Consider the following 56,585-nt stretch of genomic DNA (forward strand, 5'->3'; position numbering starts at 1 on the left):
CCAGCAAGCAACTGCAAGGAGGCACGGGTGCTGCTGACCCGCATCAAGGGACCGCGCGATCTGGACCGGCTCAGCCAGGAGGAGCTGGTTCAGCTCTCCGCCGAGATCAGGACCTTCCTCGTCGACGCCGTCTCCAAGACCGGCGGGCACCTCGGCCCCAACCTCGGTGTGGTCGAGCTGACGATCGCCCTGCACCGGGTCTTCGAGTCGCCGAAGGACCGGATCCTCTTCGACACGGGCCACCAGGCCTACGTCCACAAGCTGCTCACCGGCCGCCAGGACTTCGCCGGCCTGCGCACCAAGGGCGGCCTGTCCGGCTACCCGTCGCGCGCCGAGTCCGAGCACGACGTGATCGAGAACTCCCACGCCTCCACCGTGCTGGGCTGGGCCGACGGCCTCGCCAAGGCCAACGAGGTGCTCGGCCGGGCCGACCACCACGTGGCCGCCGTCATCGGCGACGGCGCCCTGACCGGCGGTATGGCCTGGGAGGCGCTGAACAACATCGCCGCCGCCAAGGACCGCCCGCTGGTCATCGTCGTCAACGACAACGAGCGCTCCTACGGCCCCACCATCGGCGGCCTCGCCAACCACCTGGCCACCCTGCGCACCACGGACGGCTACGAGCGCTTTTTGGCCCGCGGCAAGGAGATCCTGGAGCGCACGCCCGTCGTCGGCAAGCCGCTCTTCGAGACCCTGCACGGCGCCAAGAAGGGCCTGAAGGACTTCATCGCCCCGCAGGGCATGTTCGAGGACCTGGGCCTGAAGTACATCGGCCCCATCGACGGCCACGACATCGAGGCCCTGGAGTCCGCGCTGCAGCGCGCCAAGCGCTTCAGCGGCCCTGTCATCGTCCACTGCCTCACCCAGAAGGGCCGCGGCTACACCCCGGCCCTGGAGCACGAGGCGGACCGCTTCCACGCGGTCGGCGTCATCCACCCGGACACCGGCCTGCCGGTGAAGACCGCCGCCGCCAGCTGGACCTCCGTCTTCGCCGACGAGATGGTGAAGATCGGCCACGACCGCCCGGACGTCGTCGGCATCACCGCCGCCATGCTCCACCCGGTCGGCCTCAACAAGTTCGCCGAGGTCTTCCCGGACCGCATCTACGACGTCGGCATCGCCGAGCAGCACGGCGCGACGTCCGCCGCGGGCCTCGCCACCGGCGGCGTCCACCCGGTCTTCGCGGTGTACGCCACCTTCCTCAACCGTGCCTTCGACCAGGTCCTGATGGACGTGGCCCTGCACAAGTGCGGCGTCACCTTCGTCCTGGACCGGGCCGGCGTCACCGGCGACGACGGCGCCTCCCACAACGGCATGTGGGACATGTCGATCCTCCAGGTCGTCCCCGGCCTGCGGCTCGCCGCGCCCCGCGACGCCGAGCAGCTGCGCGCCCAGCTGCGCGAGGCCGTCGAGGTCAAGGACGCCCCGACCGTGGTGCGCTTCTCCAAGGGCGTCGTGGGCCCGGCCGTCCCGGCCGTCGGCCGCATCGGCGGCATGGACGTGCTGCGCGAGCCGGCCCCCGAGGTCACCCGGCCGGACGTACTGCTCGTCTCGGTCGGCGCGCTCGCCCCGATGTGCCTGGAGATCGCCGACCTCCTCGACAAGCAGGGCATCAGCACCACCGTCGTCGACCCGCGCTGGGTCAAGCCGGTCGACGAGGCCCTCGCCCCGCTGGCCGAGCGGCACCGCGTCGTCGTCACCGTCGAGGACAACGGCCGCGCCGGCGGTGTGGGCTCCGCGGTCTCGCAGGCGCTGCGCGACGCGGGCGTCGACGTGCCGCTGCGCGACTTCGGCATCCCGCAGCGCTTCCTCGACCACGCCCTGCGCAAGGAGATCCTGGCCGAGATCGGGCTGACCGCCCCGGCCGTCGCACGGCAGGTCACCGGCCTCGTCGCCAAGCTGGACGGGCGCCTCGACAGCGAGCCGGCCGCCGCCGTCGACTAGCCGCCCCCGTCCGGCCGGCCCCGTCCGGCCGCATCGGGCGGGCCCGTCCGGAAAACGCCCCGCGCACGGTGCGTAGATCGAGGCGCGGTTGCACGTCACGGGCCGGGAGATCACTCTTGAAGAGTGGGCCTCCCGGCCCGTTCGTGTGCGTCGACACCTGTTCGGAGGTGCGTCGGTGAGTACGGATACAAACAGTCCCTTCCGCACCAAGACGGTGGAGCAGTCCATTCGCGACACGGAGGAGCCGGAACACGCCCTCAAGAAGTCGCTCTCGGCCTGGGACCTGACCGTCTTCGGTGTCGGTGTCATCATCGGCACGGGCATCTTCGTCCTGACGGGCATCGCGGCCCGCAACAACGCCGGCCCGGCCACTTCCCTCGCCTTCGTGGCGGCGGGCGTCGTCTGCGCCCTCGCGGCCCTCTGCTACGCCGAGTTCGCGTCCACCGTTCCGGTGGCGGGCTCGGCGTACACGTTCTCGTACGCCTCGATCGGCGAGTTGCCCGCCTGGATCATCGGCTGGGACCTGGTGCTGGAGTTCGCGCTCGGCACCGCCGTCGTGGCGGTGGGCTGGTCCGGGTACGTCCGGCACCTGATGAACACCAACCTCGGCTGGGACATGCCCGTCGCGCTCTCCGGACCCGATGCGGGCGGAAGCTTCGACCTGCTGGCGTTCCTGCTGGTCCTGGCGCTGACCGCGATCCTCGTCATCGGGACGAAGCTGTCGGCCCGGATCACCGCGATCGTCGTCGCCATCAAGGTCACCGTGGTCCTGCTGGTCATCATCGCGGGCCTGTTCTTCATCAAGTCCGCCAACTACGCGCCGTTCGTCCCTCCGGCCCAGCCGCAGCCCGAGGGCGTCAGCGGCTGGAAGGCGCCGCTGGTCCAGCTGCTGTTCGGCTACGAGCCCACCAACTTCGGCGTCATGGGCATCTTCACGGCGGCCTCCCTCGTCTTCTTCGCCTTCATCGGCTTCGACGTCGTGGCCACGGCGGCCGAGGAGACCAAGAACCCGCAGCGCGACATGCCGCGCGGCATCCTGGGCTCGCTGCTCATCTGCACGGTCCTCTACGTCGCCGTGACCCTGGTGGTCACGGGCATGCAGAAGTACACGGAGATGTCGCCGACGGCCCCGCTCGCGGAGGCCTTCAAGTCGGTGAACCAGCCCTTCTTCGCCGGCGCCATCAGCCTCGGGGCGTCCGTCGGCCTGATCACCGTGTGCATGATCCTGCTGCTCGGCCAGACCCGTGTGTTCTTCGCGATGAGCCGTGACGGGCTGCTGCCGCGCGTCTTCTCCGTCACCCACCCGAAGTACCGCACCCCGTACCGGGCGACCGTCCTGCTCGGTGTGGTCATCGCCATCGTCGCGGGCTTCACCAGCCTGGAGAACCTCGCGGAACTGGTGAACATCGGCACCCTGTTCGCGTTCGTGGTGGTCGCGCTCGGCGTCATCATCCTCCGCAGGACCCGCCCCGACCTGCACCGGGCGTTCCGCACCCCGTGGGTGCCGTTCATCCCGATCCTGTCGATCGCGGCCTCGCTCTGGCTGATGCTCAACCTGCCGGCCGAGACCTGGGCCCGGTTCGGCATCTGGATGGTCATCGGCATCATCGTGTACTTCGCCTACAGCCGCCGCAACAGCCGCCTGGGCAGGCTCGGCGCGGAAGCCAAGTACTGACCCGCCCGTGCTTCGGGCCCGTACGGGAGACTCCCCGTACGGGCCCGAAGCGTGCGGCGGTGGGCGGCCGGGCTCAGCCCTTGGCCGTGGCGGGGGACTTCTTCGCGTCCGCCGGGATCGTCCGGTCGGTGCGCAGGGCCTCCCACAGCCGGTCGGCCTGCGGCTGCGCGACGATGACCCGGTTGGGGTCGACCTTGTCGTAGGCCACCGGGAGCATGATGGTCTCCATGGTGTCCGGGGTGACGCCCTTCATGCTCTGTGCGAAGTCGGCGAGCGCGGTGAGGGAGGCGAGTTCGGCGTCGGTGGTGAGCGACTTGGTGCCGGCGTCCGCGAGCTTGTAGAGCCGGGCCGGGTTGCCGAGGGCGTCCTGCTTCTTGACCTCGGAGAGCATCGCCATCATGAACTGCTGCTGGAGGCCTATGCGCCCGAGGTCGCTGCCGTCGCCGTAGCCGTAGCGGGTGCGGACGAACTTGAGGGAGTCGGTGCCGTTCAGCCGGTGCGTGCCGGCGTCCAGCTTCAGGCCGCCCTTCGCGCCGGTCATCGGCTTGTCCAGGGTGACCGTCACCCCGCCGAGCGCGTCGACCAGGCCCTTGAAGCCGGCGAAGTCGACCTCGACGAAGTGGTCGACGCGGATCCCGGACAGCTGCTCGACGGTCTTGACCACGCAGGCCGGCCCGGCCAGCGTGTAGACGGAGTTGAACATGACCCGGTCGGCGGCCGGGACGGTCTTGCCGTCGCCGCCCTTGCACTCGGGCCGGGCTATGAGGGTGTCGCGGGGGATGCTCACGGCCGTGGCCCGGGCGTGGCCCTCCGGCAGGTGGAGCAGCATCGCGGTGTCCGAGCGGGCGCCGCTGACGTCGCCGTGGTCGAGGTCGCCGTTGGCGCCGTCGCGCGAGTCCGAGCCGAGGACCAGGATGTTCTGCGCGCCGGCGACGACCTTCTTCGGGCGGTTGTCGCCGATGGCCTGGTCGAGGTCGACGCTGTCGATGTTGCCGCTGAGGTGGCTGTACGCCCACCAGCCCGCGCCGCCGGCCGCGAGGACGAGCACCGCCACGACCAGCAGCACGATCCGCAGAACGCGCCGTCCGCCGCGCCGCGGCCTGCGCCGGGTGGAGGGTGGGGTGGCCGAGGGGCGGTCGGTCATGGAGGCAGTGCCCTTCTATTATCGATGGGGGTGCATCATAAGACACCCTTTCGAGTGGCTGGTTCTTTCGGGTGAAGGGCCCCGTTCCTCAGGTGTGAACATATCGGGCAGAAGGGTGGTATGCGGAGTGATCCGCGGCAAAGACGGCAGCCGAGCCGCCTCTTCGGCTCGCGGGGCGCAGGACGCCCGTACCGGCGGACCGGGCCGGTCCGCCCCGCCGGCCGGCCCCTGGCTGTTCAAGGGCGGCGACGGCCGCCTGACGGCCTACGCCTGCACCCCGGGCGGCCTGCTCCGCTGGACCGAGGCGGCCGCTCCCTTCACCGGCTGGACCGGCCCCGACGCCTTCGACGTCCCGGGCTGGCTGGGAGCCGCCGCCATGGCGCGGACCCGCGAGGGCTACGTCCACTTCGCCGCCCTGCGGGCCGCCGAGGACGGCTCGGGCCCGCCCGAGGTCATCGTCTCCACCCAGTTCCAGCCGGGCCGCCCCATGACCGACTGGTACGGCCTCGGCACCCCGGTCCTGCGCGGCGGCCCCGAGGGCGACCGGCTGACCGGCCCGCCGCGGATCACCGTCAACCAGCGCTCCGGCTCCCTCCACGTCGTCGTCTCCCTGCGCCACTCGGGCATCCTGCGGCGCAGCCGCAACGCCGAGGGGGCGTGGGGCGCCTGGAAGCAGGTGACCGCGCAGCCCTACCCGGGCGAGGTGGTCCCGCTCATGCCGACCGGCGGCGTGCTGGAGGTGCTCGCCGTCGGCCCGTCCGGGCCCGACCGCTGGAGCGGCGTCGGCCAGGGCCGCTTCGGCCTCGCCGACCGCATCCCCACGCCGGTCGTCCCGGGCACCCCGGTCGCCTACGAGACGGGCCCGCGCCGGGCCACGTACTTCTGGCGCTACCCGGGCGACGGCTCGCTGGTCGCCTGGCGGGCCGCCCGCCAGGGGGTCCAGGGCGGCCTCATGGGCCTCGGCGGCGCGGGCGGCCGCGGCGCGCCCGGCGTCACCCGGGCCGTCCTCGGCGGCTACGACTGCACGGTGCTCGCGCAGACCGGAGCCGACGGCGACATCGAGGTCACCGCCTACGTCACCGAGAACGAGGGCTACGGCACCTGGTGGGCGTCCATCGGCGGCCGCGGCGCGTACGCCCCGCAGGTGGACGTCGACGCGGCGGGCCGGGTCGTCGTCGCCGCGTTCGACGAGAGCGGCACACCCATGTGCGCCCGCCAGGACACGGGCGTCCAGGGGTTCGCGTTCGGCCCCTGGGAGTTCCTCGCCTGATCCGGGCGGCGGTTCCCCGTCCCGGATCAGGCCGGCGGGGCCGACCGGCCCGGAGCGGCCGACCGGCCCGGGCCGGGTCGATCGGGCCGGGCCGACCGGGCCGGGCTCAGGCGCGGCCCGGCAGCGGGGCCCGCTGGGCGACCTCGATGGTCAGGCCGCCGTCCTCCGCGTAGTACGGGGTCGCCGTCAGCTCCATGCCCTGCGTGCCCGGCGCGTCCGAGATCCGCACCGGCATCCGGGCCGTGGTGTCCAGGTCGGCCGCCCGGCGGGTGCCGAGCCGCACCTCCTGGGTCACGCCCTCGAAGCTGACCGACAGGTACAGGTCCCAGGTGCCCGGGGGCAGCGGCCAGCCGCTGGAGGTCTGCGCCAGGTTGATCCGCGCCGAGAACCGGCCCATCGCCCGGGTCTTGCCCTTGGCGTTGGCGAGGGTGTCGTCCCGGCGGGCCGTCACCGCGTGGGTCTCCTGGGCCCCGCCGGTCCGTTCGCGCAGCACCACCCGGGTCGCGCGGTCCTTCGTCGACAGCTGCTCGAAGAACGCGTACCCGTCCAGCAGCAGCATCGGCCCGTCCCAGCGGGCCTTCTGGAGCTGCTGGGAGACCGTCATGTCACCGGTGATGTCGAACAGCTCGTCGGGCAGCCCGACCTGCGGGTCCCGGAAGAACGGCAGGGTGGTGAACACCCGCCCGTTCTCCACCGTCTTGCGGACGACCGGCCGGTCCTTGTCCGCCTCGAAGGCGGCGATCTGCTGCGCCTCGGCGAACCGGCCCTGGGCCAGCAGCGCGAACCGCACGGCGGCCATGCGCGGCAGCAGCGCCAGCGCCCCCGGGGAGGCCTGGGTCCGCAGCACCTCGGCCGCGGCCCACAGCGTCTGGTCCCGCTCCGCCGGGTCGGCGGCCGACAGCAGCGCCTGCGCGGTGGCCCCGCCCAGCTCCACCTCCAGGTGCCGGGCCTGGAGCCGGTCCCGGCCCGGCCCCTCCGGCAGCTGCGAGGCGACCAGGGCCAGCATCCGGGAGGCCAGGGCGACCCGGTCGGCCAGGGTTCCCCCGTGGGCGGGCGCGGGGCCCCTGACCACGCAGGTGGCGTCGCCGACGACGGAGACGTTGTCCGCGCCGATGAACGCGCCCGCGGTGAAGACCTGCTCGTCCCCCATCGGCATGTCGGTGGGGAAGACCAGGCCGCGCCGCTGCAGCAGGCTGGTGCGGAACAGCTTGTCCGGGGTCAGCGACCAGTAGACCCGCGAGCTGAAGGCGTCGGTGTAGGCCTGGTTCTTGCGGAACATCGCCGTCGGGACCGTGTGCCGGCCCGAGCTCTCCAGCTTGCCGAGGACCACGTCGGCCTCGTTGGCGTCGGCCGCGGCCACCATCCGCTGCAGCGCGTCGGGCGCCAGCCGGTCCGTGGCCTCCAGGAAGATGACGTACCGTCCGCGCACCTGGCTCAGCGCCCAGTTGCGGGCCGCGGCCGGGCTCAGCCCGTGCGAGACCTGCCCGATGCGGACGAACCCGGGGTGCTGGTGCGCCGCCCGGGCCAGGACGGAGCCGCTCTCGTCCGTCGAACCGTCGTCGACGCCGATGATCTCCAGCCGGTCCGTGCCGATGGTCTGGCCGGTGACGGAGGCCAGGCAGGCTTCCAGCGCCCGGGCCTGGTTGCTGACCCGGACCGCGACGGACACGTCCTTGATGTCGGCGGGGAGCGCGACGGCGGTGTTCATGGTGGGTTCCTCAGACGGTCGGACGGGGCGCGGACGCGGGGCGGTCGGGGCGGGGCCAGGGCATCTCCCCGGTCAGCTCGGGCCACTGCCAGGGCCGGAAGGCGACGTCCGAGGTCTGCGCGGGGAAGGCGCCCGGGGCGAAGTCCAGGGATCCCACGAACACGTTCACGTGGGAGGTCAGCTGCTCCCCGGCAGGGGTGCCCACCGTGTACGCGAACCGGTCGTAGCCGGTGAAGCCGGGCGCCGGGCTGTACGTCACCCAGCCGTCGTACGACAGCTGCGCCTCGCCGTGGCGCGGTGCGGCCACCGCCACGGCGGTGCTCCCCGCCGGGCACGCGGACAGCACGTTCACCGAACCGGACCCGCCCGGCTCGGCGGTGAGGCGCAGGCCGCGGGCGGTCGCCCGGCGGACCGGCAGCGCCTCGGCGTCCAGCCGGGCCGTGCGGATGAGCTTGCGGCCGGTCGCGTCGGGGACGGCCACCACCATCTGCGGCCGGATCCGCGGCGCCGAGGCCGTGTCGTGGACCCGCAGGTGCAGGATGCCGGTGCCGGTCTCGCCGGAGTCGGCCCGGACCCGGAACCAGCCCTGCCGCGGGAAGTACTCCAGGCCCTGCACGCCGACGATGTCCGCGGACTCGGCCAGCGGGGCCCGCAGCAGGTAGCCGCAGCCGCGCGAGGCGCCCTGGTCGGGGGCCACGGACAGGCCGAGCTGGACCGTCTCGCCGGGGGCGACGCCGCGCCGCGGGTCGACCGAGCAGTACAGGGCGGCGTAGACGGCGCCCCCGTCGGGGCTCTCGCCGAGGGCCCGGCCCCGGCACAGGAGGTTGTTCACGGACGGGCTCCTCAGGCGCCGGGGAACGTGGAGACGCGGGTCGTGGTGCGGTGCCGGAAGGTCTCCTCGTCCAGCCAGCCCATCTCGTCGTAGTCGAAGCGCGTGCGGTCCAGGTCCCGGCCCCAGTGGGCCGGGATGATGCCCTGCTCCAGCATGCTGCGGGCGATGAACCGGGCGCACTCGATCGCGCCCTCGGCCCGCGTGTGCACGTTGTCCCCGTCCAGGATGTGCTTCTGCAGCGGCTCGCCGCGGCGCAGGTACATGAAGGCGGGCTTGGACGCCTCGGGCCCGAGCTCCTCCCACCACAGCAGGCTCTGCCCGTACAGGTCGACGACGGGGACGTGCTCGTCCTCGGCCAGCTGCCGGGCCGCGACCGGGTAGTCGCCGAGGAAGCGGGCGGCGTTGCCGTGCCGGTCGATGCGCCGCCGCTCGTACGGCAGCAGGATCACCGGGTGGCCCTGCCGCTCCCGGGTGCCGTGCACGTACGCGGCCATCTGCTCCACGAAGGTGGTGAACGGCTCGGTGTGCAGGCCCGGGTCCGGCTTGATGTCGTTCTGGCCGAAGCCGAACAGCAGGTAGTCGCCCGGCGCCATGTCCTCCAGGATCCACTGGAGCCGGCCGCGCTCGCGGAAGCTCTTGGAGCTGGCCCGCGCGCGGGCGCAGTTCACCACCTCCACGGCGTCGGTGAGGAACAGCGGCAGCGCCTGCGTCCAGCCCGCCATCGGCAGGAAGCTGTACGGGCGGGTGACCGCGTTGGAGCCGCCGGCGACATAGATCCTGGGGCGGCGGCCCTGCTGTGGGACGGATGCGTACGACACGTTAGACCCCCTGGTCCTCCGACGTCTGGATCAGGACGGAGGCGAGCGCCGCCTCGAAGCCGGACCGCTGCGCCGGGGGCGCCGTCGGATCCTGCTTGCGGACGTCGATCACATGGCCGGTCATCTCGGAGACCAGCACGTCCAGGGAGGTCAGGGCCACCGACTCGGAGGTCAGCAGCGAGTCCTGGGGCTCCCGGCCGAAGGCCTTGGCGCGCATCGGGGTGGCGGTGCGCTCGGGGTTCACGCAGTTGACGCGGATGCCGTCCTCGGCCCACTCGTCGGCGAGGGCCTGGGTCAGGTTCACCATGGCGGCCTTGGTCGAGGAGTACAGGCTGTACTCGGCGCGGCCGCGGGTGTAGCTGCTGGAGGTGAACAGCAGCAGCTGGCCCTCGGTCTCGCTGAGGTACTTGTAGGAGGCGCGGGCCATGTGCACCGGGGCCAGGTAGTTGACCTCCAGCGCCTCGCGGATGGTCTCGTTGTCGGTCTCGGCGAGGCGGCCGACGCGGAGCACGCCCGCGGTGTTGACGACGTAGTCGATCCGGCCGGTCTCGGCGTAGGCCGTGGCGAGGGCCGCCTCGACGTGGTCGAGGTTCTCGACGTGCGTGCCGGTGGTGGAGCGGCCGAGGGCGAAGACGCGGGCGCCGAAGCCCTCGGCGATCCGGGAGATGTCGGCGCCGATGCCGTACGAGCCGCCGAAGACCACCATCGTCTTGCCGGACAGCTGCGCGCGGTAGGCCTCCTCGTCGGCCTGGGCGGGCGCGGCGTGGGAGGCGAGCTGGAACAGCTTGTCGGCGATGAAGACGTCGACCGGCTGGGTGACCTTCATGTTGTAGTCGTCGCCGGCGACCACGTGCACGGGGACGTCCGGCAGGTACTTGACCACCACCGAGCAGTCGTCGGTCGCCTGGAAGAACGGGTCGGCGGCCGCCCGCTCGTACGCGGCGCGGATGGTGGAGAGCCGGAAGCCCTGCGGGGTCTGGCCGCGGCGCAGCCGGGAGCGGTCGGGGACCTCGGTGATGAACTCGCCGTCGTCGCCGTGGGTCCGCGTCACGATGACGGTGTCGGAGGACGGGATGGCGACGTCGACGGCCTGGTAGCGCTCCAGGGACTCGACGCACTCGCGGACCACGCGCTGGGAGAGCAGCGGGCGCACCGCGTCGTGGAAGAGGAGGTTGCAGTCCTCGCCCTCGCCGAGCCGCTCCGTGGCGGCCCGGATGGCGGCCAGGGTGGTCTCGCTGCGGGTGGAGCCGCCCGCGAGGACCTCCGTCACCTTGCGCAGGCGGGCCTTCTCGACGATGCGGCGGGCGTCGTCCAGGTACGCGGGCGTCATGAGGAGGATGACCTCGTCGACGTCCGGCGCGTTCTCGAAGATGTGGAGGGTGTGCTCCAGGATCGACTTTCCGGCGATCTTGAGCAGCTGCTTGGGTATTTCGAGCCCGATGCGCTGGCCGGTGCCCCCTGCGAGCACGACGGCGATGGTGCGGTGGGGGACGGGTCTGGAGGACACGGGCTCCTACTTCCTGAGCTGGTGGTGCGGTGTGGCGGTGCGGACGCGGTGGGGCGCGTGGGCGGGGGCTGGTGCTGCGGGGCGGAGCCGGTGCTGCGGGGTGGAGCCGGCTAGACCGGGAAGTGCGCCTCCTCCGGCTCCGGGTACTCGATGGGGAAGTCGAGGAGGCCCCGCCGGTAGAGGTCGTTGGCGGCCTCGTTGAAGCGGACGATCGAGGGCGGGTACTCCGCGCCGAGCAGGTACTCCTTGAGCTGCTCGCGGTAGGGCGCCATGACGTCCCGGCCCGGGTTCAGCGTGGCGTCGAGGGCCTCGGCCAGGCCGTTGCAGTCGCCGTCGAGGAGGTACGAGGCGTACGCGGTGCGCTGCTCGTTGCGGAACTCCTGGTCGGGCAGGCCCTCCAGGTTGAAGATCGCGTACGGCTTGCGGGTCGCCACGAAGTCGGAGACGACGCTCGACATGTCGCCGATCAGCAGGTCGGACTGGTTGAAGCAGTCGTACAGGGCGGGGATCCGCTCGGTCACCACGTGGTGCGCGGCGTCGGGGATGGCGCTCCAGTACAGGGAGCCGGCCTGGTTGCGGTAGCGCCGGATGCGCGCGGTCCGCTCCTCCTCGGTGAGGTCCGGGTACTTCGAGCGGACGCCGCGCTCGGAGAGGTCGGCGATGCGCTGGTCGATGCGGGCGAGCTTCTTGGCCGCGGTCTTGGAGTCGGTGATGTTGCGGCCGAAGCGCCGGGCGTTGTCCTCCTCCAGGAGGGCGATGACGCGGCGGTGCGCGGCGGCGGCCTCGGGGGAGCGGGAGCCGGTCAGCGGGTGCGGCTTGTAGATGATCCGGATCTCGCGCTCGTCGTCGAGCAGCGCCTGGATCAGCTTCTCGCCGGCCGGGATGACGGAGGTGTAGCAGGCGTCGTCGGTCCAGCCCTCCCAGGTGGGGGCGTAGACGACGGTCGGGATCTTCCCCGCGACCTTGCCGGTCCAGGGGCGCAGGGGCGCCAGCTGGGGGCGGCCGACCTCGACGATCTGGTGCGGGGTGACGGCGTGCTTGATGCGCTCGTAGCGGTCGCGGCCGGCCCGGCCGGCCACCCATATCTCGTCGAAGACCTTGCTGACGCGGTTGCTGCTGGCGAGCTTGTCGCTGTCGCCGTGGCCGATGAAGACGTGCTTGACCTCGGCGCGCTGCAGCATGTGCACGTTCTTGCCCGCATTGCCCGGGTAGAGGGCGACACGGAGCTCGTGCATCTCGATACGGGCGAGATTGTCCGCTTTGGGGACGCAGATGACGGGAACCGGGGTCGCGTCGAGGTAGCGCAGGGTGGCCCGCTCGCGCAGCACGATGATGGGCCGCAGTTCGAGCGCCTCCAGGGCCTCCAGCCACATGTTCACCTGGTACATGAAGTCTTTGGAGATGGCGGCGAACGTGAAGTAGAGCGCGACCTGGGGCCGGTACGCGGCCAGCTGGTGGTTGAGCTCGTCGATGGCCTCGTCGGTGGTGGGCAGCTTGAGCGCGTTGCGCGCGTCGGGCACCAGCACCAGCAGGGAGAAGTAGGCGAGGAAGACCGTGATGATCATGCCGTACGTGACCCAGCGCCAGTCGTCCGTCGCGATGGTGGCCAGGGCTCCGGCGACCAGCGGGATGTCCAGGTGCAGGGTCTTGCGGACGTGCTTGTCCATCAGGAACGGGTGGGGCATGCGGCGGATGCCGAGGGCCTCCAGGTCCAGCCCGCGCGTGGTGAACGGCAGCTCGTTGCGCGACTTGCGGACGTGCTTGAGCAGGGCGCCGTACGCGAGCTGGAGGATGAACAGCAGCAGCAGGCCGATGGTGGTCATCTGCGCCACGAACGACTCGATGTCGGCCACGGCGCCGCACAGGCCCAGCAGCAGGAACTGCCGGATCAGGAAGCGCATGGTGAGGCCGAAGCGCGAGTCGCGCAGCTTCTCCAGGGTCGGCGACTCGGTGTTGTGGAGCATCAGGTCGGCGACGTAGCTGAGGGCCGCGCAGCCGGCGAAGAGGGGGAGGGAGACGAGCGCGACCGCGACCAGCATCCCGAGAAAGCTGAGGATGAGTCCCGAGGTGATCGCAACGCCGAGTGCAGCGCGCAGCCGCTTGGAGCCCATGGTGCGGTGCCTCCCCCATGGAGGTATAAGAGTCGCGTGAAGTGTCGCAGTAGTATAAGCAGGCTCATGGACGGTTCTAGAACGTGCCGTGAACCACAGGCCAATGATTACGGGCCCCGTCACGGAAATATGTGACGACCATCCCTCCGGCGGGCTCTCAGCCCGTGAACCGATACACCGTCAGCTCGCGACGATCCTTCGCCTTCACGGAAAATCCCACACACAAACCCGCCTGTGAACCCACCCGGCGCACCGCGATTCCCTCGGGCTCCCGATAGGGAAGATCCGGGGCCACCGTCACCTTGTGGCGGCCCTGCGCCCGGCCCGTGCGCACGTCGATTGCGGACACATAGGTATTGCCGCCGGACTTCCGCGGATTACGTCCGTTCTTTCCGGTATAGGGATTTCCGGTCAACACGTACACGAAGTCCCCGGACAGCGCGCAGCCCTGGAACCACTCCTCTTCCTTGACCTGCACACCGGCCCTGATCGTCTGGGCCGGAGTGAAGCGCCCGGCCAGGAAATCCGCCATCCCGTACACCGAGAACCGGTGCTCGCCCTCCTCCTCGTGGCTCACCAGCACCCGCTCGCCGGCCAGGTCGAGCGCCGGGCAGACGGCGGTGGCTCCGGGCACCGGATCGAAATGCCGCACGGAGTCGTGGGCGCTGTCCAGCACCGCACCGTCCTTGAACGGCACGCGGACCACCGTCCGGCCGTAACCCTTCTCCGGATCGGCCCGGCCTTCCAGCCATATGTACGTACGCTGCCCCGTCGGCTCGACGCCGAAGGAAATTCCGTGGCCGAAGCCGCGCAGATACATGTGCCCGAGCGTATTCCCGGAACTGTCCAACCGGGTGAGGCACATATCACCGGCCGACTTGCGGTCGTCGTATGCGACGGCCTCCTGCTCGTCGTCGAGCCGGATCCCGTCCTGCACCACTTGGAGGGTATAGACCTGACCGTTGGAGTCGTCGAACGCGAACGACTGCGGGCCCGTCGTGTTGAACAGCGGCGCCGGGGCCAGCAGCTCCGCACCGGTGCGCAGGTCGACATCGCCCACCTGCCGCGGGGTGGCGGCGTCCTCCCGGCCCCCGTCCCCGTCCCCGTCGCCGTACGCGTCGTCGTCGGGGCCGGGCCGCTGCGCCCAGGCCAGGCCGCCCGTGGCGAGCCCGGCTGCCGCCGCGCCGCCCGCGAACAGCAGGGTCCGGCGGCTGAAAGGTCTCTTGCCATCCGCCATGGGCCCATTCTGCCAGCCCGGCCGGCCGGCCCCGGCGGCGGCCCCGGCGGGGACACCGCGGGGACACGGCAGGTCACGGGTGCCGGCGGACCCGTGGCGCCGGCCCCGCAAGCACCGGACGCCCGCCCCCCGGGTGGGGGACGGGCGTCCGCAGCACTCACCCGCCGTCAGGCAGGCTCCGCCGGTGTCAGGCCGGGACGCTCGCCAGGCCCGGGGCGAGGAACTTCTTGCCGTTCACGCGCTCCGAGACGCCCTCGCGGTCCAGGTACGGCGTGATGCCGCCCAGGTGGAAGGGCCAGCCGGCGCCCGTGATGAGGCAGAGGTCGATGTCCTGGGCCTCGGCCACGACACCCTCCTCCAGCATCAGGCCGATCTCCTGCGCCACCGCGTCCAGGACGCGGTCCCGCACCTGCTCCTCGGTGAGGACCGAGTCGCCCTGCACCAGGAGGGCGGCGACCTCGGGGTCCAGCTCCGGCTTGAAGCCGTTCTCCGCGGAGTAGACGTAGAAGCCGCGCTTGCCGGCCTCGACGACCGCCTTCAGGTTGGGGGAGACCGTGAAGCGCTCCGGGAAGGCGCGGTTCAGGGTCTCGGAGACGTGCAGGCCGATGGCCGGGCCGACCAGCTCCAGCAGCACCAGCGGGGACATCGGCAGGCCGAGCGGCTCGATGGCCTTCTCCGCCGTGACGACCGGGGTGCCCTCGTCGATGACGTTCTGGATCTCGCCCATGAAGCGGGTCAGGATGCGGTTCACGACGAACGCCGGGGCGTCCTTGGTGAGGACCGCGGTCTTCTTCAGCTTCCTGGCGACACCGAAGGCCGTGGCCAGCGAGGCGTCGTCGGTCTTCTCACCGCGGACGATCTCCAGCAGCGGGAGGATCGCGACCGGGTTGAAGAAGTGGAAGCCGACCACGCGCTCCGGGTGCTGCAGCTTGGAGGCCATCTCCGACACCGACAGCGAGGAGGTGTTGGTGGCGAGGATCGCGTGCGCCGGGGCGACCGCCTCGACCTCCGCGAACACCTTCTGCTTGACGGACATCTCCTCGAACACGGCCTCGATGATGAAGTCCGCGTCCGCGAAGCCCTCGGCCTTGTCCAGGACACCGGTCACCAGCGCCTTGAGGCGGTTGGCCTTGTCCTGGTTGATGCGGCCCTTGCCCAGCAGCTTCTCGATCTCGGCGTGGACGTAGCCCACACCCTTGTCGACGCGCTCCTGGTCGATGTCGGTGAGGACCACCGGCACCTCCAGGCGGCGCAGGAACAGCAGCGCCAGCTGCGAGGCCATCAGGCCCGCGCCGACGACGCCGACCTTGCTGACCGGGCGGGCCAGGCTCTTGTCCGGGGCGCCGGCCGGGCGCTTGGCGCGCTTCTGCACCAGGTTGAAGGCGTAGATGCCCGAGCGCAGCTCGCCGCCCATGATCAGGTCGGCCAGCGCCTGGTCCTCGGCGTCGAAGCCCTTCTGCAGGTCGCCGTCCTTGGACGCCTCGATGATGTCGAGGGCGCGGTACGCGGCCGGGGCCGCACCGTGCACCTTGCCGTCGGCGATGGAGCGGCCCTTGGCGACGGCCTGGTCCCAGGCCTCGCCGCGGTCCACCTCGGGACGCTCGACCGTGACGTCGCCCTTGAGGACCTTGGCGGTCCACAGCAGGGACTGCTCCAGGAAGTCGGCGCCCTCGAACAGGGCGTCGGCGATGCCGAGCTCGAAGACCTGCTTGCCCCGGAGCTGCTTGTTCTGGTTCAGCGAGTTCTCGATGATCACCGAGATCGCCTTCTCCGCGCCGATCAGGTTCGGCAGGATCGTGCAGCCGCCCCAGCCCGGGACCAGGCCCAGGAACACCTCGGGGAGGGAGAACGCCGGCAGCGCCTTGGAGACGGTGCGGTAGGTGCAGTGCAGACCGACCTCGACACCGCCGCCCATCGCCGCACCGTTGTAGTACGCGAAGGTGGGGACGGCCAGGCCCGCCAGACGCTTGAAGACGTCGTGGCCGCCCTTGCCGATGGCCAGCGCCTCGTCGTGCGCCTTCAGCAGCTCGACGCCCTTGAGGTCGGCGCCGACCGCGAAGATGAACGGCTTGCCGGTGAGGCCGATGCCGGTGATCGCGCCCTCGGCGGCCTCCTTCTCGACCTGGTCGATGGCGGCGTTCAGGTTCGCCAGCGACTGCGGGCCGAAGGTGGTCGGCTTGGTGTGGTCGAAGCCGTTGTCCAGCGTGATGAGCGCGAAGCGCCCGGCGCCGTACGGCAGGTCGAGGTGGCGGACGTGCGCGGACGTGACGACCTCGTCCGGGAACAGCTCGGCCGCGCCCTTCAGGAGCTCAGCGGTGGTGCTCACTTGGAGTCTCCCTCGGTGTCGAAGTTCGGGTTCTCCCAGATGACCGTCGCGCCCATGCCGAAGCCCACGCACATGGTGGTCAGGCCGTAGCGGACGTGCGGCTGCTCCTCGAACTGGCGGGCCAGCTGCGTCATCAGGCGGACACCGGAGGAGGCCAGCGGGTGGCCGAAGGCGATGGCGCCGCCGTACTGGTTGACGCGGGCGTCGTCGTCGGCGATGCCGTAGTGCTCCAGGAAGGCGAGGACCTGGACCGCGAACGCCTCGTTGACCTCGAACAGGCCGATGTCCTCGATGGACAGGCCGGCCTGGGCCAGGGCCTTCTCGGTGGCCGGGATCGGGCCGTAGCCCATGACCTCCGGCTCCACGCCCGCGAAGGAGTAGGAGACGAGGCGCATCTTGACCGGGAGGTTGTTCTCGCGGGCGAAGTCCTCGGACGCGATGATCGCGGCGGTGGCGCCGTCGTTGAGACCGGCGGCGTTGCCCGCGGTGACCCGGCCGTGGGTACGGAACGGGGTCTTCAGGCCGGCCAGGTTCTCCAGCGTGGTGCCCGGGCGCATCGGCTCGTCGGAGGTGACCAGGCCCCAGCCCGTCTCACCGACCTCCGCGTTGGTGTTGCGCACCGAGATCGGGACCAGGTCCTGCTGGATCTTGCCGTCGGCGTACGCCTTGGCGGCCTTCTCCTGCGAGCGCACGGCGTACTGGTCGGCGCGGAGCTTGGTGATCGTCGGGTACCGGTCGTGCAGGTTCTCGGCGGTCATGCCCATGAACAGGGCGGACTCGTCGACCAGCTTCTCGGAGACGAAGCGCGGGTTCGGGTCGACGCCCTCGCCCATCGGGTGGCGGCCCATGTGCTCGACACCGCCGGCGATGGCGACGTCGTACGCACCGAAGGCCACGCCGCCCGCGACGGCGGTCACGGCGGTCAGCGCGCCGGCGCACATGCGGTCGATCGAGTAGCCCGGGACCGACTGCGGCAGGCCCGCGAGGATGCCGGCCGTGCGGCCGATGGTGAGGCCCTGGTCGCCGATCTGCGTGGTGGCGGCGATGGCCACCTCGTCGATCTTCTTGGCGTCCAGGTCCGGGTTGCGGCGCAGCAGCTCCCGGATCGCCTTCACGACGAGGTCGTCGGCGCGGGTCTCGTGGTAGATGCCCTTCGGGCCCGCCTTGCCGAACGGGGTGCGGACGCCGTCGACGAAGACGACGTCCCTGACGGTACGAGGCACGTTGGCTCTCCTCCAGGTGCGGGTGTGCACTGCTGCGCGGCGGGCAGCCCGGCACAAGGACCTGAGCGCCCGCTCACCCGCCCATGCTACTTGCGAGTAACCGGTGTGCACACCCCCTCGCCGAGGAGCGGCGAAGCTCACACCGCGACGGGGACCCCGGCCGGGGCGGGAACCGCCGGAACCGGGCCGTCCGACATGGTCGCGGCCATCGGCGCCGAGGAGCCGACCACGTCCGCCAGGAAGGCGCGCCGCGAGACCCCGGCCTCCCGCAGCGCGGCCCCGTGATCCGCCGCCACCAGCACCGCCGCCGCGGCCACCATGGCCCGCCAGCCCGTGGTCGCGGCCTTCCGGGCGGGCCGGGGCAGCCCGGCGAGGCCCTCGTACAGGCGGCGGCAGTGGAACGGCACGTGCCGTTCCTCGTCGGCCAGGATCCGGGCCGCGACCTCGGAGGTCAGCGGGTCGGCGGAACCGTCGCGCAGGGCCCGGTAGTACCGCAGGGCGACGACCTCCGCGACCATCAGCACCATCAGCTCGACCCGCAGCCCCAGCAGGCGCCGTACCCGGACGAACGCCGCGTCGCTCCAGTGCCCGTCGAGGGTCTCGGCCCCGGCCGCCGACAGCAGCAGGGCCAGCAGGCGCGCGTGGTTCTGCTCCTCGGCGATGAACAGCCGCGCCGCGGCCGCGTAGGCCGGGTCCCCCGCGCGGTCCGCCTTCGAGACGAGGGCCGCGCCGTCGCCGTCCTCGCCCACCTGGAACGTCCGGATGCTGCGGACCAGCGCCGGGGACAGCCGTGCGCCGCGCGCCCAGTCCGGGTCGCCGAGAGCGGCGCGGCGCTCCCGCTCGGCCTCGAAGTGGCGGACCCATGCCGCGTAGGCGCCGTCGTGCCCGTCGTGCCGGTCGTGCGTGTTCTGCGTCTCGCCCTCATTTTTGATCACGTTCAAGAAGCTAGTCGGCGTTGAGCGTGTTCAAAAGAGGCGGAACGTCATGATCGCGTAACGGAATGTCATGGCCGCGCAACGGCGGGGCGCGGTCGGCCCGCGGACGCGAAGGAGCCCCCGGCCGGTCGGCCGGGGGCTCCTTCGAAGGGCGGCGTGGTGCGTCAGGCGGTCGCGGCCAGGGCCGTGACCAGCGCCGGGGTCACCTGCTCGATCTGCCACGGGCGGGCGCCGTAGCCGGCCAGGGCCTCCGCCACCGAGTCCTGGCCGAGCCGCTTGGGCGGTTCCCAGCACAGCCGCCGCACGGTGTCCGGGGTGATCAGGTTCTCCTGCGGCAGGGCCAGCTGCTCGGCGAGCGCGGAGACCGCCGAGCGGGCGGCCGACAGCCGGGCCGCGGCGGCCGGGTCCTTGTCGGCCCACGCGCGCGGCGGCGGCGGACCCGCGGGGCCGGCCCCCGGCTGCGGCAGCGCGGCCTCGGGCAGGGCCTTGGCCCGGTCCACGGCGGCCATCCACTGCTCCAGCTGGCGCCGTCCCATCCGCTGCCCGTACCCGGGCAGGGCCGCCAGCGCGTGCACGTTCCCCGGCAGGGCGAGCGCGGCCTCGACGATCGCGGCGTCGCTCAGCACCTTGCCCGGCGAGACGTCGCGCCGCTGCGCGATCCGGTCGCGGGACTCCCACAGCTCGCGTACGACGGCCATCTGCCGGCGGCGGCGCACCTTGTGCATGCCGGAGGTGCGGCGCCAGGGGTCCTTGCGCGGCGGGGCGGGCGGGGCGGCGGCGATGGCGTCGAACTCCTGCCGGGCCCAGTCCAGCTTGCCCTGCCGGTCCAGCTCCTTCTCCAGCGCGTCGCGCAGGTCCACCAGCAGCTCGACGTCGAGCGCCGCGTAGCGCAGCCACGGTTCGGGGAGCGGGCGGGTCGACCAGTCGACGGCGGAGTGGCCCTTCTCCAAGGCGTAGCCGAGCACGCTCTCGACCATCGCGCCCAGTCCCACGCGGGGGAAGCCGGCGAGCCGGCCGGCGAGCTCGGTGTCGAACAGGGAAGTCGGGACCATGCCTATTTCGCGCAGGCACGGCAGGTCCTGGGTGGCGGCGTGCAGGATCCACTCGGTACCGGACAGGGCCTCGCCCAGCGCGGACAGGTCCGGGCAGCCGACGGGGTCGATCAGCGCGGATCCCGCGCCCTCCCGGCGCAGCTGCACCAGGTAGGCGCGCTGGCCGTAGCGGTATCCGGAGGCGCGCTCGGCGTCGACCGCCACGGGTCCGGTGCCCGCGGCGAAAGCCGCGACCACCCGGGCGAGGGCGTCCTCGTCGGCGACCACCGGAGGGATCCCCTCGCGGGGTTCGAGCAAGGGAATCGGCGCCTTGTCGACGTCGTCCGGGGGGCCGCCCCCGGTGGTGGTGCGCAGGTCTGCTGCGGTCTCTTGGGCGTCGGTCACCGCTCAAGGGTATCCGCGGATGAGACGCGCCCGTCGCCGGAACGTTCCGTCGACGGGCGCGGTGGGGAAGAGCGGAGGTTTCCCCCGGGTTCTCCCGGAGGCAACCCGGGTGCCGGCGATACGTGGGGAAGCGGTCGCCGAGGGGTCGGTCGGGCGGTGGTGAGCGGAACGGGCGGGCCGGGCCGGGGGGTTCGGCGGATGCGGCGGGTTCGGTGGGTTCGGTGGGTTCGGCGGATGCAGTGGGTTCAGCGGGTTCAGTAGATTCAGCGGATTCAGCGGGTTGTGTGGATTCAGTGGATGATGCCGGTCCGCAGGGCGACGGCGACCATTCCGGCCCGGTCGCCGGTGCCCAGCTTGCGTGCGATGCGGGCGAGGTGGGACTTCACGGTCAGGGCGGACAGGCCCATCGAGACGCCGATGGCCTTGTTGGACTGGCCCTCGGCGACGAGGCGCAGGACCTCGACCTCGCGGCCGGAGAGCTCGCGGTAGCCGCCCGGGTGGCTCGGGGCACCCGGGGGGCGGCGGTGCATACGGGCGGCGGCGGCACCGATGGGGGCGGCGCCGGGCCGGGTGGGCAGCCCGATGTTGGTCCGGGTGCCGGTGACGACGTAGCCCTTGACCCCGCCCGCGAGGGCGTTGCGCACGGCGCCGATGTCGTCGGCCGCGGACAGGGCGAGGCCGTTCGGCCAGCCCGCCGCGCGGGTCTCGGAGAGCAGGGTCAGCCCGGAGCCGTCCGGCAGGTGCACGTCGGCGACGCAGATGTCGCGCGGGCTGCCGATGCGGGGGCGGGCCTCCGCGATGGACGACGCCTCGATGACATCACGTACTCCGAGGGCCCACAGATGGCGGGTCACGGTCGAACGGACGCGCGGGTCGGCCACGACGACCATGGCCGTCGGCTTGTTCGGGCGGTAGGCGACCAGGCTTGCGGGCTGCTCGAGAAGAACGGACACCTAGGCCTCCTGGGGGAGTGGCGGGACGGCCGGCTCGGGGGAAGGAAGCCGGTGCGAACCGTGCGGATGGTCACTGACTCCTCCTTCGGCACGTCACCCGCCCGGCTTTAGGGAATGATCACGATTTGGTGAGTAACAATTCGGGCAATTCGGACGCACGATCGATCATCCCGCGATCAGAAGCCCGCAACCTGTGCCGCGTTCCGGCACTCCCCGGCAGCCTTTCGATCAGCCGTTCCACGGACGGCCGCCCCGGGGGTGGCCCGAGCGGCGACCGGGAGCGACCCGAGGGGCGATCCGGGGCCGCGTACCGGTCCCACCGCCACGCCGCGCTGCGTACCGGCCCGCCGCCACGCCGCGCTGCGTACCGGCCCGCCGCCACGCCGCGCTGCGTACCGGCCCGCCGCCACGCCGCGCTGCGTACCGGCCCGGCGCCGCGCTGCGCCGCGTACCGGCCCGGCGGAGCGCCGCGTACGGGCCCACCGTCACGCCGCGGCGCGCACGGGCCGGCCCGGCGCTACGGGTGGTGCGGGCCGCGCCGCTGCGGCAGCGAGACCACACCCGGCCCCGCCTCGCCCGGACCGAGCGGCGGCAGCCCCGCCACCTGGCACAGCAGCTCGCACCACGCCGCCAGATGGCCGGACGTGTCCGGCACCCCGCCCACCCCCTCGCGCGGTGTCCACGAAGCCCTGATCTCGATCTGCGTGGCCGGCCGCCGCCCGGCGAGCCCGCCGAAGTAGTGCGAGCCCGCCATCGTCACGGTGCCGCTCGCCTCCCCGTACGACAGCCCGCGCGCCTCCAGCGCCCCGGTCAGCCACGACCAGCACACCTCCGGCAGCAGCGGGTCCGCGGCCATCTCCGGCTCCAGCTCCGCCCGGACCAGCGTCACGAGCCGAAACGTTCCGCGCCATGCCTCGTGCCCGGCCGGATCGTGCAGCAGGATCAGCCGTCCGTCGGCCAGGTCGTCCTCGCCCTCCACGACCGCCGCCTCCAGCGCATGGGCGTACGGCGCCAGCCGCTGCGGCGGTCTCGCGGGGTCGATCTCGATCCCCGGCCGCAGGCGCGCCTTCGCCAGCCCCTCGACCGCCCGCCGGAACGGGAGCGGGACGGAGCTCTCCTTCCCGCTGTCCATACCGTCGGCACCATCTGAAAATCGTCCCTGAGCCGCAGCCATGCCCGGAAGACTAGGCGGAACGAGGGCCCGTGCGGCGCAGGGACACCCGCGCCGGGTGGGCCTCTTCGCCGTACGTGCGAAGATTTGCGGCGTGAGCGCCAACGACCGCCCGACGGGCCAGCCGAGTCAGACGTACGATTCCGCCTTCCTGAAGGCGTGCCGCCGCGAGCCGGTACCGCACACCCCGGTGTGGTTCATGCGTCAGGCCGGCCGCTCCCTGCCGGAGTACCGCAAGGTCCGCGAGGGCACCGCGATGCTCGAGTCGTGCATGCGCCCCGACCTGGTCACCGAGATCACCCTGCAGCCGGTGCGCCGCCACGACGTCGACGCGGCGATCTTCTTCTCCGACATCGTCGTCCCCCTCAAGGCCATCGGCATCGACCTGGACATCAAGCCGGGCATCGGCCCCGTCGTCGCCCAGCCGATCCGGCGCCGCGAGGACCTCGCACAGCTGCGCGACCTCACCCCGGACGACGTCCCGTACGTCACCGAGGCGATCGGCATGCTCACGGGTGAACTGGGCTCCACGCCGTTGATCGGGTTCGCCGGCGCGCCTTTCACCCTCGCGAGCTACCTCGTCGAGGGCGGCCCGTCCCGCAACCACGAGCACACCAAGGCCCTCATGTACGGGGACCCGCAGCTGTGGGCGGACCTCCTCGACCGCCTCGCCGAGATCACCTCCGCCTTCCTGAAGGTCCAGATCGAGGCCGGCGTCTCCGCGGTCCAGCTCTTCGACTCCTGGGTCGGCGCCCTCGCCCCGGCGGACTACCGGCGCTCCGTGATGCCCGCCTCGACGAAGGTCTTCGACTCCGTCGCCTCCTACGGCGTCCCGCGGATCCACTTCGGCGTGGGCACCGGTGAGCTGCTCGGCCTGATGGGCGAGGCCGGCGCGGACGTCGTCGGCGTCGACTGGCGGATCCCGCTGGACGAGGCGGCCCGCCGGGTCGGGCCCGGCAAGGCGCTGCAGGGCAACCTCGACCCCGCCGTGCTGTTCTCCACCCGCGAGGCCGTCGAGGCCAAGACGGACGAGGTGCTGGCGGCTGCGGCCGGGCTGGAGGGGCACGTCTTCAACCTGGGGCACGGGGTCCTGCCGACCACCGACCCGGAGGCCCTGACCCGCCTGGTGGACTACGTCCACACCAAGACGCAGCGCTAGGAGCGTGGGGCAGTAACGGGCAAGCGGCTCTCTTGCTGTGACTGGTGGGTCGGTTTCGGTGGTGCGGCTCTGTCTGGGCTTGTGGGCTCTCGCGGGGCCTTGTCGGCCGGGTGTCCGGCCGGCAGGGCTCCTCCCGTGCCGGGGAGGCCCAGCCGGTCAGCAGGCCAGTACAGCGATCCCTGCCGTCCCTGCGTATCGGAAGATCTTGCGGAGGTTGTGGCAGGCGGCGAGCAGGCGCCACTCGCCGCGGGCGCCGTCCTCGCCACGCAGGAGGAGCCGGCGGCCGTTGTGGCAGGTCATGATCTGTCCGAAGACGGGTTCGACGATGGCCTTGCGGCGGCTGTAGGCGGCATGCCCGGGCTTGGTCCGCAGCTTGCGGGCCATGCGTTCCTTCAAGGTCGCGTCCTTGGGGATGCGTCCGCGCGGCGCGGGTGGGACCTGCTCGTCGTGGGCGAGGCGGCCGGTGGCCATGAATGTGTCGGTTCCGCAGGCGAGTTGGCGGTGTCGAGCGGCTTCGAGGTTGGTCTCGGAGCAATAGCCGACGTCGACCAGGGCCTGCTTGGGGTGGGTGCCGGTGTTCGCGGCCGATTGGTCGAGCATCGCGGTGTAGTTCAGCGCGTCGGAGGGGTTGGTCGTCACGTCGGCCGCGGTGATGACCTGGTGGGCCTCGTCGACGACGGCCTGGGCGTTGTAGGCCTGGATGTAAGCACCGTCGCAGTTCTTCATGATCCGCGAGTCGGGGTCGGTGAAGTTGGCCTGCGCCTTCGGCTTCGGGCGGGCCATGGCGGCGGCCGCTTCGCCGGCGTCGGTGACGGCCTGCTCGTCGGCTGTGCCATTGCGCTGCTGGCGGCGGCGCTCGATGTCCTCGGCGTGGCGGCGGGCCTTGTCCGCGGCTTCGGCCTCGATCTGGGCCCGGGCTGCCTGCAAGCGTGCGAGGCGCTTCTCGCGTCGGTCGAGTTCGGCGGGCAGGTCGGTGTCCTTGCCGTCGGGGCCGAACGCCTGGTCCTCGGCGGCGTCGGTGGCCTCGGCGTCGGCGAGCAGGGCGGCGGCCCTGGTCTCCAACGCGGCGATCTCGGCCTCGATCCGTTCCTCCTTGTCGACCAGACGGCCGTAGCTCATCGCCTTGTGCTTGGAGGCGTTGGCTTCGAGTTTGGTGCCGTCCAGGGCGACGCGCCCCATCTTGACCATGCCGAGCTTGGTCGCGAGGTGCAGCGACTGGGTGAACAGGTCGGCCAAGGTGCCCAGGTGGCGGCGGCGGAACCGGGCGATCGAGCAGAAGTCCGGAGCCTGGTCGGCGGCCAGGAACCTGAACGCCACGTCGTCGGCGCACTTGCGCTTGATGGCCCGGGAGGAGCGGACACCGGTGGTGTAGCCGTAGATCAGCAGGCGCACCATCAGCCGGGGGTCGTAGGGCGGGTAGCCACGCTTCTCGGTGTATTCGGCCAGGATCGCGGAGAGGTCGAGTACCTCGTCGACCAGGTCCGCGACGAACCGGGCGAGGTGGTCCTCTGGCAGCCAGTCGTCCAGTGATGGCGGAAGCAGCAGGACCTGGTGTGGGTCGAACGCCCGGAACGTCTCGTCCACCGCCGCCGGACGGTCCTGCCGCCGCTTCACCTCTATCGGCTCGATCTCGAACAGCCCATCCCCATCGCGCATACTGGGATCATCCCGCACGAAAGGTCACGAGACGCAGGCGGGCTGCCCGTTACTGACCACGCTCCTAGCTCAGACACCGGCCGCAAAGTAGCGAGACGATCACATGCTCGCCGTCGTGGCGGTTGCTCGTCGTGTTCGCGGAGCATCCGCATGACGGTGGTGGGGCGAGGGGGGCTGGCCCTTGCGATGCCACGAGTGCCTCGAGGTGCAGCACCCGGAGCCTCACCACAGTCCTCAGCACACGTGGGACAGCGACGGTCCGGTGCTCTCAGCGCCGGACCGTCGCTGCCTTTTCCCCGAGTGGCTCAGCCGAGGTCGTTGGCCCGCAGATAGAGCTTGTGGTAGCCGCCGGAGCCGCCGTCGAAGTTGTAGTAGTTCTCCCTGTTGGGCATGCGGCTGATGCTGATCAGGTAGTCGCGACTGAAGCCGATGGACCGCTCGAGCACGAGGTCGTCCGGGTTGTCGAACAGTCCCAGGAAGGCGTTGAGTAGACCGGCACCGAGAGCGAGGAAGGCGGCCCAGGCTTGGGCTTTCCTCGTCTCGTTGTCGTAGAACTTGCTGATTTCGGAGGACGCGTCCGTGGCGTGGTCGGCGAAGTCCGCCAAGGTCCTCCGCAATGCGCCGAGCCAGCCTTCGTCTTTGCCGCGGTCGGCTTCCCAGCACTGGATCTCGGTCGACAGGTACTGGTCGACGGTCCCGTTGAACAGGTATGTCTTCTCACCGTAGACATAGGGGAGGACGCGCGTGACGCCGGTGCTGACGTGCCCTTGGTGCGGGACCTGGAACGACGCCTTGCTGCCGGTGTCACTGCCCGAGGCCACCGCCCAGTAGACCTCGTCGTTGCCCGCTTCCCCGGAGGACTCCCGAACGCAGTAGAACCTGTCCATGCGCAGCCGCACCGTCAGCAGGCCCTGAATGCCGAGGTCCTGGCTTGGTGCGGTGAGGATGGTGGTGCCGCGGCCGTACTCGGCCATGGCCGCGGTGGATTCCTCGCTGTCGATCGGTTCGTCGTCGGCGAGTTTGCTCACGTCGACGATACGGACATTGGGCTGGGCGTTGATCTCCTCGATCAGTGCCGGCGTGGCGGCGACCAGGTCGTCCTTGGTGTAGCCGGTCTCCACCGGCAGGCTCGTGATCGCCTGGGGGAGCATCGCGATCGATCCGCGAGCGCAGGCGTCGTGGTAGACCCGGCCAAAGCCCGTCAGTTCCCCCACCGGTACGTGCTTGCTCACAGCGTCCACCAGACGCTGCTCCAGGTCGGTCAGGGGCAGACCCTTGTCGAGGCGGGCGGCCGCGTGCAGCAGTACCCCGAACAGGATGTTCCCGGGACGGTTCATCTTCAGTCGACGGTCGCTGCGGCTCTGTGCACGGGTTCCGGACAAGGCGGCACTCAGGCGGTCCAGGCGTTGTTCGGCAGTGGTGGACGACTCCGACATGAAAGACCACTTCCTTTGCTCGAAGCGCGAAGACGCTCCCGAAGACCCAGGAACGTCACATACCGCAACATTAACAACACGAAGAGTCACTGATCAGAGTTCCGTGAGCACTCGCCGAGAAAACGGGTCTTGATCACTGCCAGGCATCGGGAACGTTACGCTCCGGATGCAGACTGTGCCTGTCCTGCTGCGCTTCGCGGCGGTCGGGTGGGGCCTGGCCTTGTCCCTCTGGCTTGGATGGAGTGTTCGATGTTGAGTCTGTCGGTGTCCTCTGGTCCGACTGCCGTGCCGGTGTTCATCGCCGACTTCGGTACGGCCTTCGAGGATGTGGCGCGGGTCAACAGCTGGCCCGACCTCCCCCGGGCCGCCGGTGAGGGCGCGGCCTCCGGGGTGACCGGTGGGGTGCTGCGCGGGTACTTCGACAACGGGGGCGGCTACTGCTACCTGACCAACACCGCCGGCAAGAACATGCAGGAGGCGTTGACCTCGGTCGAGGCCTTCGACGATGTGACAATCCTTGTACCGCTCGGGCTGTGGGACGGCGGTGCCGACACGGCCGGCGAGACGGCGAGGGCCGTGACCGCCCACGCGGCGGCCCACCGGGCGATGGCCATTCTGCACGCCGGCCGGGACCACGACGTCCGGCAGGCTCGCGACGCCGCGAGGGCGTTCAAGCTGGACGCCGACCAGAGCTCGCACGCGGCCCTCTACCACCCGTGGCTGATCCCGTCCGCAGACGGCGCCCAGCCAGTGCCGCCCGTCGGCGCGGTCGCCGGGGTATGGTGCCGGGTCGATCGCGATCGCGGGGTGTGGAAGGCCCCGGCGAACGCCACGGTGTACGGCGCGCGCCCGTCCCAAGCGGTGACCGACGCGGGGCAGGGCGAGGCCCAGCCGGTTGACGTCCTGCGCGAGTTCCCGGGCCAGAGCACGCTCGTCTGGGGTGCCCGGACCCTCAACGAGACCGACGACCGGTGGAAGCACATCCCGGTGCGGCGACTGGCGGACATGGTCGAGCGCGACCTGCAGGGGGCTCTCAACTTCGCGGCGTTCGAGCCGAACAGCCAGCCGACGTGGGAGGCGCTGCGGGCGGCGGCGGACAACTACCTGCTGGCCCTCTGGAAGCAGGGCGGGCTGCAAGGGCACACGCCGAAGGAGGCGTACTTCGTCCAGATCGGTGAGAGCGTCACGATGACCGAGGAGGATGTCAAGGCCGGCAGGATCGTCATGAAGATCGGCCTTGCCGTGGTCCGCCCGGGCGAGTTCATCCCCGTGACCGTGACCATGACCGGGACGGTCGGCCAGGCCTGACGAGCGGGGCCCGAGGCCCGTCCAGGCCGACGGTGCCGGATGGCATCGTGTCCCTGCGGCTCATCGACCCGCTCCAGCGAACGCGCGAACGCCGTGCCCGTCGTCCGCGTCGGCGGCCAGCGCAGCCGCTTCGGCTCCGAGAACCGGGCGCCCTCCGGGGTCACCAGGGTGACCACCAGATCCTCCTCTACGTCGTCCTCGGCTTCCCGGCGGGCAGTCCAGGCCGGTCCCGCAGCCCTGCAGGCAGTACGGCCACTGCCCGCGGGCGGCCGCACCCCGCCGCCCGTGCCAGCAGCTGACCTCCGGCGCCCAGTAGGCGACCCGCCATCGCGTCGTGCCGTCCACGGATACGGCCAGAAGCTCCACGGCGCTGCGGCAGCAGCAGGACCTGGGGCGGTCGAACGCCCGGAACGTCTTGTCCACCGCCGCCGGACGACCCTGCCGCCGCTTCACCTCGACCGGCTCGACCTCGAACAGCCCATCCTCATCACGCATACCGGGATCACCCCGCACGAAAGATCGCGAGACGCAGGCGGGCTGCCCGTTACTGAGACACACTCCTAGCCGGCGCCGCGGCCTCGGGGCCTGCGCCTCGGGCCGCGGTGCCGCCGCTGCGCGGAGTGTTTCCCCAGTCCCGCCCCTTCCCGCCGTACCGGATATGCGGCTCCGCCGCGTGGCGGGGCTCCGCCCGGACCCGTTGCGCTCAAACGCCGCGCGGGCTGGAACATCCAGCCTCGCCGGCGTTTGAGGCGCGGGGGTCTGGGGGCGGAGCCCACAGTTTCGGGAAGGGGCGGGGTGGGGGAAAGGCCCCGCAGGGTTAGACCCCCGCCGCGCGGACCGCGGTGACGGCCTTGCGGGCGGCCACCAGGACGGGGTCCCAGACCGGGGAGAACGGCGGGGCGTAGCCGAGGTCCAGGGCGACGACCTGTTCCACCGTCATCCCGGCCGTGAGCGCGACCGCGGCGATGTCCACCCGCTTCGCGGACCCCGCACCGCCGACGATCTGCACACCCAGCAGCCGGCCCGTGCGCCGCTCGGCCAGCATCTTGACCGTCATGCCGGCGGCCGTCGGGTAGTAGCCCGCCGTGGTCGTGGAGCTGATCGTCGCCGTCACGAAGCGCAGGCCGGCGTCGAGCGCGTCCCGTTCCCGCAGCCCCGTACGGGCGATCTCCAGGTCGCACACCTTGCTCACCGCCGTGCCGACCACCCCCGGGAAGGTGGCGTAGCCGCCGCCGACGCCGGAGCCGATCACCTGGCCGTGCTTGTTGGCGTGCGTGCCGAGCGGGATGTGCCGGTGGCGGCCGGCCACCAGGTCGAGGACCTCCACGCAGTCGCCGCCGGCCCAGACGTCGTCGTGGCCGCGGACCCGCATCGACAGGTCCGTCAGCAGGCCGCCCGAGGTGCCGAGCGGCAGTCCGGCCGCCCGGGCCAGGGCGGTGCGGGGCTCGACGCCGATGCCGAGGACCACCACGTCCGCCGGGTACTCGTCGCCGGCCGCCGTGGCCACCGCGCGGGCCCGGCCCTCCTCGTCGGTGAGGACCTTCACCACCTCGGCGCCCGCGACGGTGGTGATGCCCATGCGGTTCATGGCGCCGTGCACCAGGCCGCCCATGTCCGGGTCGAGGGTGGCCATGGGCTGGGCGCCGCGGTGCAGGACCGTGACCTCGTAGCCGCGGTGGACCAGGGCCTCCGCCATCTCCACGCCGATGTAGCCCGCGCCGACGACGACCGCCCGGCGGCCCGGCGTGCGCTCCAGGGTGTCCATCAGCCGCTGGCCGTCGTCCAGGGTCTGCACGCCGTGCACGCCGTGCGCCCCGATCCCGGGCAGCCGGGGCCGGATCGGGCGGGCGCCCGTCGCGAGGACGAGCTTGTCGTAGCCCGTCCAGGACTCGTCCCCCGAGTCGAGGTCGCGGGCCCGGACCCGGTTCCGGGCCAGGTCGAGTTCGACGACCTCGGTCCGGGTGCGCAGGTCGATGTGCCGGGCGCGGTGCTCCTCGGGGGTCCGGGCGATCAGGTCGTCGCGCTCGGGGACCTGGCCGCCGATCCAGTAGGGGATCCCGCACGCCGAGTACGAGGTGAAGTGCCCGCGCTCGAAGGCGACGATCTCCAGTTCCTCCGGGCCCTTCAGCCGCCGCGCCTGTGACGCGGCGGACATTCCCGCCGCGTCACCGCCGACCACCACGAGTCGTTCCGCTGCCATCGTCCGCACCGTCCTCCACTGCCGTTCCTGGGGAACACGCTACGGGCGTACGGGTGTTCAGCCCGGAACCGGGGACTATTCCGTCGGGTCAGGGTCCCTGTCCGGCTCCGGCACCGGCTCCGGGTCCGACGGCGGCGTCGGCGCCGGGACCGTGCGCGCGAGCCTCGGCGTGAGGCCGGTCTCCGGCTTCGGCGGGCGCAGCCGCCGGTACAGCCGGAACGCCAGCACGCCCAGCGCCGCCGTCACCGCGAACGGCAGCACCACGGCCACCGCCAGCACCACGTACCGCAGGACGGTCGTGAAGGCGTTCCAGCCGCCCTTCAAGGCGCCCGTGACGGACGGCGGTGCGTCCTTCTTCTCCTCGCCCGGCTTGTCGGCCGCCGGCTCCGAGACCTCGACCGTGATCGTGCCCATCGAGGTCTGGTCCCGCAGCGCGTTCTGCTGGGCCAGCAGCGACTCCAGGTCCGACTGGCGCCTGCTGAGCTCGCCCTCCAGCATGACCACGTCGCCGAGCGCGGTGGCCTTCTCCATCATCTCCCGCACCCGTGCCACGCTCGCCTGCTGCGACTTGACCCGGCTGTCGACGTCCGCGACCTTCTCGGTGACGTCCTGCGCCTCCACCTTCCGGTGGAGCAGCTTGCCGCTGCCCTCCAGGGCACTCAGTACGGAGTCGAAGCGGTCCGCGGGCACCCGCAGGGTCAGCGTGGACGTGATCCGGCCGTGCTCGCCGCGCCGGGTGGACTCGTTGCCCACGTACCCGCCCGCACCCTCGGCCGCCGTACGGGCCGCCGCCAGCACCTTCTGCGCGTCCGGCGTCTCGATGCCGAGGTTCGCGGTCCGGATGACGTGCGGGCGGACCGCCGCCGGCGCCTTCGGGCTCCCGGGCGCGCCCTCCGCCGGTGCCGGTGCCGGTGCCGGTGCCGGGGCCGCGGCTCCCGCGCCCGCCTTGCCGCCCTGGGCCGGGGCCGGGGCCTGCGGGGCCACCGCCGCCTTGTCCGCCGAGGCCGCGCGGGAGCCGTCGTTCCCGGCGCCGCATCCGGTGAGCACGAGTGCGCCCGCCAGGCCGAGGCCGGCAGCCAGTGCCGCGGTGCCGCGTTCTGTGCGTGAACGGCCTCTGGCGCGAGGGCTGTCGGGGCCCTCCGGGCCGGCCGGGTTGTTCCGAATATGCACTGCTGTCCCCCCAAGGATCGGCTGCCGCTGTGCCGTTTCGACGTCCACGGTCCCCGCTCGGGTTTCGCTCCCGCGGTCCCGGGACGGTCCCGATGCGGTCACGGTCAGGCCTCGGTGATCGGCCGGTGATCGGTCTGAGACGATGTGTCCATGCACGAAGCGGACATGCGTACGGACGCGGCGCACGGTGGTACGGACCGGACGGACCCGGCGGCGCCCCGGGCCCGCCACGCCGTCGTCATCGGCGGCGGCATCGCCGGCCTCGCGGCGGCCCACCGGCTGCTCGGCGCGGGCATCGGCGTCACGCTGCTGGAGGCCGGGCCGCGCCTGGGCGGCAAGCTGTACGCCGGCGAGATCGCCGGCGCACCCGTCGACCTCGGCGCCGAATCCGTCCTGGCCCGCCGTCCCGAGGCCCTGGAGCTGGCCCGGGCCGTCGGCCTCGGCGAGGCGCTGCAGCCGCCGGCCACGACCACCGCCCACCTGTGGACCCGGGGCGCGCTGCGGCCCATGCCGCGCGGCCACGTCATGGGTGTTCCCGGCGACCTGGCGCCGCTCGCCGAGTCCGGGGTGCTCTCCGCGGAGGGCCTGGCCCGGATCGAGGCCGAGCGCGACCTGCCGCCCGCCGAGATCGGCGAGGACGTCGCCGTCGGCGCGTACGTGGCAGCCCGTCTCGGCCGCGAGGTCGTCGACCGGCTCGTCGAGCCCCTCCTCGGCGGGGTGTACGCCGGCGACGCCTACCGCCTCTCGATGCGCGCCGCCGTGCCCCAGCTGTTCGAGGCCGCCCGGTCGCACGCCTCGCTCGGCGAGGCCGTACGGGAGCTGCAGCGCCGGGCCGCGGAGCAGCCTCAGCAGGCCGGGCCCGTCTTCTCCGGCATCGCAGGCGGCATCGGGCGGCTCCCGCAGGCCGTGGCCGACGCCTGCCGGGCCGCCGGGGCCCGGATCGACACCGACACCCCCGTGCGCGAGCTCCGGCGCACCCCCGAGGGCTGGCAGGTCGTCACCGACACCGGCACGGTGGCCGCCGACGCCGTCGTGCTGGCCGTCCCGGCCGGGCCGGCCGCCCGGCTGCTGGACGGGCTCGCCCCGGCCGCGGCCGCCGAGCTGCGCACCGTCGAGTACGCGTCGATGGCCCTGGTCACCATGGCGTTCCGGCGCTCCGAGCTGCCCGCCGTGGTCACCGACGGCCGCGCCAGCGGTTTCCTCGTGCCGCCCGTCGACGGGCGGACCATCAAGGCGTCCACCTTCTCCAGCAGCAAGTGGTCCTGGGCCGGCGCCGACCCCGACCTCTTCCTGCTGCGCACCTCCGTCGGCCGCTACGCCGACGAGGCCGACCTGGGCCGGGACGACTCCGAGCTGGTCGACGTGTCGCTGCGGGACCTCGGCGAGGCGGTCGGCCTCGCCGCCCGCCCGGTGGCCTCCACCGTCACCCGCTGGGACGGCGGCCTGCCCCAGTACCCGGTCGGCCACCTCGCCCGGGTGGACCGGATCCGCACCGCCGTCGCCGCCCTGCCCGGCCTTGCCGTGTGCGGCGCCCTGTACGACGGTGTCGGCATCCCGGCGTGCATCGCGAGTGCCGGGAAGGCCGCCGACGTGGTGATTGCCACGTTGGGGACCCCTGGCACCGACCACTGATCAGCACACGGGACAATGGACACATGACTGCACCAGAGAAGATTCCCAACGCGGGGAAGAAGGCGAAGGACCTCAACGAGGTCATTCGCTACACCCTGTGGTCCGTCTTCAAGCTGAAGGATGTGCTCCCCGAGGACCGGTCCGGCTACGCCGACGAGGTCCAGGAGCTCTTCGACCAGCTCGCCGCCAAGGACATCACCGTGCGCGGCACCTATGACGTCTCCGGTCTGCGCGCGGACGCGGACGTCATGATCTGGTGGCACGCGGAGACGGCCGACGAGCTGCAGACCGCGTACAACCTGTTCCGCCGCACCAAGCTGGGCCGTGCGCTGGAGCCGGTGTGGTCGAACATGGCCCTGCACCGCCCGGCCGAGTTCAACAAGTCGCACATCCCTGCCTTCCTGGCCGACGAGGTCGCCCGCGACTACGTCAGCGTCTACCCCTTCGTGCGCAGCTACGACTGGTACCTGCTGCCCGACGAGGACCGCCGCCGGATGCTCGCCGACCACGGCAAGATGGCCCGCGGCTTCCCGGACGTCCGCGCCAACACGGTCGCCTCCTTCTCGCTGGGCGACTACGAGTGGCTGCTGGCCTTCGAGGCCGACGAGCTGTACCGCATCGTCGACCTCATGCGCCACCTGCGTGCCTCCGAGGCCCGTATGCACGTCCGTGAAGAGGTTCCCTTCTTCACCGGGCGCCGCAAGTCCGTCGCCGACCTGGTGGCCGGGCTCGCCTGAAACCTCCCCAGGGGGGAACGGCCGGAGGACTGACCTCCTCCGGCGGATCGGGAGGCCCTGCCCCCGAAACGACGCAGCCGGAGACCCCGCCCCGGAAGTTCAGACGGCCGGAGGCAGCAGAGCCCCGGGTACCTCGGATACCCCGGGTACCTTCCCGGGCTCTGCTGCCCGGTCGTCCAGCGACACCGGTGCGGGCTCCGGATGCGGCGCACACCTGACGCGCCACCCCGGAGCGGCCCCTGTCAGCAGATACCGCTCCACGTGCCCGTCCACGCACGCATTGCGGCCGCCGACCACCCCGTGGGTGCCGGCCCCCGCCTCCGTGACCAGCGCGGACCGTCGGCCGAGCCGCCGCTGGAGCTCCAGCGCCCCCGGGTACGGGGTCGCCCCGTCCCGCTCGGCCGCGACGACCAGCGTCCCCGGGAGCACCGCCGACTGCTCGCCGGGGAGCGCGGCCGACTGCTCGCCCACCGCCACCGGCCGCTGCCGCTCGCGGACCGGCCAGTACGCGCACGGCAGGTTCAGGAAGGCGTTCGCCCACGTCTCGAACGGCGCCCGGCGCGCCGCCTCCGTGGTGTCGCGGTCCCAGACCGCCCAGTCCGCCGGCCAGGGCGCGTCGTTGCACAGCACCGCCGTGTACACGGCCCGGGCGTTCTCCCGGGCGGCCGCCGCGGCCGGGTCACGGTCCGGCCGGGCCTGCTCGGTCAGCGGCGCCGGGTTCCCGGCCAGGAACGCCGACAGCGCCGCCGCCCGCTCCGGCCACACCTCGTCGTAGTACGCGGCCTGGAGGAACGCCGACTGGAGCTCCCCGGTCCCGACGGCCCCGCCCGCCGGGGCGCGCCCGACCGCGTCCCGCACCTTCTCGTAGCTCGCCTGCACGGCCTCCGCGGTGCTGCCGAGGCCGTACACGGCGTGGTGGCGGGCCGCCCAGGCCCGGAAGTCCCGCCAGCGGCGCTCGAAACCGGCCGCCTGGTCGAGGTTGTTGAGGTACCAGATGCGGCGCGGATCGGGGTTCACGGCGGAGTCGAGGACCATCCGGCGGACGTGGCCCGGGTGGCGGGTGGCGTACACCGCGCCCAGGTAGGTGCCGTACGAGGCCCCCATGAAGGTCAGCTTCGGCTCGCCGAGCGCGGCCCGCAGGACGTGCAGGTCGCGGACGTTGTCCAGGGTCGAGTGGTACGGCAGCGCCGCCCCCGACCGCTGCGCGCAGCCGCGGGCGTAGGCCCGGGCGGCCGCGATACGGGCGCGCTTGTCGGCGGGGGAGGGGTGGGCCGGGAGCCGGGTGGGGCCCGCCAGGGCCGGGGCGGCCGGGTCCTCGCAGGACAGCGGGGCCGTGCCGCCGACACCGCGCGGGGCGTAGCCGACGAGGTCGTAGGCGGCGCCGATGCGCTCCCACTCGGGCAGGCCGGCGACGAGCGGGAAGAACAGCCCGGAGGCGCCGGGGCCGCCGGGGTTGTACACGAGCGCGCCCTGCCGGGCGGCCCCGCCGCGGCCGGTGGCGGGGGCCCTGCTGACGGCGAGCCGGATCTGCGGGCCGTCGGGGCGGGCGTAGTCGAGGGGGACGGTGAGCGTCGCGCACCGGATGGGGGAGGGCAGTTCCTCTGCCTCCGGGCACGGCCCGAAGACCAGCCCGCCGCCGGTCGGCCGCCGGGCCATCCGCCGGGCCACGGCCTCGGCCCCGGCGTCCGCGGCGGCGGCCCGGCGGGCGGGGCCGTCGTCCGGAGGGGCGGCCGCCCGGGCCGGGGCCGGGCTGCCCAGGACGAGGCAGAGCAGGGCCGCGGCGGAGGCGGATGCGGTGGCGTGGCGGCGGTCGGGCAGGGTCGTCCTCACGGTCCTCATGGCGGCCGCCCTTCATCTCCTCGGATCATCCGATGAGATGCGCCGGGCGGGTGCTTGTACAGGACCCCCGCCGGGTGTTGCCCGCCCGCCCCCCGATCGAGGGAGCGTGAGCGTCAGGAACTGCTGCTGCTACTGCTGCAGCTGGACCCGGACGAGCTGGAGCAGCTGGACCCGGACGAGCTGCTGCAGCTGGACCCGGACGAGCTGGAGCAACTCGACCCGCTGCCAGAGCTGCTGCCACTGCCACCGCCGCAGCTGGACCCGCTGCTGCCGCAGCCCGAACCGGACCCGCCGGTGTCGCTGCTCGCGCACCAGACGACCGGTATCGCGTCCGGAGCGGAGGACCCGCACCCGTCATCCGAACCGGAGCGGCGGGGGCTGCCAGCCGCGCCGGAGCCGGCGTGCCGGGACCGGTGCTGGGCCGCGGCCAGCCGGGTGTCCCGGGCCGCCGGGACCAGCAGGGACCGCAGGTACGGGTCCTGCAGGCCGGGCAGCCCGAACAGGGCGGTCCGCACCTGCGGGCTGCCGTCGCCCCCGTACAGGGCCCGCATCCCGTGCAGGGCCCGCTGCCCGGCCGGGGTGATGCGCCGTTTGGGCCGCCGTGCGCACTCGACGCCCACGACGATGCCGACGACCAGGACGGTCGGGTACAAGCCGAGGATGACCGAATCCCCGGAGCCGGAGCCCGCCTCGAAGAGGTACATCAGCACCCACAGGAACAGCAGGGCCGCGCACACGGCCGCCTGGATCCTGCCCCAGCGCCGCCACGCGCGCCCCCAGCCGGGCGGGGCGAGCAGCCCGCGGTGGGCCAGCGCGTCCCCGGTCTCCTGGACCGAGGGGTCGATCATGGCGGCGTACCGCACCTGGTACAGCCAGCCGGACGGGGCCTGCGGGTACGCCCGGAGCACGGCGCGCTCGGCCGGGTCGGCGGCCCGGGCCCCGGGCAGGACCTGGACGATGCCGGGCCCGCCGGCCACCATCCGGCCGTCGGAGAGGAGGGAGACGAGCGCGGTGTCCACGACCCCGCCCGGCCCGCCCGTGAGGAACGCGGCCTCGGACAGGTCGTGCAGCCGCGGCGCCGGGTCCGCCGTACGGGGCATGGCGCGCCACAGCCCGAAGCCGAGCAGCAGCGAGGAGACGGCGACGGCGATCCAGACGCCGAGGGCGAAGGCGTTCACGCGGCCCTCCCCAGCGGGGTGCGGGCCAGCAGGGTGCGGGCCCAGCGCACGATGCGCCGCGGCGGCCTCGCCCCGGCCCGGTCCTGCCACCAGGCGGTGAGCCGGCGCCGGGCGGCGGGGTCGGCCGGCAGGTCCCGGATCAGCAGGTCCTCGGCGAAGTCGAGGGCGTCCCGGCGGTATCCGCCGGTCATGGGGCGGGAGCGGGCGTACGCGAGGAAGGCCTCGCGGAACGCCGCCCGCCCGCCCAGGATCCCGGGCAGCTCGGGGGCGACCTTCGCGACGACGTCGGCCCGCTTCGCGGCCAGGGCGCGCGCCTGCACCCGTACGCGCTGCCGGTCGAAGCCCTCGGGCACGGGCGTCCCGGCGACCAGGGCGGACAACAGCGCGGCCTGCTCCACCCCGACCCGCGTCCGCGCGGTGCCGAGGTCCGTGGCGGTGGCGGTGGCGGTGGGCACGGCCGCGGCGACCGCGCCCTTCCCGGCGGTGTCGACGGCCGCGCGGATGGCGTCCAGCTCCCCGGCCAGCTCCTCCTCCGCCGGAAAGTCGTCGTCGCGCTCCAGCAGCACCCCGGCCGGGGCCGTCCGCCGGCCCAGCTCCGCCAGGATGTCCAGCACGGCGGGCGGCACCGGGTGCGCGTGCGTGTCGTGCCACACCCCGTCCCGCTCCACGCCCCCGGCGACGTGCACGTACGCCAGCGCCTCCAGCGGAATCCCGTCCAGCACCGCGGCCGGGTCCTCGCCGCGGTTGACCCGGTTCGTGTGCAGGTTCGCGACGTCGATCAGCAGCCGGACCCCGGTCCGCTCCACCAGCTCCGCCAGGAACTGCGCCTCCGTCAGCTCCTCGTCCGGCCAGCGGATCAGCGCGGCGATGTTCTCCAGCGCGAGCGGCACGGGCAGGGAGTCCTGCGCGATCCGGACGTTCTCGCACAGCACGTCGAGGGCTTCCCGGGTCCGCTGCACCGGCAGCAGGTGGCCGGCCTCCAGCGCCGGCGAGGAGGTCCGTACGAACGCGATGTGCTCGGTGACCAGCGGCGCCCCGAGCGCCACCGCCCGCTCGGCGAGCGCGGCCAGCTTCTGCGCGTCGGGCCGGTCGGCTCCGCCGAGCCCCAGCGAAACCCCGTGCGGCACGACGCGCACGCCGCGGTCGAGCAGCCGCCGCAGCGGGTCGGGCAGATGGCCGGGGCAGATGTTCTCGGCCACCACCTCGACCCAGTCCAGGCCGGGCAGCCGCTCGATCGCGTCGGCGATCTCCGGCCGCCAGCCGATGCCCACCCCGAGTCGTTCCATGGGCTTCATGTCCCCCTCGCCCCCTCTCAGCGGTCCGCGTACGGGCCCGTGTGCCGGTGTCATGACCCCGCCGGAGCAGGACCAACCACGGGAGGGGGACGTTCAGAGCAACATTTGAGGTTCCACGGCGGTCGGCGGCGTCAGCCCTCGACGGACAGGATTGCCGTGCTCGTCCACGTCCCCCCGCGTGGCAGCCGGCTCGCCGATCGCGGCGTCCGGCACGGCCATCACGTGGTGACGTCCTCTACGTGGCCGCAGCCGGCGCACACCCTGAGGTCGCGCTGGCGCCACATCGTGCGGCGGCAGAGCGGGCATCCGCTGGTCTGGATGCCGTGCGGGCCGTGCGGGGGCGGGTCGGGAGTGGTCGCGGCGTACTCCTCGATCCGGGCACGGAGCCGCGGATCGGTGGTGTCCGCCATGCTGAGCAGGCGCGCCAGGCGTGAGCGGGCCTCGTCTGCGAAGTCGGTCCTGGTCATCTCGCGCGCAGGGTACGCGGCCGGGCGGCCCGCGCGGCGGCGGATGACTCGGACGAGTGGCCCTTTTCATCCTCGTCCGCCAGCGGGACGGGTGTTCAGGGGCAGACGCGGGCGGTCCCGCACCCTCCGCCGCAGCGACCGGCCGACACGCCGGGTCGTCGCGGCGGTGTGCGGCCTGCGGCGCAGGTCAGCGTGGTGCGAGCCACCCAGTTGAGCACGCCTCGGCGCGGGCGCGCTTCAAGCCGCGTTTCGAAATCCGGTTGTTGGCGGTGACGTCCGCACACGATCCTCCTGGCATGGACCTTCCACAGCAGGTCATCGAACTGGACGGCCTGACGCTGCGCTGCTTCAACGGCGAGGCGGACCTTCCGGAGTTCTTCCGGGTCATCGAGGAGTCGCTGGAGCACCTGCGCCCGTGGATGCCCTGGGTCGCTGAGCACAGCCTGGCCAAGACCGCCGATTTCCTGGCCCGCCGCCCGGAGCTCTGGGCCAGTGGCGAGGTGTTCACCTACGCGATCTTGGCTGACGGGGCGATCGTCGGCGCTTGCATGCTGTTCCGGCGCGCGGAGAGCCCGGACAACGGCCGTGAGGTCGGCTACTGGCTGCACCCTGCCGCCACCGGCCGCGGCCTGGCCACCCGGACCGCCCGATCCCTGGTGGAACAGGCCTTCCGCCTCCCCGGCGTCGATTACGTCGAGGTCGTCCACGACCCGGCCAACCGCGCCAGCGGTGCCGTCCCGGCCCGCCTCGGGTTCACCGAACACCTCCGCCGCCCTGCCGAACGCCTCGCCCCGGCCGCGACCGGCGAGGAGCAGGTCTGGCGGCTGACCCGAAGCCGGGGGAACACCCCCGCCGCCGCAGAGGCAGGTTGACTCATGGCAGCGCCCCCATGTATCCGGGTGGGTGGATGCGCGCGTTCTCGCCCCCGGCCAGACCGGCTCCCACGGATGGTCGGACCGGCGATCACTCGGCAATCCCCAACAAGCACCGCCCCCGGTCCAAGCCGAGGCGCTGGGGTCACTCTTGGTCCAGCGGCCGCATGATGAACCCGCGGGCCGGGGGCAGCTGCGGCGGGCCGGCCGATGCCGTCCCATCCGAGGAGCGCCCGCTCGATGTCGTCCCACAGGGAGACGGGGCCGCCCTGACGTACGAGCCATTCCCCGTCGTCCTGCACGAGCTCGGCGAAGGACTCGCGGTCCGGGTCGAAGAGGTAGAGGAGGGCCGCCCCATCACCGGCCCGAGCGCGCACGACTTGAGCCGTCGGTGCTGCCAGCTGGGCGAGGACGGCCTGCATCGGATCGTCAAGGGCGGCAGGGGCAACGAGGGCTCGCCGCTCGCCGGTCGGGTACGCGACGCGGGAGGACAGGTCTCCGGCGATCGGTGCGACGGCCTGGGAGCGTGCCTGCATGAAGTTGGCGTGGGCGGCGAACCGGCCCTCCGCCGTCCCGTCCTCGCGCACCGTGACCTTGGCGAGAGCGGTCCCGGTGAGGAGTGACCCGACGGTGGCGAGGATGATGCCGCCGGGGCGGGTCTGGCGCACCCAGGTGTAGGGGATGCGCCGGACCCCGCAGGTGGCGATCACCCTGTCGTAGGGCGCGCGGCGGGGCAGACCGAGAAGCCCGTCCCCGTGACGGTCCAGGTGGAGAACCCGGCGGTCTCCAGGGCCGCGTCGGCGCGGGCGGCGACTCCCGGATCCACCTCGATCGTGGTGACGTTGTCCTCGCCCAGGCGGTGGCACATCAAGGCGGTGGAGTACCCGGTGCCGGTGCCGATCTCCAGCGCACGGTGCCCGTCCTCGACCTCCAACTCCTCGATCATCTCCAGAACCAGCTGCGGAATCGTGGACGACGAGCTCGGGGTACCCGGTACCGGGCCGGGAGTCCGGTCGGCGGTGAGGTGTTCGTCGAGCTGCGTGACGAGGGACTCGTCGGTGTACGCGATCCGGGTCCACTCTGCCGGGTTCGTGCCGGCCGCGGTCACCGGCCGCCAGAGGCCGTTGCCGGCGGGCAGGAAGACGCCGGGGTTCAGGAACAGTTCGCGGGGGACGGCTTCGACGGCCTTCCGCCAGGCGGGGGTGCGGATGGCGCCGGCGGCTTCGAGCCGGTCGGCTAGGGCCTGCCGTTCGGTGCTGGTGTCGATCAACGGGTTCCTCCTTGGGCGAGCAGGCCGGCGAAGGCGGCTGCCATGGGGAGCCCGGTGTGCTCCTGCAGCCAGCCCCACTGACCGTTGGGGTTCAGTTCCAGCAGCCAGTGCGTTCCGTCGCGGTCGGCCGCGAGGTCGAAGCTGCCGGAGGAGAGGCCGAAGGCGTCGAGGAAAGCGAGCAGGGCCTTCTCCAGCGGGGCGGGCAGGGTGACGGCCGAGTAGGCCAAAGCAGAGTAGTCCCGCCGCCAGTCCAAGAGATCCGAATCGATGCGTACGGCGAAGACCCGGCGGCGCACGGCCAGAACACGGACGTCACACACCTTGTCGGCACGAACCTGAAAGAGGTGCGGGACGACTCGAATTCGGTCATCGATCTCGTCCACAGTGACCTGCTCTGCCCACGACACGACGGGTACACCGTCCCGCTGGCAGGGCGTCGCCCGCAGCGTCTTGTGGATCACCTTGGGGTGAGCGGCAACGAACTCGCGTGCAGCGGACGGGTCGTTGGTGATGAGGATGGCGGTACGGCGAGACCGAGGCGGTGTGCGATGGCCAGTTGGTGGGGCTTGTAGTCGGCTTCGCCGTTCCGCACGGGGTGGCTGACCCACAGCGGGCCGTCGAGCGAGTGGAGGACGCCGCCGAGTCCGTAGCGTGTTTGCGCGGCGGCGAACCGGGCGTCGTCGGGGTTCAGGTGGGGGAAAGCCGGCCAGGTTGGCCGGCGCCAGTACACGGCCCGCACGTCGTTCAGATCGGCGGTTCTCGACGGGGTGAGCAGCCGCCCGGCTGCGTGGGCCGGGCGGCTGCCGTACCGAGCCGAGACCGTCAGGCCGTCGCCGATGTCGGCGGGGTTGAACCTGACCACCGGCACACTTCGCCGGTTGAGTTCGGTGATCACCATGTCGGCGGTGAGGTCGTCCGCTTCAGTGGCCACCAGTACGGGCCTCTCCTCGGTCGTACGCATCAGTCCTGCTGGCTGTCCTGGTCGCTGCCCTGGTCGCCGGTTCCCGGCCCGCCGTCGGGGCTGGTCGAGGTCGTGGTCCCCGTGGCGCTGCTGGTGCCGTGCTTGCCCATCTCGACCACCCGCCCGTACCGGTCGCGGAAGACGCCGAGCTGAGTAGCGGGATCGATGGTGACCGAGGCGTGCGGGACGAGCACGGTGGTGGCGTAAGGGGCGAGCCGGCTGCTCCCCCACGGGACTCCGGGCGCAGAAGAGGTGATGGACACGGAACTCCGATCGGTGGATGAACCCGATCCCGGACGGGACCGGGAAGTCAGTGGTGCAGACGGCCGGGCGGGAGTCTCAGGGGCGTGCGATGCCGGCGACGAGCAGGCCGAGGGTCGTGAGCAGGGCCGCGACGTACAGGCCTTCGAGGACGCGTCGGGTCACGACGCGCTCGCCTCGTCTGCGTGCTCCAGCGCGCGCATGAGCTGCCGGATGATCCTGGCGAGGCCGCGGGCGTGGTTCCAGTTCGCGTGGGGGCCGGACCCCAGGGGGCCGACCGCCGTGAAGTACTCCCATTCGGTGAGGGCCTCGAACGCCCCGGCGGGGCGGTGCTGCGCAGGTGTCCCGGAGAGGGCGCCGTGGAGCTTCTGCCCGCAGGTGATCAGGGCGTCGGTGAGCGCCGCGACGCCCTCCGGAGCAGGCCGCTCGCCGTACGGGGCGAGCGCCCGGGCGACCAGTTCGGTCGCGTCCACGTGATCCTGCGGCATGCCCATGCCGGTGCTCCCTACCGTCGTCGGCTGGTGGTGTTGCCAGCGTGTCGGGGCTCGACCAACGCCCGCCAGGAATGTGCACAGTTGTGCACAACAACCCCGGGACGGGCGACTGTCCCAACAGGCTCTTGACCCCTCAACCAGCCACAAGGAAGGTGGTGTTCATCCGTGCACACCCCAAGCTGCGGAGGCAGTCATGGCGCTACGGTTCATCGGGATCGACCCTCAGTCGCACGACGGCGAGAGCCCCACCGTGTGGGTGGACGAAACGAGCAGAGAGCTGGTGTTCCAGGGTTGGACGCCCAGCCCGGAACTGGAGGCAGAGTGCGCAGCGACGGAGATCCCCGGTCACGGCATCGGGATCCCGGCCGGCGAGGCCGTCGTACGGATGCCGGCCCGGATGACGGCGGTGATCAGGGAGGCATGCGATGCCCTTGACGGTGCCGACCTGGCCTGACCTGCTCGGCTCCGCCGAGCACACAGCCGTTCATCTGGAAATGCGTGACTCGTACGCCGTCGACTACGAGAAGGGACCTTTCGCCGACTGGCGGGCCGGCCACCGTCACGAACCTGCCGACCGGGCGTCCTGGTGGCGCCCGTGGCTGGACCTCATCGCCGCGACCGTGGCCCGCGGCGTGGTCGTGCGGCGTGCCCGCATCGTGTCCGAGCCGGTCAGCGAGTACACACGATTCCTGTACGACGGGACATTCACCAACGTGGCGGCCGGCGAAGAAGTGCGCTGGCTGCCACGGCGGCAGGCCAGCGCCCTGACCCTGCCCGGAAACGACTTCTGGCTCATCGACGGCCGACTCATCCGCTGGAACCACTTCAGCGGGGACGGTGCATCAGCCGGCGGTGAGATGAGCGACGACCCCGCCGCTGCCAAGCTGTGCGCCGATGCGTTCGCCACGGTCTGGGAGCACGCCGTTCCGCACGACCGGTACGAGATTCGGTAGATCCGTGCCCGCGTCCCCGTCTTCCGCTGCGCAGGCCGCCCGCCGAGCTGTGGCTCAGCGGCTGCGTGATGTGCGCGTGGAAGCGGGGCTCACGGGCAGTGAACTCGGCGAGCGATGCGGCTGGACACACTCCAAGTCCAGCCGCATCGAAAACGCGGTCACCCCACCGTCGCCGGACGACATCCGCCGGTGGTGCGCGGCATGCGGTGTGCCGGACCAGGCCCCCGACATCATCGCCTCGTCACAAACGGCAGAGTCCCTCTACGTCGAGTGGCGTCGCCGAGTCCGCACCGGCCTTCGGCAACTGCAACAGAGCTACGTCCCTCTGTTCCGCTCAACCCGTCTCTTCCGCGTTTACTCCGCGACCCTGGTACCGGGGCTCCTCCAGGCCGAGGGCTACGCCACGGGATTGCTCCGCGCAATCTCGAACTTCCGTGAAATCCCTGACGACGTGGCCGACGCTGTCGCAGCCCGCATGGAGCGCAACGGCATCATGCGCGAGCAGGGCCGGAGGTTCGTGATGGTCGTCGAAGAGTCTGCGCTCCGCTACCAACTCGCCGATCCCGAGGCCATGGCGGCCCAGCTGGGCCACATCCTGACGGCCGCGGCCATGCCCGCCGTCTCGGTCGGCATCATCCCCATGGCGCTGCAGGAGCGAACACAATGGCCCCTGGAGACGTTCCACATGTACGACGACACCCTGGTGTCAGTGGAGCTCCTCGCCGCACGGGTGACGGTGACCCAGCCCAGCGAGATTGCGCTGTACGAGAGAGCGTTTGCAGAGCTTCGGCGGATGGCGGTCTACGGCCCGGAGGCCCGTGCTCTGATCGTCGCGGCCATTGCGGCCCTCCGGCAGTAGGTCCCCGGAACGCGGCGGCGGTGATCCCTCGTGCAGGTCAGCGGGGTGTGAGGCGGGAGCGGAGGGACGGGTGGTCGGCGATGACCGTGGCGCTGCCCGGGGCGATCTCGCTTACCCCCAGGGAAACTCTTGCACTGCGATGTACAAGATCCAGGGGGTAGTAGCGCGCCCCCGGCTCCTGTACCTAGGCCGTGTATCGAAAGTGGATCTTGAGCTGTGAATGATCTCGGTTCATGGGTCGGGCAGATCTCACGGACGAACAGTGGGCGGTGCTGGAGCCGTTGTTGCCGAAGGGCACGAGGGCCGGGCGGCCACCCATCTGGCCTCGGCGGCAGTTGATCGACGGCATACGGTTCCGGGTCCGGACCGGTGTTCCGTGGCGGGACGTGCCCGTCGAGTACGGACCTCGATACCCTGGGCTACGTGGTGGAGGACGCGGCCCGCCCCGGGACGACACTCGTCGTGGAGACCGGTCGACCGGCCGTCGTGGAACCGGACCCGGTGCCGACCGAGCTCGTCCTGCCGCGCGACGGCGCCGCTGGAATCCGGGCTGCGCGGTCGAGCGGCTGGACGGCCCGCTCCGACGGCTCGCCGTTCGAGCTGCGCCATTCCGCCGCCGGCTGACCGGGACGGAGCGCCGGAGGGGCCAAGAAATGGTTTGCCGACCCGGTGGCTGTGTGTCACCGTTCGGCCTGGACCGGCAGTTGATCATCGGCGGCCGGTCGATGTCGACATGTCGGCGGCCTCTCGGGGATCCACCGGAGAGGTGACGAAACGATGGGAACCGGTGCCGTGGGGAACAGTTACGAGGACGAGTGTCGCCGGTCGTTGGCCGAGGAGCAGGCGAAGAGCCTTGCGGAGACCAACGACTGGGAACATGTGGACAGGGAGCGGGTCCACCAGGACTGGGACGTCCTGTACCGGGAGATCACGGCTTTCCTGGACGGCGGCTCCCTGCCAGGGGACCAGCAGATCCAGGAACTCGTCCGCAGGCACTTCGACATCGTCTGCCGGTTCTACACCCCCTCCAGGGAGGCATACGTCGGCATGTCGCTCTTCTACGCCGAGGACGAGGCCATGAGGGCGTTCCACGATTCCTACCACCCCGGGATGGTCGAGTTCCTGGGCGCCGCGATCAAGGTGTTCGCCGAGCAGGGGAGCGGGTTCGCCCCCAGCGCAGGGGCCGAGGCTTCGGCGTAGTCGGGCGACACGGGCCAGGACATGCATGGGCGGGGTTCAGGCCCAGGGGTTGTCGCAGCCCCTGGGAGGAGGAAGCAGAGACCGGGGTATCGGGCTGGTGCCGAGGCAACATCGTGCGTGAGGACGACTTCGTCTGCGTCTTCTGCGGGAGCGATCTGCCCGCGGCGTGGAACGTGGATCCCGTGGCGTGAGACCGGGGGTCACAGCCACTCGTTAATGGTCGCGACGAGGATGGTCGCCTCGTAGCGGACGGCGAGCTTGTCGTATCGCGTGGCGACAGCGCGATGTCTCTTGAGGCGGTTGATCCCGCACTCGACCGCGTGACGCTCGCGGTAGTCGGCCGGGTCGAATCGCGGTGGCCGGCCGCCGCGGGAGCCGAGCTTCCGGCGGTTGCGCGCCTGGTCGGCCTTGTCTGGGATGGTGCAGCGGATCCCGCGTCGGCGCAGGTAGGCGCGGTTCTTGCGGGAGGCGTACGCCTTGTCGGCCCGCACCCGGTCGGGGCGGAGGCGTGGCCGGCCCGGCCCGATGCGAGGCACGCGGATCTTCCCCAGCACGGGCTCGAACTGAGGCGAGTCGCCGCGCTGACCGGCCGTGACCACGATCGCCATGGGCTTCTGACCGTGCTCGACAGCCAGGTGCAGCTTGGTGGTGAACCCGCCGCGCGAACGTCCCAGCCCGTGATCGCCGGGCTCGGTGAACACGCCACCCGGTGGTTCTTTCTGCAGGTCACCCTGCTTGCGGGCCCCGGCCGCATGCTGATGAGCTCGGCACACCGTGGAGTCGACGCTCAGGTCCCATGTGATCGCACCTTCCGCGTCGGCCAGGGACTGAAGAAGGGTGAGGATCCGGTGCCAGGTGCCACTCCGCTGCCATCGGCGGAATAGGTCGTAGATCCGGCCCCACGGTCCGTACTCGACGGGCACGTCCCGCCACGGAACACCGGTCCGGACCCGGAACCGTATGCCGTCGATCAACTGCCGCCGAGGCCAGATGGGTGGCCGCCCGGCCCTCGTGCCCTTCGGCAACAACGGCTCCAGCACCGCCCACTGTTCGTCCGTGAGATCTGCCCGACCCATGAACCGAGATCATTCACAGCTCAAGATCCACTTTCGATACACGGCCTAGCGCTAGCGCCGCATCAGGCAACGTTCGCCCTCTTGCGGCTTACGCCTGGGCCCAGACGCCCAGTTCGTTCCCGCTCGGATCAGTGAAGTGGAACCGGCGTCCACCGGGGAACTCATACGGCCCGTTCACCACGTGGCCGCCCGCGTTCTTCACAGCCTCCACAGACCCGTCCAGGTCGGTGGAGTAGAGCAGCACCAGCGGGCCGCCTGCCTGCGCCCCCTGGCCCATGCGGAGGCCGCCCATTTCGGGTGCGGCTTCACCCTGCGGACTCCGGATGCCGGCGTACCCCGGCCCGTAGTCGTTGAATTGCCAGCCGAACGCATCGGTGTAGAAACGCTTGGCCTGCTCAAGGTCGGTGACCGTGAGCTCCACGTAGTCGATGGCATGGTGTCGGCGGGGAGATGGCTGAGTCATGGGCTGCATTATGAGCGTCGGGTACGACACCTTGCGCTGGAACCGTCAGCTGGCGCCCTGATGGTGATGTTCCCGTCCGGTTGCCGTCATCAGCGGCACAGGGCGGCCACAATGATCACGTGGCTGAACGTGTCCGGGTGCGGGAAATAGATGACGACGAGGGGCGGCGGCTGCTGCGGATCATCCGCCGGGGCACCGGCTCGGTGGTGACCTGGCGGCGGGCCCAGATGGTGCTGCTGTCCGCGCAGGGAATGGCCGTCGACAAGATCGCAACGGTGACGTTTACCGGCCCGGACCGGGTCCGCGACGTGATCCACAACTTCAATGCTGACGGGTTCGACTCGCTCTATCCCAAGTACAAGGGCGGCCGGCCGAGCGCGTTCACGTTGCCCGAGCGGCGCGAGATCAAGAAGATCGCCAAGTCCAAGCCGGCCGAGCACGGCCTGCCGTTCTCGACCTGGAGTCTGGTCAAGCTGGCCGACTTCCTGGTCGCCGAGGGGGTGGTCGACGACATCAGCCACGAGGGCCTTCGGGTCCTGCTCCGCGAGGAGGGCGTGTCCTTTCAACGCGTGAAGACCTGGAAGACCTCGAAGGACCCCGACTACGAGGCGAAGAAGGCCCGTGTCGAGCACCTGTACGCGATCGCCGACGGCGAGGTGATATCCGAGGAAGGCGAGCCCGAAGTCATCTTCTGCATGGACGAGTTCGGGCCGCTGAGCTTGTCGGTCAGCAGGCCGAACCACCGCTCGACCTGGTTGATCCAGGACGAGCCTGTAGGGGTGAAGTGGACATGGAAGCGGGGGTGCCTGGCCAGCCACGTCCGGACCTCGGCGGTGTTGTGGGTGGCGTAGTTGTCACAGACCAAGTGGACATCGAGCCCGATGGGCACGGCTTTGTCTATCGTGACCAGGAACTTCTTGAACTCGATGGCCCGGTGACGGCGGTGGAGTTCGCTGATGACCGTGCCGTCGGCGATGTTGAAGGCGGCGAACAGGCTGGTGATGCCGTGCCGCAGGTAGTCGTGGGTACGGCGTTCGGGCATGCCCGGCATCATCGGCAGGACCGGCTGCGAGCGGTCCAGGGCCTGAATCTGGCTCTTCTCGTCCACGCATAACACCACGGCCCGCTCCGGCGGGTTGTGGTACAGCCCGACGACGTCGACGACCTTCTCGACGAACCGCGGGTCGGTGGAGAGTTTGAAGGAGTCCTGCAGGTGAGGTTTGAGCTCGAACCTCTTCCAGATCCTGCCGATGGTGGACTTGGACAAGCCGCTCCGGGCAGCCATCGAGGCTCGCGACCAGTGCGTGTCCTCGCCCGGCGTGGATTCCAGGGGCGCCACGATCACCTCCTCGACCTGATCAAGCAGGATCGAGGGCGGCCGGCCCGGGCGGGGCTCGTCGTGCAGGCCGTCGAGTCGTTTGGCGATGAACCGGGCCCGCCAGCGGTCCACGGTCGACTGATCGACCCCGAGATCCGCTGCGGCCTGCTTGTTCGTCCCGCCCTCCGCGCACCGCAGCACGATCTTCGCGCGAAGCGCCAGGAACTGCGATGTCTTCGCCCGCCGGGCCCACCGGATCAGCTGGGCCCGTTCGGCATCACTCACAACGAGATCGGCCTTCGGCCTGCCGATGCGAGCGGCATCCTCGAGCCCGGCCATCCGATCGGCCGCGAACTTCCCCCGCCACTTCCGTACCGTCGCGACGGTGACGCCGACCTCCACTGCCACCTGCGCGTTCGGCGCCCCATCAACGCAGGCCAGCACGATGCGTGCCCGCTCCGCAAACCGTGATGCCACCGCCCCACTCGCCCAGCGGATCAACTCCACGCGTTCCTCATCGGACAGGCGGATTTCAACGGCACGATATTGGTGCTGGTCGATGTGGCCTCAGACATGCGGAAGCCCCGGCCGGGTTGAAACCGGCCGGGGCAGCGTGACGACAGCTACCTCGCGACGACGAACCCGCGAGCGGGCTGCCGGGCGCGGGCAGCCGCCGCAGCGGTGAGGGTTGCGGCCGTGACGTCCCGGCCGGCATCGTCCAGCACCCGCCACGCCCCCGCGGGATCCTCGGGGGTCACCGGCGCCAGGGTGCCGGGGATGCCGTGCTGCCGCATCGCGGCGTGCAGCTCGGATACCTCATGAGCCTTCAAGCCCTCACCTCTCAGTACGTGCTGCCGTGTCGGCGACCCTACTCCCCGTCGCCCCCACCACCGTGGGTGGCGCAATTGCCCGGATTGATCGGGCCGCACCCGCCAGGCATCGGCGTGTGCCACGTGATCGCGGTCACGTCGATGTCCTGCTCGGCGGGGCCGCGCCACAGCTCCAGGTCGGGCTCGAAGCCAGTCGCGCGCATCGTGTCGAGGGTGCGCTCGATGATGTCCGCATCGAAGCCGCCGTCCTCCGGCTGCTGCGGGTAGTGGTGGACGAAACCGCCGAGGGACGCGCAGAGCTTGGCGTACAGCCGGGTGTGGAGGATCAGCGCGTGCCATCCCTCGTCGACCACCGGGGAGGGCGAGATCGAGGTCGTGGGATAGGCCGCCGCGGTGGCTACGAACGCGATGCCCTCGGCGGTGATGCGCTCCGCCATCTCCGGTGTCATGCCAGGGTTGTTGCCGAGAACGGTGCGTCGCACGCGGGCGAACTCGCCGACCGTGACGAGGTCACGGGCGTTCCGGCACGTGGCGACCGGCGGCGGGGCGGGGTTCTCCGGCGGGATGTTCTTGCAGGCCATAGGGTCTCCCAGGTGTGAGGTCCGATGGTGCACGGCCCGGCCCAGCCCCGTGAGGGCGGGGCTGGAGCCGGCTGTCTCAGGGGCGCGCTACGCCGACGGCGAGCGCGCCGAGGATGCCGAGGACGATCAGTACGTACTGGGCCTGGCGGGTGCGCTCGGTCACCTCTCGTCCGCCCTGATCGGGCGGCACGCCGGGTCGTCGCGGTAGTGCGCGTGCTGGTTCGGGCGGACTCCAGACACCGAGTCCACGAAGATCGTTTCACACCGGACGCCGAGCGGGCGCTGGCAGCGCGCGCAGATCCTTACCGCGGTCACCGGCCGGCCCCCGACGGGGGGCAGGCCCACGCGTTGACGGTCATCGGGTACGGGCCCTCACGGCCCATCACGAGGCCCGCGAACACGGCGGTGTCACCCAGCGACCTACCGCAGGCAACGCAGTTCCGGCCGCGGACCTGGTCGGGGGTGAGCTGCTCGTACGACGGGAGCGGCATATCGACGCAGGCGGCCGTGTCGGTCATCGCGCGTCCTCGACTTGCGGTGGGCTGCTCGGGCATATCGGCAGCATCTTGTGATGCGGCGCACAGTCTCGACACCCGCACGGTAATCTCACCGTGGGATGGCTTCCCATCCCGCGGCCGGATGAGCGGGAGCTTCACCATGAGCACGCCCCTGGTACCCACCACGCTGCCCGACTGGGCATGGGAGCGGGCCGACGTCCGCCAATCTCTGCGGGCCCGCGACATGAGCGCCGTGTTCCGGTACGTCCAGCAGTACAGCGGCGCCAGTCAGGCCCGGATCGCCGCCGCCGTCGGCATGACGCAAGCCCGTGTCAACGAGATCATCCACCGTCGGCGAGAGGTGTCCCGCCTCGACGTGTACGAGCGGATCGCCGACGGTCTCAGCATGCCGGACGACGCACGCCACTTACTCGGCCTCGCCGCCAGCCGGGAGAAGCGATCTGGCGGGGCTGCGTTCGACCTGGCTGCCTTCCCCGAGGTGGTGCGCGTCTACTCGGGGCAGGCCTCCGCCCAGACGGAGATCCAGCAGCAGGCACGCGCCGCGAAGGAACTGGACATCCTAGCGGTCCGTGGACTGGGCTTGATCGGGCTCAACGACTCCATGCTGCGTGCCCAGCTCAGCCGTCCCGACGGCGGTCTGCGCGTGCGGGTCCTGCTGCTCGACCCCGAGGCGTCAGCTCTGGCCCAACGCGCGGCAGAGATTGGCGAGTCAGCCGAAACACTGGCCAGCGGCGTGCGTCTGGCTGAGGCCCGGTTGCGTGAGCTGTCCGGAATCTGCCACGTCGAGGTGTACCGATACGCCATGCTGCCAACATGGCGGCTCATCCGCGCGGACTCCACTCTGTTCGTGGGCGCGTTCGACGCGGGATGGGAAGGGCACGAGTCGGCCACGTACAAGGTGATGGAGACGCCGCACGGGCCCCTGTACCGGGGGTTCCGGCGCATGTTCGACGCGGTCATCGACGGGGCTGAGCGCACGGTCTGACGGGGAGAGGGGAAGCGAAGTGATCGAGGCGGAACTGAAGGCGCGCGTGCACTCGCCGGAGGCGGTCATGCGGGCGCTCGACAGTCGGGCCGCGTCGCGTGCCGAGGTCTACAGGGATACCTACTACGACCGGCCCGACCGCGGCCTTGAGAAGGCCGGCCAAGAGCTGCGGGTGCGGACGATCCACGGCACCGACGAGACGCGGACCGTGCTCACGTACAAGGGGGCGGCGGTCGACGACGATTCTGGGTCGAAGCCGGAACACGAGACCCGCGTCGACGACGCGGAGGCAGTGCACGCGATGCTCGCCGGCCTCGGCTACGTGCCGGTCATCGCCTTCGAGAAGCGGTGCCGGAACTACGACCTCAAGGCCCGTGGCCGACAGATGCTCGCCACTCTCGTTCGCGTCCCAGAGCTGGATGGAACCTTCTTGGAGCTGGAGACGCTTACCGAGGAGAGAGAACTTATGGAAGCCCTCGCCGACGTCCGTGCGACGCTGACCGATCTTGGCATCAGCGAGGGCGATGTAACCCGAGAGCTGTACACAGACGCCGTTCGTGCACGCCGCGGGTAGTCCGGGACGCACGAAAGTGCGCCCTCCCGGCCCGGAGGGGGCATAGCACTCAGACGATCCGGGTCAACCGCAGCCAGGACCCGGTTTTGATGATCGCGGGGGTGGCGCTCGATGCCGTCTACGCCCACCGCAGCGGAAGCGTCTCGGCCGTGCCACCCACGGTCAGACGGCCCACCGGACACACCGACGAGCCCGCGGTGATGATGCCCACCCCGGACGCCGTCGCCGCATCGTTCCGGCCCAACTTCACGCTACCGATGTTGTTCGTGTTCCCGGCGCTGACCCCGTTCTCCGTCCACGACATCGTGGCCCCCGCCAGCACCGACCAGCCGATCGTCAGGTCCCCCACAGGGTCGCCCTCGACGTCGAGGTACGCCTCGACCGCGTACCAGCCGCCCGCGACCACGGACAGTGCGAGGTGGTCGTCGTCCTGGAGCGCCGTACTACTGGCGACCCGCTCGTCCGCCGACTTCACCGCGATACGGACCTCGGCCTCCGCCGCGGTCATCCGGGTCTCCAGGTCCTGGATGCGGAGTAGCGCATCATCGATGTACCCGTTCAAGGCATTCCCGTTGGCCTCCGAGTAGGCGCCGATCGCGGCCGGGGTGACCGGGTCCGTGCCGCCGGACGCGTGCGACGGGCGGCCGGGGTGACCGGGTCCGTGCCGCCGGACGCGTGCGACGCCGCGTGCGCAGTCGGCGTCCGGGCATTCGTAGTGCTGGCGTCGGTGGAGCGGAGCGCGATCTCAGCCCCGGCGCCGGCCGCGCCGAGCAAGGGCTGTGGCCCCTGCGGCCCGGCCGGGCCGGTCGCACCCGTGGCTCCGCGTACGTACCCGGGCACGCCCGGGTCAGCGACGACCAGATCGAGGATGTCCAGGCTGCCGGAGCCCGACGGCACCTCGAAGGTGCGGCGCCGGACCGGAACCCCGCCGATCGTCTCCGTCACCTGGTAGTACCGGCCCGTCGCAGGCTCGATGCCGGGCTCATCGGTCGGAATGAGCGCGATCGACCACTGCCCGCCCACCACCGGCACCGGATGATCCGGCGCGGCCAGCAGCCGGTCCCCGGCCGTGCTCGCAGACGAGGAGGCTGTACGCGATGTCGACGTAGTTTTCCTCCTCGTTCGCCAGGTGGGAGGCGCGGATCTCGCGGACGTAGTCGTCGCACCGGTCGTGCGGCCGGGAGCTATAGGGGCTGCCGAGGTAGTGCACCTTCGTGCCCTCAGTGTTGGCGATGTAGGCGGCGGGGGATGTGGCCGGCAGGCCGTAGTCCGCCCGGTGTACGAACTGCATGGCGCCTCCAGGGCATGAGAAGGGCCCCGGCCGGATGGCGGGGCGCGGTTTTGTTTGAATGTTCAGGAAACGGTGTGTGAGCCACTTGCGCAGGAGGAGGGCGGCTCGCCGAGCCAGCGCGAGGATTTCCCCTGCGCAGGACGCGTTTGTATCTTTACTTTGCGTCGAGCGGGGCCGGTTTGATCAACACGCGGAGCGTGCGCGCTGATGTTAGCTTGAGATTAGAAGCGCACCTCTGCGGCAGGGGGCGATATCGGTGGAATTTGTCTTCCTGGTTGTGGTCATTGCGATAATTGTGGTTGCTTTAGTCGCTTCTCAGGCTTCCCCCTCGGCTGCAGTTAAGGATCCGGCGAGATTTGGCGATGAGCTGCGCAAGTGTGGTTCCAGCGGAGAATGGCGGAAGGTGGAGAGGCTTCTTCGAGCTCTACCAGATTGGCCAGTCAGGAAGGCCCTCATTGGAGCGGCTAGCAGCCTTTTGGAACTTCAGAGAGGTCTTCCATACGCTCCTCAAGCCGGGGTCCTGGAGGCGGTAATTGAGGGGCTTGAGAATGGAGTACATCAAAGTGAAGAGTTCGTTTGGTCGACAGCTCAACGCGTAGCCGTCCTAGCCAATCAGGCGATCTCCGTTAAACATAAGGAGCTCCCCCCTGGGGCTAGGGAGTGGCTCGATCGCGACGTTAATCACTTGGCATCGGTGGCGCGAGCGGCCCATGGTGCACAGGAAGGATTGACGGTCGCCATTGCCGCCGGCCGCGGTACGGCAGCCAGCCAATCCGCAGACGCGGCCATGGCGCTCGATAAAGTCCGGTATGCCATCCAGCAACTTTCCCACCCAAACCCCAGCTAGCGTATATCGAGAAAGCTCCTTAAATGGATGAATCAAAGGGCTATCTGAAAAGTATATTGTCCTCAATCAATGCCGTGCGAACGGCGGGAAACGGCAAGCCTGAGGATCAAGTTGCTGGCGCCTTGAGCGTCGTCGATCAAGGCGTCGAGTCGGTCAAGGATGATCATTTTAGGTCGCAAGTGGCTTTGAAGGAGTGTGAAATTAGAATCGCGAACTCACGGAAGAGATTGGCCGATCTGCGTGAGAAGGCGAGGGTGTCAGTTCTGGCCGGGGATGATGCGGCGGCTTCCATGTATCTGAGGGATATGCGAGATGTCCAGTCTCGGGTCGCCCCTTATCAGGACATGCTTCAAGAGCTGCGAGAGGCCAGCGATCGCTTGGGTTGGCAGAAGGAGTTCCTGAAGCGGCGCTCAGAAGAACTCCGACAAATGCAACAGGAGGTGAGGCTGAGGGCTGCTCTTGTGAATGCGCAGGATAAGGCGCGGGAGACCGGGAAACATCTTGATCAATTGGTTCGCGAATTTGAGGAAGCCGCTGGCCACCTGCAGGCGTACGAGGCTGTGGCAGCCGATGCCGACGAGGACATCGCGAGGATTCGTCGAGATCAGCGAGCTGAGAACGCGTGGGTGGAGGAGCAGCTTCGGCTACTGAAGAAGGAATCTGCAGGCCCTCCTGAGTCTGGCCGCTCCTGATGACATAGAGCTGCCAAGGAGTCGAGCGACCACCGGGCATTGAGATGCCCCGGCCGGACGGCGCGGGGCGGGAGTTCGATGGACGTCAGGCCTTGGCGGTCTGGACGGCCATGGGGTCGCCTATCGGGTCCGGCGTGCAGGTACCGGTGGGGCTGTTCTCCCTGGCGGTGCATGCCGCCTGGTGCAGCATCGCAGTGGCGTCCGGGCCCAGGGTGTGGTTGGCGCACGCGTACATGGGCACAGTGTCGGTGGGGCCGCCCTCGAAGAAGTGTTGTCTGATTCGCGGCATGCTTGCGCGACTTCGATACGGAGGATGAACCGGTCGTCTGGGCTGTCAAGGTTCCGGACCCCGGAGACCGACGCCAGGGGTAGCCCCTTGCTGTCCGAGACGGCCAGCAGCCGCTCAAGGTCATACGGCTGACGCATGAGCCGGTCGCCTGGCAGACGAGGATCCCGTCGATCTGCCCAGCATCAACAGCGTCGAGGAGGGCGTCCCATCCAGGCCGCTTGCGGTTGCGCTGCCATGCCGACCGGGAGTTGTCCTTGAAGACGTGAGCCTCCGAGATGGCCCAGCCAAGTCGAGCTGCCAACTGCCGGCAGTCGCTCTCCTGTCGGTCGACCTTCTCGACGCTGCCGTCCAGCGCAAAGCTCAGACGGCAGTAGATGCCAGCGCGGGTGGCGCGGCGGTCGTTGGCGCTGCCTACCTGGGGTTTCTGCATGGCTACCTCCTGAGCGGAGTGTAATCAGCTACAACTGTTTCCCCGGGGGCGATCTCGCTTACCCCCGGGGAAACTCTTGCACTGCGATGTACAAGATCCAGGGGGTAGTAGCGCGCCCCCGGCTCCTGTACTAGTCGGCAGCAGAGTTGGACGAAACATGCGAAGGCGGCGTCGGCGCCTGCCCTATCGATGCTGGTTGGTGTGGTCGCAGATGTGCGGAAGCCCCGGCCGGAGCAGCACTCCGGCCGGGGCGGGTTCGCGCCGTACTCAGACTTCGGGCAGGCAATCTCCGCACTCGACATTTCTCGGAGTGCGAGTTTTCGGGTCGACCATGAGAGTCACCCCTACCCCGTGCGGGCAGATCCGGCGGGGCCGCTTCCCGGGTCGTCGCTCGACCCGCGTTGTATCCCAGGTCGCCACTACGTCGCGGAAACGGGGGTCAGCCCACCGTCCGTCGGCTTCTTCGCTCACCGTAACTCCTCCCGCACGGAATGCCGTCGACTGTAGCGGTGCGAGCGCGGCTTGACGCCTAATTCACCCCTCGCTGGGTCAGGCAGGCGGGGCGGCGCAAGCGGAGCCGCCCTCAGTGCACTCGGTGTGCATGCAGTCGCCGGCCTGGATCTCGGTGTCCGCCAGCGGACCCCACAGGCAAGCGTCCGGCTCGTAGCCCGCTTCGCGGATCGCCTCCATGGTGCGGTCAAGCGTGTCGGCGTCGCGACGCAGTGTCTCTGGCCGGTGGTCGATGAAGCGGCCCAGGGAGCTGCACAGTTCCCGGTACATGGCCGTGTGGAGGATGAGCGCGTGCCAGCCCATGTCCACGGCCTTCGAGGGCCGCAGGTGCCGGCCGGTGGACTGGCCAGCGGCGACGACGAACCTCAGCGACTCGTCGACGATCCGGGTGGCCAGTGCCTCCTCGACGCCGTCGTTGTCACGCTGCACCAGGTGCACCACGCGGGTGAACCCCTCGGCGGACAGAAGGTGCCGGGCGGAGGGCGCCAGGGTGGGAGTTGCCATCTCGATGTTCCTTTCTTTCATGGAGTGGTGGGCTCGTCCCGCAGGGGACGGGGTCGGTACCGCTGCCGCTGGATAGACCCAGCGGGGCAGACGTCAGGTGCGCGCTACGCCGACGGCGAGCACGCCGAGGAAGCCGACGACGATCAGCACGTACGGACCTGGCGGGTCCGCTCGGTCATCGCTCATTCGCCCGGATCGGGCGGCACGCCGGGTCGCCCTGGCGGTGCGCGTGCTGGTTTGGGCGGGCGCTGCTCGCCGAGTCCACGAAGATCGTCTCGTAGGTGGTGGTGATGATCGGCCGCTGGCAGCGGGCGCAGATCCGGACCGCGGTCACCGGCCGGCCTGCGGCCCACACGCCCAGACGTCGGCGTCCAAGACGAGGCCGCCGTCGTGGCCGATGACGACCCCGCGGTATACGGCGCCGGGCCCGATCGGCTCGC

49 protein-coding genes and 6 pseudogenes (1 of these 55 only partly in view) are annotated in these 56,585 nt (G+C 71.2%); 18 read left to right on the top strand and 37 right to left on the bottom strand.

Annotated elements, in window-relative coordinates; genetic code table 11:
• Nucleotides 1–27: 27 nt before the first annotated feature.
• Both dxs and ACIQUT_RS00530 read left to right on the top strand, forming a co-directional pair.
• Nucleotides 28–1,944, top strand: a complete 1,917-nt coding sequence (gene dxs / locus ACIQUT_RS00525; RefSeq protein WP_403557739.1) for a 1-deoxy-D-xylulose-5-phosphate synthase — start codon at nt 28–30, stop codon at nt 1,942–1,944.
• A 175-nt stretch (nt 1,945–2,119) separates the two neighbouring features.
• Nucleotides 2,120–3,619 (top strand): amino acid permease, encoded by a 1,500-nt coding sequence (locus ACIQUT_RS00530; RefSeq protein ID WP_403557741.1) that lies wholly within the window; start codon nt 2,120–2,122, stop codon nt 3,617–3,619.
• A 73-nt stretch (nt 3,620–3,692) separates the two neighbouring features.
• On the opposite strand, the gene ACIQUT_RS00535 is transcribed toward ACIQUT_RS00530, so the two are convergent.
• Nucleotides 3,693–4,763 (bottom strand): LCP family protein, encoded by a 1,071-nt coding sequence (locus ACIQUT_RS00535; protein WP_403557743.1) that lies wholly within the window; start codon nt 4,761–4,763, stop codon nt 3,693–3,695.
• A 127-nt stretch (nt 4,764–4,890) separates the two neighbouring features.
• Here ACIQUT_RS00535 and ACIQUT_RS00540 point away from each other — a divergent pair, with 127 nt between their 5' ends.
• Nucleotides 4,891–6,033, top strand: coding sequence for a hypothetical protein (locus tag ACIQUT_RS00540; RefSeq protein ID WP_403557745.1), 1,143 nt, complete (start codon nt 4,891–4,893; stop codon nt 6,031–6,033).
• Between the two features lie 106 nt (nt 6,034–6,139).
• Here ACIQUT_RS00540 and ACIQUT_RS00545 read toward each other — a convergent pair whose 3' ends face one another.
• The 12 genes from ACIQUT_RS00545 to ACIQUT_RS00600 all read right to left on the bottom strand — a co-directional run bounded on the left by ACIQUT_RS00545 (nt 6,140) and on the right by ACIQUT_RS00600 (nt 22,293).
• Nucleotides 6,140–7,741 (bottom strand): glycosyltransferase family 2 protein, encoded by a 1,602-nt coding sequence (locus ACIQUT_RS00545; RefSeq protein WP_403557747.1) that lies wholly within the window; start codon nt 7,739–7,741, stop codon nt 6,140–6,142.
• A gap of 10 nt (nt 7,742–7,751) precedes the next feature.
• A complete protein-coding gene (locus ACIQUT_RS00550) occupies nt 7,752–8,573 on the bottom strand; it encodes an Ig-like domain-containing protein (RefSeq protein WP_403557749.1) in 822 nt (273 codons plus the stop codon).
• A gap of 11 nt (nt 8,574–8,584) precedes the next feature.
• Complete coding sequence (locus ACIQUT_RS00555; RefSeq protein ID WP_403557751.1) at nt 8,585–9,391, bottom strand: rhamnogalacturonan acetylesterase; 807 nt, start codon at nt 9,389–9,391, stop codon at nt 8,585–8,587.
• Nucleotide 9,392: 1 nt separating this feature from the next.
• On the bottom strand, nt 9,393–10,898 hold the full coding sequence (locus ACIQUT_RS00560; RefSeq protein WP_403557753.1) for an SDR family NAD(P)-dependent oxidoreductase: 1,506 nt from the start codon (nt 10,896–10,898) through the stop codon (nt 9,393–9,395).
• A 110-nt stretch (nt 10,899–11,008) separates the two neighbouring features.
• Entirely contained in the window at nt 11,009–13,009 is a 2,001-nt protein-coding gene (locus ACIQUT_RS00565) for a hypothetical protein (protein WP_403557755.1), read from the bottom strand.
• Between the two features lie 157 nt (nt 13,010–13,166).
• A complete protein-coding gene (locus ACIQUT_RS00570) occupies nt 13,167–14,246 on the bottom strand; it encodes a signaling protein (RefSeq protein WP_403557757.1) in 1,080 nt (359 codons plus the stop codon).
• Between the two features lie 187 nt (nt 14,247–14,433).
• Nucleotides 14,434–16,572, bottom strand: a complete 2,139-nt coding sequence (locus tag ACIQUT_RS00575; RefSeq protein WP_403557759.1) for a 3-hydroxyacyl-CoA dehydrogenase NAD-binding domain-containing protein — start codon at nt 16,570–16,572, stop codon at nt 14,434–14,436.
• Nucleotides 16,569–17,795, bottom strand: coding sequence for a thiolase family protein (locus tag ACIQUT_RS00580; protein ID WP_403557760.1), 1,227 nt, complete (start codon nt 17,793–17,795; stop codon nt 16,569–16,571). Before ACIQUT_RS00580 ends, ACIQUT_RS00575 begins: the two co-directional genes overlap by 4 nt.
• A gap of 137 nt (nt 17,796–17,932) precedes the next feature.
• The gene (locus ACIQUT_RS00585; protein ID WP_403559228.1) at nt 17,933–18,727 is read right to left on the bottom strand and encodes a ferritin-like domain-containing protein; all 795 of its coding nucleotides are present in this window, start codon (nt 18,725–18,727) and stop codon (nt 17,933–17,935) included.
• A 167-nt stretch (nt 18,728–18,894) separates the two neighbouring features.
• Nucleotides 18,895–20,166, bottom strand: coding sequence for an HRDC domain-containing protein (locus ACIQUT_RS00590; RefSeq protein WP_403557762.1), 1,272 nt, complete (start codon nt 20,164–20,166; stop codon nt 18,895–18,897).
• A 290-nt stretch (nt 20,167–20,456) separates the two neighbouring features.
• A complete protein-coding gene (locus ACIQUT_RS00595; RefSeq protein ID WP_179175361.1) occupies nt 20,457–21,119 on the bottom strand; it encodes a response regulator transcription factor in 663 nt (220 codons plus the stop codon).
• Between the two features lie 517 nt (nt 21,120–21,636).
• A complete protein-coding gene (locus ACIQUT_RS00600) occupies nt 21,637–22,293 on the bottom strand; it encodes a DUF3000 domain-containing protein (RefSeq protein ID WP_403557764.1) in 657 nt (218 codons plus the stop codon).
• Nucleotides 22,294–22,384: 91 nt separating this feature from the next.
• On the opposite strand from ACIQUT_RS00600, the gene hemE reads away from it, so the two are divergent.
• Complete coding sequence (hemE, locus tag ACIQUT_RS00605) at nt 22,385–23,449, top strand: uroporphyrinogen decarboxylase (protein WP_403557766.1); 1,065 nt, start codon at nt 22,385–22,387, stop codon at nt 23,447–23,449.
• 156 nt (nt 23,450–23,605) lie between these two features.
• Here the strand turns inward: hemE and ACIQUT_RS00610 are convergent, their stop codons facing one another.
• Nucleotides 23,606–25,087 (bottom strand): IS1182 family transposase, encoded by a 1,482-nt coding sequence (locus ACIQUT_RS00610; protein WP_403559231.1) that lies wholly within the window; start codon nt 25,085–25,087, stop codon nt 23,606–23,608.
• A gap of 323 nt (nt 25,088–25,410) precedes the next feature.
• Nucleotides 25,411–26,541: a hypothetical protein gene (locus tag ACIQUT_RS00615; protein ID WP_403557768.1), complete on the bottom strand. Its 1,131-nt coding sequence runs from the start codon at nt 26,539–26,541 to the stop codon at nt 25,411–25,413.
• A gap of 264 nt (nt 26,542–26,805) precedes the next feature.
• On the opposite strand from ACIQUT_RS00615, the gene ACIQUT_RS00620 reads away from it, so the two are divergent.
• Entirely contained in the window at nt 26,806–27,849 is a 1,044-nt protein-coding gene (locus ACIQUT_RS00620) for a phage tail sheath family protein (RefSeq protein ID WP_403557770.1), read from the top strand.
• 817 nt (nt 27,850–28,666) lie between these two features.
• Here ACIQUT_RS00620 and ACIQUT_RS00625 read toward each other — a convergent pair.
• Together ACIQUT_RS00625 and ACIQUT_RS00630 are read right to left on the bottom strand one after the other, a co-directional pair.
• A complete protein-coding gene (locus ACIQUT_RS00625; protein ID WP_403557771.1) occupies nt 28,667–30,049 on the bottom strand; it encodes an FAD-dependent oxidoreductase in 1,383 nt (460 codons plus the stop codon).
• A 75-nt stretch (nt 30,050–30,124) separates the two neighbouring features.
• The gene (locus ACIQUT_RS00630) at nt 30,125–31,096 is read right to left on the bottom strand and encodes a DUF4349 domain-containing protein (RefSeq protein ID WP_403557773.1); all 972 of its coding nucleotides are present in this window, start codon (nt 31,094–31,096) and stop codon (nt 30,125–30,127) included.
• 288 nt (nt 31,097–31,384) lie between these two features.
• Here ACIQUT_RS00630 and hemG point away from each other — a divergent pair, with 288 nt between their 5' ends.
• Nucleotides 31,385–32,851, top strand: a complete 1,467-nt coding sequence (hemG, locus tag ACIQUT_RS00635) for a protoporphyrinogen oxidase (RefSeq protein ID WP_403559234.1) — start codon at nt 31,385–31,387, stop codon at nt 32,849–32,851.
• A 23-nt stretch (nt 32,852–32,874) separates the two neighbouring features.
• Complete coding sequence (gene hemQ, locus ACIQUT_RS00640) at nt 32,875–33,588, top strand: hydrogen peroxide-dependent heme synthase (RefSeq protein WP_361089588.1); 714 nt, start codon at nt 32,875–32,877, stop codon at nt 33,586–33,588.
• 99 nt (nt 33,589–33,687) lie between these two features.
• Here the strand turns inward: hemQ and ACIQUT_RS00645 are convergent, their stop codons facing one another.
• The 4 genes from ACIQUT_RS00645 to ACIQUT_RS00660 form a co-directional block, all read right to left on the bottom strand.
• The gene (locus tag ACIQUT_RS00645) at nt 33,688–35,427 is read right to left on the bottom strand and encodes an alpha/beta hydrolase (protein WP_403557775.1); all 1,740 of its coding nucleotides are present in this window, start codon (nt 35,425–35,427) and stop codon (nt 33,688–33,690) included.
• Nucleotides 35,428–35,540: 113 nt separating this feature from the next.
• Nucleotides 35,541–36,605 carry a TIGR04222 domain-containing membrane protein gene (locus ACIQUT_RS00650; protein WP_403557777.1) on the bottom strand — a complete coding sequence of 355 codons (1,065 nt, stop codon included), beginning with the start codon at nt 36,603–36,605 and terminating at the stop codon, nt 35,541–35,543.
• Nucleotides 36,602–37,891: a DUF692 domain-containing protein gene (locus ACIQUT_RS00655; protein WP_403559237.1), complete on the bottom strand. Its 1,290-nt coding sequence runs from the start codon at nt 37,889–37,891 to the stop codon at nt 36,602–36,604. The genes ACIQUT_RS00650 and ACIQUT_RS00655 overlap by 4 nt, the downstream gene beginning before the upstream one ends.
• Nucleotides 37,892–38,118: 227 nt before the next feature.
• Nucleotides 38,119–38,367 carry a hypothetical protein gene (locus ACIQUT_RS00660; RefSeq protein WP_403557779.1) on the bottom strand — a complete coding sequence of 83 codons (249 nt, stop codon included), beginning with the start codon at nt 38,365–38,367 and terminating at the stop codon, nt 38,119–38,121.
• A gap of 296 nt (nt 38,368–38,663) precedes the next feature.
• Between ACIQUT_RS00660 and ACIQUT_RS00665 the strand changes: the two genes are divergently transcribed.
• Nucleotides 38,664–39,239 (top strand): GNAT family N-acetyltransferase, encoded by a 576-nt coding sequence (locus ACIQUT_RS00665; RefSeq protein ID WP_403557781.1) that lies wholly within the window; start codon nt 38,664–38,666, stop codon nt 39,237–39,239.
• A 161-nt stretch (nt 39,240–39,400) separates the two neighbouring features.
• Here ACIQUT_RS00665 and tgmC read toward each other — a convergent pair.
• The 4 genes and pseudogenes from tgmC to ACIQUT_RS00685 all read right to left on the bottom strand — a co-directional run.
• A pseudogene (gene tgmC, locus ACIQUT_RS00670) lies at nt 39,401–40,509 on the bottom strand (ATP-grasp peptide maturase system methyltransferase); the annotation flags it as partial.
• Nucleotides 40,506–41,470, bottom strand: a pseudogene (gene tgmB / locus ACIQUT_RS00675) (ATP-grasp ribosomal peptide maturase). The pseudogenes tgmB and tgmC, both read right to left, overlap by 4 nt.
• The gene (tgmA, locus tag ACIQUT_RS00680) at nt 41,470–41,733 is read right to left on the bottom strand and encodes a putative ATP-grasp-modified RiPP (protein WP_403557783.1); all 264 of its coding nucleotides are present in this window, start codon (nt 41,731–41,733) and stop codon (nt 41,470–41,472) included. The pseudogene tgmB and the gene tgmA overlap by 1 nt, the downstream one beginning before the upstream one ends.
• A gap of 159 nt (nt 41,734–41,892) precedes the next feature.
• The gene (locus ACIQUT_RS00685; RefSeq protein ID WP_403557785.1) at nt 41,893–42,225 is read right to left on the bottom strand and encodes a DUF6415 family natural product biosynthesis protein; all 333 of its coding nucleotides are present in this window, start codon (nt 42,223–42,225) and stop codon (nt 41,893–41,895) included.
• A 193-nt stretch (nt 42,226–42,418) separates the two neighbouring features.
• Between ACIQUT_RS00685 and ACIQUT_RS00690 the strand changes: the two genes are divergently transcribed.
• The 6 genes and pseudogenes from ACIQUT_RS00690 to ACIQUT_RS00715 all read left to right on the top strand — a co-directional run bounded on the left by ACIQUT_RS00690 (nt 42,419) and on the right by ACIQUT_RS00715 (nt 45,237).
• Nucleotides 42,419–42,679, top strand: coding sequence for a hypothetical protein (locus ACIQUT_RS00690; RefSeq protein ID WP_403557787.1), 261 nt, complete (start codon nt 42,419–42,421; stop codon nt 42,677–42,679).
• Nucleotides 42,651–43,178, top strand: coding sequence for a DUF6879 family protein (locus ACIQUT_RS00695; protein WP_403557789.1), 528 nt, complete (start codon nt 42,651–42,653; stop codon nt 43,176–43,178). Before ACIQUT_RS00690 ends, ACIQUT_RS00695 begins: the two co-directional genes overlap by 29 nt.
• Nucleotides 43,179–43,182: 4 nt before the next feature.
• Nucleotides 43,183–44,037 (top strand): helix-turn-helix domain-containing protein, encoded by an 855-nt coding sequence (locus ACIQUT_RS00700; RefSeq protein ID WP_403557791.1) that lies wholly within the window; start codon nt 43,183–43,185, stop codon nt 44,035–44,037.
• Nucleotides 44,038–44,270: 233 nt separating this feature from the next.
• Nucleotides 44,271–44,441: pseudogene (locus tag ACIQUT_RS00705) on the top strand (transposase); the annotation flags it as partial.
• A 19-nt stretch (nt 44,442–44,460) separates the two neighbouring features.
• The gene (locus ACIQUT_RS00710) at nt 44,461–44,661 is read left to right on the top strand and encodes a hypothetical protein (RefSeq protein ID WP_403559353.1); all 201 of its coding nucleotides are present in this window, start codon (nt 44,461–44,463) and stop codon (nt 44,659–44,661) included.
• 153 nt (nt 44,662–44,814) lie between these two features.
• A complete protein-coding gene (locus tag ACIQUT_RS00715) occupies nt 44,815–45,237 on the top strand; it encodes a TipAS antibiotic-recognition domain-containing protein (protein ID WP_403557793.1) in 423 nt (140 codons plus the stop codon).
• Nucleotides 45,238–45,437: 200 nt separating this feature from the next.
• Here the strand turns inward: ACIQUT_RS00715 and ACIQUT_RS00720 are convergent, their stop codons facing one another.
• Both ACIQUT_RS00720 and ACIQUT_RS00725 read right to left on the bottom strand, forming a co-directional pair.
• Nucleotides 45,438–46,313 (bottom strand): IS5 family transposase, encoded by an 876-nt coding sequence (locus ACIQUT_RS00720; RefSeq protein WP_403557795.1) that lies wholly within the window; start codon nt 46,311–46,313, stop codon nt 45,438–45,440.
• A gap of 88 nt (nt 46,314–46,401) precedes the next feature.
• Nucleotides 46,402–46,776 (bottom strand): VOC family protein, encoded by a 375-nt coding sequence (locus tag ACIQUT_RS00725; protein WP_403557797.1) that lies wholly within the window; start codon nt 46,774–46,776, stop codon nt 46,402–46,404.
• Nucleotides 46,777–46,895: 119 nt separating this feature from the next.
• Between ACIQUT_RS00725 and ACIQUT_RS00730 the strand changes: the two are divergent.
• Nucleotides 46,896–47,498: pseudogene (locus ACIQUT_RS00730) on the top strand (helix-turn-helix domain-containing protein); the annotation flags it as partial.
• On the opposite strand, the pseudogene ACIQUT_RS00735 reads toward ACIQUT_RS00730, so the two are convergent.
• The 4 genes and pseudogenes from ACIQUT_RS00735 to ACIQUT_RS00750 form a co-directional block, all read right to left on the bottom strand.
• A pseudogene (locus ACIQUT_RS00735) lies at nt 47,498–48,655 on the bottom strand (IS630 family transposase); the annotation flags it as partial. The pseudogenes ACIQUT_RS00730 and ACIQUT_RS00735 sit on opposite strands and share 1 nt — an antisense overlap.
• Before the next feature lie 62 nt (nt 48,656–48,717).
• Entirely contained in the window at nt 48,718–48,924 is a 207-nt protein-coding gene (locus tag ACIQUT_RS00740; RefSeq protein WP_403557798.1) for a hypothetical protein, read from the bottom strand.
• Between the two features lie 38 nt (nt 48,925–48,962).
• A complete protein-coding gene (locus ACIQUT_RS00745) occupies nt 48,963–49,505 on the bottom strand; it encodes a glycine-rich domain-containing protein (RefSeq protein ID WP_403557800.1) in 543 nt (180 codons plus the stop codon).
• A 311-nt stretch (nt 49,506–49,816) separates the two neighbouring features.
• On the bottom strand, nt 49,817–50,023 hold the full coding sequence (locus tag ACIQUT_RS00750; protein WP_403557802.1) for a hypothetical protein: 207 nt from the start codon (nt 50,021–50,023) through the stop codon (nt 49,817–49,819).
• A 139-nt stretch (nt 50,024–50,162) separates the two neighbouring features.
• On the opposite strand from ACIQUT_RS00750, the gene ACIQUT_RS00755 reads away from it, so the two are divergent.
• Both ACIQUT_RS00755 and cyaB read left to right on the top strand, forming a co-directional pair.
• Nucleotides 50,163–51,008: an XRE family transcriptional regulator gene (locus ACIQUT_RS00755; protein WP_403557804.1), complete on the top strand. Its 846-nt coding sequence runs from the start codon at nt 50,163–50,165 to the stop codon at nt 51,006–51,008.
• A 19-nt stretch (nt 51,009–51,027) separates the two neighbouring features.
• Nucleotides 51,028–51,582 carry a class IV adenylate cyclase gene (cyaB, locus tag ACIQUT_RS00760; RefSeq protein WP_403557805.1) on the top strand — a complete coding sequence of 185 codons (555 nt, stop codon included), beginning with the start codon at nt 51,028–51,030 and terminating at the stop codon, nt 51,580–51,582.
• A gap of 118 nt (nt 51,583–51,700) precedes the next feature.
• Here the strand turns inward: cyaB and ACIQUT_RS00765 are convergent, their stop codons facing one another.
• Together ACIQUT_RS00765 and ACIQUT_RS00770 are read right to left on the bottom strand one after the other, a co-directional pair.
• Entirely contained in the window at nt 51,701–52,144 is a 444-nt protein-coding gene (locus ACIQUT_RS00765; RefSeq protein ID WP_403557807.1) for a hypothetical protein, read from the bottom strand.
• Between the two features lie 420 nt (nt 52,145–52,564).
• Nucleotides 52,565–52,873 (bottom strand): hypothetical protein, encoded by a 309-nt coding sequence (locus ACIQUT_RS00770; RefSeq protein WP_403557809.1) that lies wholly within the window; start codon nt 52,871–52,873, stop codon nt 52,565–52,567.
• An 870-nt stretch (nt 52,874–53,743) separates the two neighbouring features.
• Here ACIQUT_RS00770 and ACIQUT_RS00775 point away from each other — a divergent pair.
• A complete protein-coding gene (locus tag ACIQUT_RS00775; protein WP_403557811.1) occupies nt 53,744–54,412 on the top strand; it encodes a hypothetical protein in 669 nt (222 codons plus the stop codon).
• Nucleotides 54,413–54,497: 85 nt separating this feature from the next.
• On the opposite strand, the gene ACIQUT_RS00780 is transcribed toward ACIQUT_RS00775, so the two are convergent.
• The 4 genes and pseudogenes from ACIQUT_RS00780 to ACIQUT_RS00795 all read right to left on the bottom strand — a co-directional run.
• Nucleotides 54,498–54,701, bottom strand: a complete 204-nt coding sequence (locus ACIQUT_RS00780; protein WP_403559356.1) for a hypothetical protein — start codon at nt 54,699–54,701, stop codon at nt 54,498–54,500.
• A gap of 160 nt (nt 54,702–54,861) precedes the next feature.
• Nucleotides 54,862–55,131, bottom strand: a pseudogene (locus tag ACIQUT_RS00785) (recombinase family protein); the annotation flags it as partial.
• A gap of 549 nt (nt 55,132–55,680) precedes the next feature.
• Complete coding sequence (locus ACIQUT_RS00790) at nt 55,681–56,145, bottom strand: glycine-rich domain-containing protein (protein WP_403557813.1); 465 nt, start codon at nt 56,143–56,145, stop codon at nt 55,681–55,683.
• Between the two features lie 330 nt (nt 56,146–56,475).
• On the bottom strand, nt 56,476–56,585 hold the end of the coding sequence (locus tag ACIQUT_RS00795) for a hypothetical protein (protein WP_403557815.1). Its footprint extends 346 nt past the window's final position; only the last 110 of its 456 coding nucleotides appear in the window; its start codon lies off the right edge, out of view — the gene reads right to left on this strand; its stop codon occupies nt 56,476–56,478.

The sequence above is a fragment of the Streptomyces sp. NPDC090445 genome, assembly GCF_044769385.1.
GTDB lineage: Bacteria > Actinomycetota > Actinomycetes > Streptomycetales > Streptomycetaceae > Streptomyces.

Excerpts from the sequence above, each read along its gene's own strand:
- ACIQUT_RS00535 (WP_403557743.1), bottom strand. The coding sequence starts at position 4,763 with ATGACCGACCGCCCCTCGGCCACCCCACCCTCCACCCGGCGCAGGCCG.
- ACIQUT_RS00545 (WP_403557747.1), bottom strand. The coding sequence starts at position 7,741 with ATGAACACCGCCGTCGCGCTCCCCGCCGACATCAAGGACGTGTCCGTC.
- ACIQUT_RS00565 (WP_403557755.1), bottom strand. The coding sequence starts at position 13,009 with ATGGGCTCCAAGCGGCTGCGCGCTGCACTCGGCGTTGCGATCACCTCG.
- ACIQUT_RS00570 (WP_403557757.1), bottom strand. The coding sequence starts at position 14,246 with ATGGCGGATGGCAAGAGACCTTTCAGCCGCCGGACCCTGCTGTTCGCG.
- ACIQUT_RS00600 (WP_403557764.1), bottom strand. The coding sequence starts at position 22,293 with ATGGCTGCGGCTCAGGGACGATTTTCAGATGGTGCCGACGGTATGGAC.
- ACIQUT_RS00615 (WP_403557768.1), bottom strand. The coding sequence starts at position 26,541 with ATGTCGGAGTCGTCCACCACTGCCGAACAACGCCTGGACCGCCTGAGT.
- ACIQUT_RS00625 (WP_403557771.1), bottom strand. The coding sequence starts at position 30,049 with ATGGCAGCGGAACGACTCGTGGTGGTCGGCGGTGACGCGGCGGGAATG.
- hemG (WP_403559234.1), top strand. The coding sequence starts at position 31,385 with ATGCGTACGGACGCGGCGCACGGTGGTACGGACCGGACGGACCCGGCG.
- hemQ (WP_361089588.1), top strand. The coding sequence starts at position 32,875 with ATGACTGCACCAGAGAAGATTCCCAACGCGGGGAAGAAGGCGAAGGAC.
- ACIQUT_RS00645 (WP_403557775.1), bottom strand. The coding sequence starts at position 35,427 with ATGAGGACCGTGAGGACGACCCTGCCCGACCGCCGCCACGCCACCGCA.
- ACIQUT_RS00655 (WP_403559237.1), bottom strand. The coding sequence starts at position 37,891 with ATGGAACGACTCGGGGTGGGCATCGGCTGGCGGCCGGAGATCGCCGAC.
- ACIQUT_RS00660 (WP_403557779.1), bottom strand. The coding sequence starts at position 38,367 with ATGACCAGGACCGACTTCGCAGACGAGGCCCGCTCACGCCTGGCGCGC.
- ACIQUT_RS00665 (WP_403557781.1), top strand. The coding sequence starts at position 38,664 with ATGGACCTTCCACAGCAGGTCATCGAACTGGACGGCCTGACGCTGCGC.
- ACIQUT_RS00685 (WP_403557785.1), bottom strand. The coding sequence starts at position 42,225 with ATGGGCATGCCGCAGGATCACGTGGACGCGACCGAACTGGTCGCCCGG.
- ACIQUT_RS00690 (WP_403557787.1), top strand. The coding sequence starts at position 42,419 with ATGGCGCTACGGTTCATCGGGATCGACCCTCAGTCGCACGACGGCGAG.
- ACIQUT_RS00695 (WP_403557789.1), top strand. The coding sequence starts at position 42,651 with ATGCCCTTGACGGTGCCGACCTGGCCTGACCTGCTCGGCTCCGCCGAG.
- ACIQUT_RS00715 (WP_403557793.1), top strand. The coding sequence starts at position 44,815 with ATGGGAACCGGTGCCGTGGGGAACAGTTACGAGGACGAGTGTCGCCGG.
- ACIQUT_RS00720 (WP_403557795.1), bottom strand. The coding sequence starts at position 46,313 with ATGGGTCGGGCAGATCTCACGGACGAACAGTGGGCGGTGCTGGAGCCG.
- ACIQUT_RS00725 (WP_403557797.1), bottom strand. The coding sequence starts at position 46,776 with ATGACTCAGCCATCTCCCCGCCGACACCATGCCATCGACTACGTGGAG.
- ACIQUT_RS00745 (WP_403557800.1), bottom strand. The coding sequence starts at position 49,505 with ATGGCCTGCAAGAACATCCCGCCGGAGAACCCCGCCCCGCCGCCGGTC.
- ACIQUT_RS00750 (WP_403557802.1), bottom strand. The coding sequence starts at position 50,023 with ATGACCGACACGGCCGCCTGCGTCGATATGCCGCTCCCGTCGTACGAG.
- ACIQUT_RS00755 (WP_403557804.1), top strand. The coding sequence starts at position 50,163 with ATGAGCACGCCCCTGGTACCCACCACGCTGCCCGACTGGGCATGGGAG.
- ACIQUT_RS00770 (WP_403557809.1), bottom strand. The coding sequence starts at position 52,873 with ATGCAGTTCGTACACCGGGCGGACTACGGCCTGCCGGCCACATCCCCC.
- ACIQUT_RS00775 (WP_403557811.1), top strand. The coding sequence starts at position 53,744 with ATGGATGAATCAAAGGGCTATCTGAAAAGTATATTGTCCTCAATCAAT.
- ACIQUT_RS00780 (WP_403559356.1), bottom strand. The coding sequence starts at position 54,701 with ATGCCGCGAATCAGACAACACTTCTTCGAGGGCGGCCCCACCGACACT.
- ACIQUT_RS00790 (WP_403557813.1), bottom strand. The coding sequence starts at position 56,145 with ATGGCAACTCCCACCCTGGCGCCCTCCGCCCGGCACCTTCTGTCCGCC.